Annotated in this window: 50 protein-coding genes and 1 tRNA gene (2 of these 51 cut by a window edge); 22 read left to right on the forward strand and 29 right to left on the reverse strand. The window is 58.9% G+C overall.

Annotation, left to right across the window (positions count from 1 at the left end; translation table 11 throughout):
• The 3 genes from G518_RS38925 to G518_RS0129550 all read left to right on the forward strand — a co-directional run.
• Window positions 1-7,252, forward strand: partial view of a PLxRFG domain-containing protein gene (locus G518_RS38925; protein WP_051237547.1) — the 3' portion only. The gene continues 986 nt to the left of window position 1, outside the view; only the last 7,252 of its 8,238 coding nucleotides appear in the window; its start codon lies off the left edge, out of view; the stop codon is at window positions 7,250-7,252.
• Window positions 7,253-7,656: 404 nt separating this feature from the next.
• Window positions 7,657-8,493, forward strand: a complete 837-nt coding sequence (locus tag G518_RS0129545; RefSeq protein ID WP_028605546.1) for a KilA-N domain-containing protein — start codon at window positions 7,657-7,659, stop codon at window positions 8,491-8,493.
• 180 nt (window positions 8,494-8,673) lie between these two features.
• Window positions 8,674-9,249: an AbiU2 domain-containing protein gene (locus G518_RS0129550; RefSeq protein WP_156909599.1), complete on the forward strand. Its 576-nt coding sequence runs from the start codon at window positions 8,674-8,676 to the stop codon at window positions 9,247-9,249.
• A 678-nt stretch (window positions 9,250-9,927) separates the two neighbouring features.
• Here the strand turns inward: G518_RS0129550 and G518_RS0129555 are convergent.
• The 17 genes from G518_RS0129555 to G518_RS0129635 form a co-directional block, all read right to left on the reverse strand.
• A tRNA-Pro gene (locus tag G518_RS0129555) sits at window positions 9,928-10,004 on the reverse strand.
• Window positions 10,005-10,060: 56 nt separating this feature from the next.
• Window positions 10,061-10,756, reverse strand: coding sequence for a glutathione binding-like protein (locus tag G518_RS0129560; protein WP_028605548.1), 696 nt, complete (start codon window positions 10,754-10,756; stop codon window positions 10,061-10,063).
• A gap of 106 nt (window positions 10,757-10,862) precedes the next feature.
• On the reverse strand, window positions 10,863-12,083 hold the full coding sequence (locus tag G518_RS37600; RefSeq protein WP_051237548.1) for an acyl-CoA dehydrogenase family protein: 1,221 nt from the start codon (window positions 12,081-12,083) through the stop codon (window positions 10,863-10,865).
• 60 nt (window positions 12,084-12,143) lie between these two features.
• Entirely contained in the window at window positions 12,144-13,229 is a 1,086-nt protein-coding gene (locus G518_RS0129570) for a phosphotransferase (protein WP_028605549.1), read from the reverse strand.
• Window positions 13,230-13,281: 52 nt separating this feature from the next.
• Window positions 13,282-14,001 (reverse strand): Crp/Fnr family transcriptional regulator, encoded by a 720-nt coding sequence (locus G518_RS0129575; RefSeq protein ID WP_028605550.1) that lies wholly within the window; start codon window positions 13,999-14,001, stop codon window positions 13,282-13,284.
• Between the two features lie 113 nt (window positions 14,002-14,114).
• On the reverse strand, window positions 14,115-14,894 hold the full coding sequence (locus G518_RS0129580; protein WP_028605551.1) for an oxepin-CoA hydrolase, alternative type: 780 nt from the start codon (window positions 14,892-14,894) through the stop codon (window positions 14,115-14,117).
• A 76-nt stretch (window positions 14,895-14,970) separates the two neighbouring features.
• Window positions 14,971-16,494, reverse strand: coding sequence for a 3-hydroxyacyl-CoA dehydrogenase (locus tag G518_RS0129585; protein WP_028605552.1), 1,524 nt, complete (start codon window positions 16,492-16,494; stop codon window positions 14,971-14,973).
• 15 nt (window positions 16,495-16,509) lie between these two features.
• The gene (locus G518_RS0129590; protein ID WP_028605553.1) at window positions 16,510-17,517 is read right to left on the reverse strand and encodes a D-2-hydroxyacid dehydrogenase family protein; all 1,008 of its coding nucleotides are present in this window, start codon (window positions 17,515-17,517) and stop codon (window positions 16,510-16,512) included.
• Between the two features lie 166 nt (window positions 17,518-17,683).
• Entirely contained in the window at window positions 17,684-18,115 is a 432-nt protein-coding gene (locus G518_RS37605; protein ID WP_036596587.1) for a hypothetical protein, read from the reverse strand.
• Between the two features lie 160 nt (window positions 18,116-18,275).
• Window positions 18,276-18,935 (reverse strand): transcriptional repressor LexA, encoded by a 660-nt coding sequence (lexA, locus tag G518_RS0129600; protein ID WP_028605554.1) that lies wholly within the window; start codon window positions 18,933-18,935, stop codon window positions 18,276-18,278.
• A gap of 296 nt (window positions 18,936-19,231) precedes the next feature.
• Entirely contained in the window at window positions 19,232-19,888 is a 657-nt protein-coding gene (gene adk / locus G518_RS0129605) for an adenylate kinase (RefSeq protein WP_028605555.1), read from the reverse strand.
• A gap of 105 nt (window positions 19,889-19,993) precedes the next feature.
• The gene (kdsB, locus tag G518_RS0129610) at window positions 19,994-20,752 is read right to left on the reverse strand and encodes a 3-deoxy-manno-octulosonate cytidylyltransferase (protein ID WP_028605556.1); all 759 of its coding nucleotides are present in this window, start codon (window positions 20,750-20,752) and stop codon (window positions 19,994-19,996) included.
• A 2-nt stretch (window positions 20,753-20,754) separates the two neighbouring features.
• Window positions 20,755-20,964 (reverse strand): Trm112 family protein, encoded by a 210-nt coding sequence (locus tag G518_RS0129615; protein WP_028605557.1) that lies wholly within the window; start codon window positions 20,962-20,964, stop codon window positions 20,755-20,757.
• 19 nt (window positions 20,965-20,983) lie between these two features.
• Window positions 20,984-21,316, reverse strand: a complete 333-nt coding sequence (locus G518_RS0129620; RefSeq protein WP_028605558.1) for a DMT family transporter — start codon at window positions 21,314-21,316, stop codon at window positions 20,984-20,986.
• Entirely contained in the window at window positions 21,313-22,308 is a 996-nt protein-coding gene (gene lpxK, locus G518_RS0129625; RefSeq protein WP_028605559.1) for a tetraacyldisaccharide 4'-kinase, read from the reverse strand. The genes G518_RS0129620 and lpxK overlap by 4 nt, the downstream gene beginning before the upstream one ends.
• Before the next feature lie 249 nt (window positions 22,309-22,557).
• Window positions 22,558-22,971: an ExbD/TolR family protein gene (locus G518_RS0129630; RefSeq protein ID WP_028605560.1), complete on the reverse strand. Its 414-nt coding sequence runs from the start codon at window positions 22,969-22,971 to the stop codon at window positions 22,558-22,560.
• Window positions 22,968-23,621, reverse strand: a complete 654-nt coding sequence (locus G518_RS0129635) for a MotA/TolQ/ExbB proton channel family protein (RefSeq protein WP_028605561.1) — start codon at window positions 23,619-23,621, stop codon at window positions 22,968-22,970. Before G518_RS0129635 ends, G518_RS0129630 begins: the two co-directional genes overlap by 4 nt.
• Between G518_RS0129635 and G518_RS40265 the strand changes: the two genes are divergently transcribed.
• From G518_RS40265 to G518_RS0129645, 3 genes are all read left to right on the forward strand, one after another.
• Window positions 23,608-23,841 carry a hypothetical protein gene (locus tag G518_RS40265; RefSeq protein ID WP_156909600.1) on the forward strand — a complete coding sequence of 78 codons (234 nt, stop codon included), beginning with the start codon at window positions 23,608-23,610 and terminating at the stop codon, window positions 23,839-23,841. The genes G518_RS0129635 and G518_RS40265 overlap by 14 nt on opposite strands.
• 143 nt (window positions 23,842-23,984) lie before the next feature.
• Window positions 23,985-25,376 (forward strand): exodeoxyribonuclease VII large subunit, encoded by a 1,392-nt coding sequence (gene xseA / locus G518_RS0129640; protein ID WP_028605562.1) that lies wholly within the window; start codon window positions 23,985-23,987, stop codon window positions 25,374-25,376.
• 83 nt (window positions 25,377-25,459) lie between these two features.
• Entirely contained in the window at window positions 25,460-26,041 is a 582-nt protein-coding gene (locus G518_RS0129645) for a superoxide dismutase (RefSeq protein ID WP_028605563.1), read from the forward strand.
• Window positions 26,042-26,433: 392 nt separating this feature from the next.
• Here the strand turns inward: G518_RS0129645 and G518_RS0129650 are convergent, their stop codons facing one another.
• Together G518_RS0129650 and G518_RS0129655 are read right to left on the reverse strand one after the other, a co-directional pair.
• Complete coding sequence (locus G518_RS0129650) at window positions 26,434-27,333, reverse strand: response regulator transcription factor (protein ID WP_028605564.1); 900 nt, start codon at window positions 27,331-27,333, stop codon at window positions 26,434-26,436.
• Entirely contained in the window at window positions 27,326-30,904 is a 3,579-nt protein-coding gene (locus tag G518_RS0129655; RefSeq protein ID WP_028605565.1) for a hybrid sensor histidine kinase/response regulator, read from the reverse strand. Before G518_RS0129655 ends, G518_RS0129650 begins: the two co-directional genes overlap by 8 nt.
• Window positions 30,905-31,158: 254 nt before the next feature.
• Here G518_RS0129655 and urtA point away from each other — a divergent pair, with 254 nt between their 5' ends.
• The 10 genes from urtA (at window position 31,159) to G518_RS37610 (ending at window position 41,453) form a co-directional block, all read left to right on the forward strand.
• Window positions 31,159-32,427 carry an urea ABC transporter substrate-binding protein gene (urtA, locus tag G518_RS0129665; RefSeq protein ID WP_028605566.1) on the forward strand — a complete coding sequence of 423 codons (1,269 nt, stop codon included), beginning with the start codon at window positions 31,159-31,161 and terminating at the stop codon, window positions 32,425-32,427.
• A 134-nt stretch (window positions 32,428-32,561) separates the two neighbouring features.
• Window positions 32,562-33,476, forward strand: coding sequence for an urea ABC transporter permease subunit UrtB (urtB, locus tag G518_RS0129670; protein ID WP_028605567.1), 915 nt, complete (start codon window positions 32,562-32,564; stop codon window positions 33,474-33,476).
• Window positions 33,477-33,494: 18 nt separating this feature from the next.
• Window positions 33,495-34,673 carry an urea ABC transporter permease subunit UrtC gene (gene urtC, locus G518_RS0129675; protein WP_028605568.1) on the forward strand — a complete coding sequence of 393 codons (1,179 nt, stop codon included), beginning with the start codon at window positions 33,495-33,497 and terminating at the stop codon, window positions 34,671-34,673.
• Between the two features lie 39 nt (window positions 34,674-34,712).
• Window positions 34,713-35,456, forward strand: a complete 744-nt coding sequence (gene urtD / locus G518_RS0129680; RefSeq protein WP_028605569.1) for an urea ABC transporter ATP-binding protein UrtD — start codon at window positions 34,713-34,715, stop codon at window positions 35,454-35,456.
• Between the two features lie 24 nt (window positions 35,457-35,480).
• Window positions 35,481-36,170, forward strand: a complete 690-nt coding sequence (gene urtE / locus G518_RS0129685) for an urea ABC transporter ATP-binding subunit UrtE (RefSeq protein ID WP_028605570.1) — start codon at window positions 35,481-35,483, stop codon at window positions 36,168-36,170.
• Window positions 36,171-36,248: 78 nt separating this feature from the next.
• Window positions 36,249-37,472, forward strand: a complete 1,224-nt coding sequence (gene fmdA / locus G518_RS0129690) for a formamidase (RefSeq protein ID WP_028605571.1) — start codon at window positions 36,249-36,251, stop codon at window positions 37,470-37,472.
• A gap of 11 nt (window positions 37,473-37,483) precedes the next feature.
• Complete coding sequence (locus G518_RS0129695) at window positions 37,484-37,843, forward strand: FmdB family zinc ribbon protein (RefSeq protein ID WP_028605572.1); 360 nt, start codon at window positions 37,484-37,486, stop codon at window positions 37,841-37,843.
• A 179-nt stretch (window positions 37,844-38,022) separates the two neighbouring features.
• Entirely contained in the window at window positions 38,023-39,060 is a 1,038-nt protein-coding gene (locus G518_RS0129700; protein WP_028605573.1) for an aliphatic amidase, read from the forward strand.
• Between the two features lie 28 nt (window positions 39,061-39,088).
• Window positions 39,089-39,895, forward strand: a complete 807-nt coding sequence (locus G518_RS0129705) for a CbbQ/NirQ/NorQ/GpvN family protein (RefSeq protein ID WP_028605574.1) — start codon at window positions 39,089-39,091, stop codon at window positions 39,893-39,895.
• The gene (locus G518_RS37610) at window positions 39,837-41,453 is read left to right on the forward strand and encodes a nitric oxide reductase activation protein NorD (RefSeq protein ID WP_211231778.1); all 1,617 of its coding nucleotides are present in this window, start codon (window positions 39,837-39,839) and stop codon (window positions 41,451-41,453) included. Before G518_RS0129705 ends, G518_RS37610 begins: the two co-directional genes overlap by 59 nt.
• A gap of 85 nt (window positions 41,454-41,538) precedes the next feature.
• Here the strand turns inward: G518_RS37610 and wrbA are convergent, their stop codons facing one another.
• The 3 genes from wrbA to G518_RS0129725 form a co-directional block, all read right to left on the reverse strand.
• On the reverse strand, window positions 41,539-42,141 hold the full coding sequence (gene wrbA / locus G518_RS0129715; RefSeq protein ID WP_028605575.1) for an NAD(P)H:quinone oxidoreductase: 603 nt from the start codon (window positions 42,139-42,141) through the stop codon (window positions 41,539-41,541).
• A gap of 209 nt (window positions 42,142-42,350) precedes the next feature.
• The gene (gene cydB / locus G518_RS0129720) at window positions 42,351-43,379 is read right to left on the reverse strand and encodes a cytochrome d ubiquinol oxidase subunit II (protein WP_028605576.1); all 1,029 of its coding nucleotides are present in this window, start codon (window positions 43,377-43,379) and stop codon (window positions 42,351-42,353) included.
• Complete coding sequence (locus tag G518_RS0129725; protein WP_028605577.1) at window positions 43,376-44,788, reverse strand: cytochrome ubiquinol oxidase subunit I; 1,413 nt, start codon at window positions 44,786-44,788, stop codon at window positions 43,376-43,378. The genes cydB and G518_RS0129725 overlap by 4 nt, the downstream gene beginning before the upstream one ends.
• Before the next feature lie 247 nt (window positions 44,789-45,035).
• On the opposite strand from G518_RS0129725, the gene G518_RS0129730 reads away from it, so the two are divergent.
• A complete protein-coding gene (locus G518_RS0129730; RefSeq protein WP_028605578.1) occupies window positions 45,036-47,273 on the forward strand; it encodes an NADP-dependent isocitrate dehydrogenase in 2,238 nt (745 codons plus the stop codon).
• 210 nt (window positions 47,274-47,483) lie between these two features.
• Here G518_RS0129730 and G518_RS38930 read toward each other — a convergent pair whose 3' ends face one another.
• The 3 genes from G518_RS38930 to G518_RS0129745 are packed head-to-tail and all read right to left on the reverse strand — an operon-like array spanning window position 47,484 to window position 49,769.
• A complete protein-coding gene (locus G518_RS38930; protein WP_051237551.1) occupies window positions 47,484-48,002 on the reverse strand; it encodes a lipocalin-like domain-containing protein in 519 nt (172 codons plus the stop codon).
• Window positions 47,999-48,766, reverse strand: a complete 768-nt coding sequence (locus tag G518_RS0129740; RefSeq protein WP_028605579.1) for a cyclase family protein — start codon at window positions 48,764-48,766, stop codon at window positions 47,999-48,001. Before G518_RS0129740 ends, G518_RS38930 begins: the two co-directional genes overlap by 4 nt.
• Before the next feature lie 28 nt (window positions 48,767-48,794).
• Window positions 48,795-49,769: a Bug family tripartite tricarboxylate transporter substrate binding protein gene (locus tag G518_RS0129745; protein ID WP_084652396.1), complete on the reverse strand. Its 975-nt coding sequence runs from the start codon at window positions 49,767-49,769 to the stop codon at window positions 48,795-48,797.
• A gap of 154 nt (window positions 49,770-49,923) precedes the next feature.
• Here G518_RS0129745 and G518_RS0129750 point away from each other — a divergent pair, with 154 nt between their 5' ends.
• Genes G518_RS0129750 through G518_RS37620 form a run of 3 tightly spaced genes read left to right on the forward strand, consistent with a single transcriptional unit; the run spans window position 49,924 to window position 51,875 of the window.
• Window positions 49,924-50,619, forward strand: coding sequence for a TetR/AcrR family transcriptional regulator (locus G518_RS0129750; RefSeq protein WP_169458028.1), 696 nt, complete (start codon window positions 49,924-49,926; stop codon window positions 50,617-50,619).
• Between the two features lie 39 nt (window positions 50,620-50,658).
• Window positions 50,659-50,958, forward strand: a complete 300-nt coding sequence (locus G518_RS0129755) for a GNAT family N-acetyltransferase (protein WP_028605582.1) — start codon at window positions 50,659-50,661, stop codon at window positions 50,956-50,958.
• 5 nt (window positions 50,959-50,963) lie between these two features.
• Window positions 50,964-51,875 carry a pirin family protein gene (locus tag G518_RS37620; RefSeq protein ID WP_036596590.1) on the forward strand — a complete coding sequence of 304 codons (912 nt, stop codon included), beginning with the start codon at window positions 50,964-50,966 and terminating at the stop codon, window positions 51,873-51,875.
• 70 nt (window positions 51,876-51,945) lie between these two features.
• Here the strand turns inward: G518_RS37620 and G518_RS0129765 are convergent, their stop codons facing one another.
• On the reverse strand, window positions 51,946-53,178 hold the full coding sequence (locus G518_RS0129765; RefSeq protein ID WP_028605583.1) for a CaiB/BaiF CoA transferase family protein: 1,233 nt from the start codon (window positions 53,176-53,178) through the stop codon (window positions 51,946-51,948).
• A gap of 4 nt (window positions 53,179-53,182) precedes the next feature.
• Window positions 53,183-54,184 carry a Bug family tripartite tricarboxylate transporter substrate binding protein gene (locus G518_RS37625; protein WP_051237552.1) on the reverse strand — a complete coding sequence of 334 codons (1,002 nt, stop codon included), beginning with the start codon at window positions 54,182-54,184 and terminating at the stop codon, window positions 53,183-53,185.
• Between the two features lie 83 nt (window positions 54,185-54,267).
• On the opposite strand from G518_RS37625, the gene G518_RS37630 reads away from it, so the two are divergent.
• The gene (locus tag G518_RS37630; protein WP_051237553.1) at window positions 54,268-55,227 is read left to right on the forward strand and encodes a LysR family transcriptional regulator; all 960 of its coding nucleotides are present in this window, start codon (window positions 54,268-54,270) and stop codon (window positions 55,225-55,227) included.
• Window positions 55,228-55,349: 122 nt separating this feature from the next.
• Here G518_RS37630 and G518_RS0129780 read toward each other — a convergent pair whose 3' ends face one another.
• Window positions 55,350-56,096, reverse strand: a complete 747-nt coding sequence (locus G518_RS0129780) for a sulfite exporter TauE/SafE family protein (RefSeq protein WP_028605584.1) — start codon at window positions 56,094-56,096, stop codon at window positions 55,350-55,352.
• Window positions 56,097-56,187: 91 nt separating this feature from the next.
• Here G518_RS0129780 and G518_RS0129785 point away from each other — a divergent pair, with 91 nt between their 5' ends.
• Entirely contained in the window at window positions 56,188-57,090 is a 903-nt protein-coding gene (locus tag G518_RS0129785) for a LysR substrate-binding domain-containing protein (RefSeq protein ID WP_028605585.1), read from the forward strand.
• A gap of 214 nt (window positions 57,091-57,304) precedes the next feature.
• Here G518_RS0129785 and G518_RS0129790 read toward each other — a convergent pair whose 3' ends face one another.
• Window positions 57,305-57,671, reverse strand: partial view of a DUF192 domain-containing protein gene (locus tag G518_RS0129790; RefSeq protein WP_036596705.1) — the 3' portion only. The gene runs 107 nt beyond the window's last position; 367 of the gene's 474 nt are visible here — the last part of the coding sequence; the start codon falls outside the window, past its right edge; the stop codon is at window positions 57,305-57,307.

The raw sequence follows: 57,671 nt of genomic DNA on the forward strand, positions 1-57,671 counted from the left end.
GGCTGCGGCAGCGGACGCGCGCGCGAAAGGCGAATCCATTGCTCCGACGTGGACTACGGATTTAGGCGCGGCAGACCCGCTCAGTGATTTCGCGACTGATGTGGCATCTCCCGCCAACGCTCCCGGCTCGGCTGACGTGGACTTCGGTACATCGCCAGGGGCAGCGGCGCCTCGAGAAGGCGGCATCGACTTCACACGCGAGGTGGACACCAGCGGCCTTTCGCTGGTTGATCCCGCTCGCGTGGCGGCGGAAGCAGCGCAGTCAGCACGCCATTCAATCGATTTCGCGCCAGTAGACACAACGCCATCCTGGACCACCGAGCCAGGGGCACAGGCTCAACGCACCGGCATGGACGTGCCGCCAATTGGCTTCGATACCGGCGAGTTGGGTGTGGACACGCGATCACCGAGCCAGCGCATGGGCATCGATCCTGCTGACGGCCCGCTTTCTCGCGGCGCTGCGATGGCAGTCGATTCCGTCCCGGCCCAGCAGCAGATTCAAGTGCCTCAAGTCGACCCTTGGACGATCGATTCCGAACAAATAGCCAACACCGAAAGCGTGGACCCGGGCTTTGCCGGGCTACCGCAGGTTCAGCCCGCGCAGGCAATGGGAATCGAACGTCCCGAGAACTGGCGCACGAATATGCTCCGCGCTGTGCCGGTGGCCAAGGCCATGGGCATCGATCACAAAGGCAAGCGCTTGGCTCAAGTGGTGGCAGAGATCGACGCCGCCGATGCCAAAGTCGAAGGCAGGCCGGAGAACGGCGCCGATCTGTCAGCAGGCCAGATCAATCAGGAGTGGAGCGCCTTCGCCCCTGAGACTGGCACGCTGGGCATCCCCCGAGCAGAGATGCCCCAGATCAAAGCCGAACACCGCGGCGCCTTGGTCAATTTCCTGAAGGCCCGGGGTATCGATAGCCGCGCAGCAGAGATGCCGGCCAACGACCTCAAGCCCACGCAAGCGGAGTTCTCCCCCGAGAAGGTGCAGCGGGCCCGTGACTTCACGGGTGGTGATCGCTCCATTCTGGTTTCGTCAGATGGCTACGTCGTAGATGGCCATCACCAGTGGTTGGCTAAGCGCTCCAATGGTGCGCCGGTCAAGGTGATTCAACTCAAGGTGCCGATTCAGGAAGTGTTGGCCCAAGTCAGTGAGTTTCCGAGCACCGCCACGAGCTCCGGAGCCATTGCAACGCCTGCTCCAGCAGTAGAGCAACCCAAGCCTGTATCACAGCCGAAAACGGAAACCAGCACGAAAGCCAGCAGCAGTGCGGCTTCCCCAACCTTGGCGAAAGAGATCTCCCGCGATATCGGTGTCAACAAGGAAGGCATGAGTGAGTTCCGCGCCAAGCAGGTGCGCAATGAGCTTGCCCGCAAAAACCCCGAGGTCAGCTACACAGTCGAGGAAGATGATTCTCTGAAGAACGGGTATGCGGTGGTGGGGCGCAAACCAGCGCCTGAGCGAGTGGAGAAACTGAGTCTGGCCAAACCGGAGGTTGTCGCCGCTAAGGCGCCACCCTTACCGGACGATGCGCCGGTAGAACGGCGAGACTCTTCCGCTGCGCTGGACGACTTTGGTGAACGATTGGAAGGAGCGCGCAAGTTCCTGCCACCCTCTCTGAAAGAAGAGGTTGCGGACGATCAAATCTCCAGCCTGCCGTTGTCCAAGATCTGGCCGAGTGATGCGCACGAGGGCATTGAGGACGATAGCGCCGCCGCGCTGGCATTTGCTGCGCGTCAGGAAGTTCCCGTGAAGCCACGTACAGCCTACAAGCTGCCCGCCTGGGTGGAGAAGGTCAAAGTCTTCCGCTCGTTGGTGCAGGACATGGGTGGAAACTTGGCAGAGATGGAGCGCCGTTCCGACCTTACACGCTCTGGCTCTCTGACACCCTTCTTCACAAAGGTTCGTCTGCTGGCTCAACTGCCGCGCGAAAGTTGGAGCCGCGTGGGTAAGGCCAGCGAGCACCCCGATGCCTATCGTGTGGAAGACGGCAAGACAGTAGCTAACCCATTTTCGGTTGTGACCATAGACGGCGAGTCGCACATTTTCGGTGGGGTTAAGCGGATCGGGCCTGACGAGGTGGAAAGGGTGAAAGAGTTGTTGGGAACGGCTACGCCCAAGAAGGGCGGCCTGAAGGCAGCGGACTTTGAGATACGCCGCCAGCGCAATGACGGCACCGTGTTCGTGAACCGGAAAGGCGACTCAGAACGTCGACCCTTGAGGACCTTCGCGGGTGATGACGCTGTGACGCAAGCCAGGGCCTGGTTAAACGCCCACGCCGGAGAAGCTGAAGCCACTTGGGAGCAGGTGAAGGCACGCGACAACGTGGCCAAGACCGACACTCGCCGCGAGGACAACCGTCAACGCACGGGCGAAAGCCGGCGCGACGGCAAGGACGTGACGCCCGAGATGTTCGAACAAGCCCTGGGATTCCGTGGCGTACAGTTCGGCGAATGGGTGGGGCAGGGCAAGGGTGCTAAGGAGCGCCAGGGTCTGTTGAATGAAGCCTATGACTCGCTGCTCGACCTGTCTGAGTTATTGGGCATCCCGTCGCGGGCGATCAGCCTGAACGGGACGCTTGGCCTGTCATTTGGCGCCCGTGGATCTGGAAAGGCGGCCGCTCATTTCGAGCCGAGCAACCTAGTCATCAACCTGACTAAGACACGCGGATCCGGCAGCCTGGCGCACGAATGGTTCCATGCGCTGGATAACTATTTCAGTCGTCTGCGTGGTGGCGAAGCTACGTTTACCGGAGATCAGGCAGGCTACCGAAAAAACAACTTCATCACCTACAGACCCGAACCGGCTTGGGTGCAGAAGGTAGATGCGCGCGGCGCTTGGCCCGTTAGCAGCGCTCAACTGCGAGAGCGCCTCAAAAAACTGACGACATATGATCCAGCCAAGACCTTGGAGCAGAACGCCGAGGCCGCTGGCTGGCAGCGGGATCCCAGCCATAAGCTGGGTGTGCGCCCCGAAGTCGAGGGGGTCTTTGCCGAGCTGGTGCAATCGTTAAACGACTCGCCGATGGCCAAGCGCGCGAGCTCACTAGATAAGGGCGCTGAAGGCTACTGGGGCCGCATCATTGAGCGCGGTGCGCGCAGCTTCGAGAACTATGTAATCGGCAAGCTGGCGCAGCGCGGCTGGAGCAACGACTTCCTGGCCAATGTTCGCGATTGGCAGGAGTGGGAGAAGCTAGGCAAGAACGCCGATCGCTATCCCTACTTGAGACCAGAGGAAGAGGCGTCCGTGGCAACGGCGTTCGATAAGCTGTTTGAGACGGTGGATACGCGCCAGGATGAGGCTGGCAACGTGGGGTTGTTCAGTCGGTCCGAGGGTGGCGGTATCGAGGGCGAATCCCCCGTCATGGCGAAGCCAAGCTACTCGCCTCAGGCTCGCGCACAAGCGATCGCCTCAGTTCAGAAAACGGTTGAGGCCATTCGTGCCGCATGGGGAAACTCGCCGGACGTGATCGTGGCGTTCGACATGAGCGATCCGGCTGTGCCTGACTCTGCTCGGCGGGCTGATCTTCGCCAACGCTCCGGTGGAGCTCGTGGCACGCCAGAGGGTTTCTATTACAACGGCAAAGCCTACCTGTTGGCGTCGAAGCTGCGCACGCCCAACGATGCGGCACGTGTGCTGTTTCATGAAGTGCTGGGACACCATGGTTTGCGCGGCGTGTTCGGAAAAGATCTGGACAAGGTTTTAGACCAGATCGCCACCATGCGTCGTGCCGAAGTGGATGCAAAAATCAAGGAGTACGGCCTTCGGGGCGTGAGCGGCCTTGATCGTCGGACCGCGGCGGAAGAGGTTCTGGCTGAGATGGCGCAGTCTCAACCCACTATCGGATTTGTGAAGCGCGCCATCGCTGCAATCCGCACTTGGCTGCGCCAGAACGTGCCGGGTTTCCACAACCTGCGGATGTCCGATGACGAGATCGTGAAGAACTTCATTCTGCCGGCGCGTACCTACGTCGAACGCGGTCTGCAGGGCGCACAGCCGAGCGGTGCGGCCACTGCATTCAGTCGCTCGGACGACAAGATAGTCGAGCCGGTGACCCTGAACCTGCAAGGCTGGGATGGCAGCCAAGCTCAGTTGCGCGCTTTGGCTGGTGGCTGGTACACCGAAAACCTGCAAGGCAAGAGCTTTCACAACGACGACATGGAGGTCGACGTCCAATTCTCCTCAGAGGGCAAGCGCACGGCCTTTGCCACTTCGGGAAACTTGCGGATGGGATGGCGAGCCGAGATGGTCCGGGCGTTGCCTGACCTAGTGAAGCGCGCAGTCAAGGTGGGCGAGAGCGCGCCTGATTCACGCCGCGCGCATGACACCAAGGCATTTCACACGCTAGTTGTGCCGTTGGAGGTCAATGGGAAGGTGTTGGCAGCTAAGGTCACTTTGCGTGAATCGCTGCTCGATCCATACGGCAAGCTACACAAGTTTTATGACATTGCAGCCGTAGAAATAGAAAACGGCTCGGAAATGTCTGGGGTCGCTCCCGATGTTTCCACCGGGCCGGTGCACCCTACTGGATCCGAGCCGTCAGGAATCAGTGTATCGGATCTGGAAAAAATCATCAACCCAGCCGCTCAAAGCGGGGAAGTCCGCTTCAGCCGCGGGCCAGCAGAGCGTGTTGGTGAGGCTATTCGGTCGGTCACAGTCTCGGATATCAAACGGCGGGCAGACTTCAAAGCCGCTGACCTGCGGCCGCTGGGCCTGCAGTTCCTCGGCCGTCGCCAGCTCATGGATGTTTACGGGGAATCGCTCCCTGAGCTGCGTTCCTACAACGACATGATGGCGCGAATGGACGCCGACAAGAACGAAGCCGGGGCTGGCGCGGATCAACTTGCGCGGGATTGGTCCAAGCTTTCCGATGAGGGCGCACTGGCCGATCTGATGCACGACACCACGTTGGCTCAGATGGATCCTTCTAAGCCATTCGTTGAAGGCGACAACCGCCTGCAGTACGGTGCGCTACGCAAGCGCTTCGAATCGCTGTCACCTGGTGCAAAGGACATCTACGCCAGAGCCCGAGACACATACAACCAGCACATGCAGGAGGTTCGCTCGGCTATCAAGGAACGCATCCAGCGCGCCGACATGAGCAGCGAGAGGCGAGCCGCTATGCTCAAGCGCCTGGATGACGAGTTCTTCGGCCGCGTGAAGGGGGTGTATTTCCCTCTGGCCCGTTTCGGTCAGTACGTGGTGGTGGTCAAAGGTGCCGACGGCAAGGTGGAGAACGTCAGCCGGGCAGAGACCATGGCAGAGGCGGACACGGTGCGCAGGCAGCTTCTCTCGGCGTTCCCGTCGACCAAGGGCTTCAACGTCGGTAAGGTACTCAAGGCCAAGGACTTCGTGGCAGATCGCGACAGCGTGGGCCGCGGCTTCATGGAGCAACTCTACGGCGTGCTGGATAAGCAGGGTATGGACGCCAAGCAAAGGGCAGAGCTCGAGGATGCTTTAGGCCAGCTCTACCTGTCGTCACTTCCAGACCTGTCCTGGGCCAAGCATGGCATTCACCGTAAGGGCACAGCAGGCTTCAGCCAGGACGCTCGCCGCGCTTTCGCACAGAACGTTTTCCACGGTGCCAGCTACTTGGCCAAGCTGCGCTACGGCGATCAGTTGCAGGAAGAACTAGCCCAGATGCAGAAGCGGGTGGACGCTGCGGCCGGTGACGTTGCCTTTGATTCGGTGAAGGCTCAGCAGGTGGTGGATGAAATGGCCAAGCGCCACGATGCAGCCATGAACCCAAAGACCAATGCGCTTTCCACTGCACTGACTAGCTTCGGCTTCATGTTCCATCTGGGCTTATCGCCGGCCTCGGCCATGGTCAACCTCACGCAAACGGCGCTGGTGGCCTATCCGGTCATGGGCGCACGTTGGGGGTTTGCCAAGTCCAGCGCAGCGTTGCTCAAGGCCAGCCAGGAAACCGTGCGCGGCAAGAACGACATCACCACGGCACTCAATCCAGAAGAACGCAAAGCATTCGACGAGGCGGTTCGCGCAGGCGTGGTGGATGTGACGATGGCACACGACCTGGCAGGTATCGCTCAGGGCGAAGACCGCAATGTCTCCTACAAGTTGCGGCCAGCCATGCGGGCGGCGAGCTTCCTGTTCCACCACGCGGAGAAGTTCAATAGGCAGGTTAGCTTCGTGGCGGCCTATCGCCTTGCCAGGGAAGCCGGTACCGAACCTGGTGTGGCCTACGAACAAGCCGTCAAGGCTACCTATGACGGCCACTTTGATTACAGCTCCAATAACCGGCCCAGGGTCATGCAGGGCAATGTGGCCCGGGTGCTGCTACTGTTCAAGCAGTACGGCCAGAACATGGTCTACACCTTCGCCCGCAGTGCCCAACAGGCATTGAAGGGCGCTACACCGGAAGATCGCGCACTGGCCCGCAAGACGTTGGCCGGTCTGCTGACCAGCCATGCGATGGCGGCCGGGGTGCTGGGTCTGCCTATGGTGACCACTTTGCTGGCCGCAGCCTCGATGCTCGGTGGTGATGACGACGAACCGTGGGATGCGCAGGTGGCACTGCAGAACCTGCTGGCCGACACCTTCGGGCAGAAGCCGGCCGAAGTGCTTGCCCACGGCCTGTCTCGCATGACTCCCTGGGATATTTCCGGGCGGGTCGGTTTGGATAAGCTGATCTTCCCCGATATCCAGGAAGGATTGGAAGGTCAGCGTTTGGGTGAATCTGCGATGGCTGCTGCCCTGGGCCCGGTGGCCGGTATCGGGATCAATGCGTTGAAAGGCCTACAGGAGATGAGCCACGGCCGGTACCAGCTTGGCCTGGAAGCTATGGCGCCAAGCTTCTTGCGCGGTCCCCTCAAGGCGTTCCGCTATGAAACCGAGGGCGTGAAGGACAAAACGGGCATCGTGATACAGGACGAGGTCGACTCTGCCGCGATGCTGGGTCAGGCCGCTGGTTTTTCACCTTCGAGTGTGCGCAATTCCTACGAAGGCAAATCGGCGATCGTGGGCCATGACCGTGCGTTGCAGGCACGCCGCAGCGCGCTGGTGGAACGGTTCGCCATGGCCGCTATGTCCAATGACGAAGAGGGCAAGGCTGAGGCAAGGGAAGCGGTCCAGCGGTTCAACGAGAAAAACCCGGGCAGGCGCATACAGCCGATGCAACTCGCCCAGAGCGTGCGCCAGCGTGAAAAGCGGATTAGGGAAGCTGAGGATGGCGTTTGGCTTCCGAAGAAGCGTAGAGATGCGGCGGAGGTGGGCCGATTTGCGACGGGAGAGTGATGCACCCAATTGAGTCAGGTCCATTCTGACCCCTTCAAACCGGCGAATTGCCGGTTTGTAGGGGGTCGCGGTTCGCTACCCCCTACGCAGCATGCGACTGCGTACAATTGCATCAAGCTGGAGGCCGGTGGACCGCAGTCAAAGGGTCGTTGGACTAATAATCCAAAGCTGGCCAGGTGAAGTTCCTGCCCTGACCTCCAGCCCTATTGCGCCCGGACATGGCTGTCGCTACCGCCGTGTCTTGCAACTGCTGGATGTGCAAAAGCAGGCAAAACCGTTAAGCAAGGAACGCGGCGCCGAAGAGGTCTGACGCAAGATCGAGATTCGAGTGAAAGCGCTGCCTCGGGCTACCGGTGGGACGCATCGCGTCACATCTAGAATGAGCGATTCAGCAAGGAGGGCGCATGGCAACTGGTGACAAGAGCTTGACGGTGCAGGGAGTGGAGATCCACCTGACGACGAAGGGGGAAGAGGACTACATCAGCCTCACGGACATGGCGTCCAAGTTTGAGGGGGCGGACCAGCAGATTAAGAATTGGCTACAAAACCGTGGCACGATTGACTTTTTAGCAGTCTGGGAGCAACTCAACAATCCAGATTTTAATTTGGTGGGATTCCACCAAATTAGAGTTGATGCGGCTTCTCAGCGGTTCATCATGTCGGTCAAGAAATGGACGGACAACACCGCAGGCATTGGAATAATTGCCCGCGCAGGCCGCTATGGCGGCACCTTCGCACACAAAGATATCGCTTTCGAGTTCGGCTCTTGGCTGAGCCCCGAATTCAAGCTGTACCTTATTACAGAGTTTCAGCGCTTTAAGCAGGCCGAGGCCGAACGAGGCTTGGACTGGGATGTTCGTCGAACTCTTTCGAAAGTCCAGTATAGGGTTCATACGGATGCTGTGAAGGAGCACTTGATCCCGCCTCAGTTATCGTCTAAGGACGCGGGATTCGTCTATGCAAGTGAGGCGGATGTGTTGAACAAGGCGTTGTTTGGCGTGACGGCGTCTGAATGGAAGAGGGCCAATCCAGATGCCAAGGGAAACCTGCGCGACAACGCCACGATGGAGCAATTAGTTGTGATGTCAAGCTTGGAAAGCCAGAATGCTCTCTTGATCCAGCAGCGCATGCCGCAGGCGCAACGCCTTCAGATGCTCAATGGCTTGGCGCGCGCTCAACTCCAGTCGCTTCTCTCCAATCCCAGTTTGCCGCCACTGCGGGGTGGGCCGCTGCTGAACTAACCCCTCACTCGCATCTCGGCCCCTGGTTGACGGTTCATCCCCCGATGTCACAGTAGGCCGTGGAAAGCGGTGGGTAAGGCGGGCAGGGGCAAGCGGAGGGGCGCTGAGTCCAGGCGTCAGGGGGGAATTATTGTCGGCCGCCTGACTCGTGGCAAGAAGAACCACGTTACCATTTTAGCGATGAATACAAGCAAAGCGAACGAGATTGCGCACCTCTTGATTGACGAGGGAACAAAGGCTAGAGCGCACTTCCAAGTGTGGTGGGCACTTCGCAACAAGGCGCTGCCGACCTACTACACGACGATGAACAATCATGACTATGTGGATTTTTTTCACGCAGCTAACTCGGGTCATTACACACTTTTTCTACTTTCGTTAGCCAAAATTTTCGATCGCGACAATCGAGTGGCTGGACTCAAAGAGTTCAAGCAAGCGCTCCGTGCAGAAGGTTTGGGGAAATCGGCTTTGGCGATTGCTCGGGCGTTAAAGCCTCATCTGAAGACCGTGACGACGGTGATGGCAATCAGGAACAAATCTGTAGTCCACAACGAGCATGCGATCAAGCGCAGCAAGGTGTATCAGATCAACGGCGTTACACCCAATGAGTTGCGTGCTTTAATCGACGCGACTTGCGATTCGATCAATGACGCAGCCACATCGCTAGGTATTACCAACACGATTTTTGAGAGTGACAGGGCTGAACAAGCGACATTGAAAATGCTCGAAGCATTGTCTGTTGGTGCTAGAGGCAAGTAACCACTGATCCGGTGAGCGCTGCTTCATCCAACGCGAGCTTCGGCTTCGTTTACCCAGCGGCGCAGCACGTTGGCGTTCAGTCCATGGGCCAGCTACTGCCGCCATCGAAACACCAGGGCGCATGCACTCCTGAATCACGGCCGCCTCGAACTGCACGCTGTGCCGACGCCGACGAACTCGCCTCATCAAATCTATTCCGTAAGTGTCCATGTGTCCGTCAAAGTTAAGCGGACACGAGCCTCCTACATCGCCGCTCCCGGATCAACGTGTGTTCGCTGCCCCCTTACGCTGCTAGACAAGACGAGACGAATTCCCGCTGACCTTGTACTCTCTTGGATGGCCCAAGGGTCAAGGTGTGCCAGTTCATCCAAACTAGGACGGCTCTTAGGGACAAATCTCAGGGATATTGGCTCGGATTCCAGGGGGTTTCAGGGGATCCGAAATGCTCGATCTCGCTCTAAAGCGCTGTTCTTCATGCGTCGTTTTTTGGTATGAAAAACAATCAGGAATTTACTTTGGCAGGATTGAGATCTACCTTCGCCGCTCTGCGCCTAACGAGAGCCCTGAGAGCCGATTTCTGAAGCACCCGTTAGACGCCATCATTTCCGGTTAGACATTTCCAAGCGGAAAGCAAAACGCCTGCAGTAGCGTAAACCACTGCAGGCGCTGTACTTTTTTTGGTCGGAGCGGCGGGATTCGAACTCGCGACCCTCTGCTCCCAAAGCAGATGCGCTACCAGGCTGCGCTACGCTCCGACGAAGCCGCAATTCTACATCGTCTTAAGCCCGTTTTTGGAGCGGGCTAAAAAAGATTAGCGTTTTTCATATTGGGTCTTGCCGAACAGCACTTCTTTCTCAGCCGCAGTGCGGATGCCGTCGGGGCGTAGGCCTGCCAATACCTGAATGCCTCGCTGCACAGCAGGACGCTCATTGATGCGGTCGAACCAGTTCTTCAGAGTGGGAAAATCCGCCCAATCTATGCCTTGGTTCTGCCATGAGCGCAGCCATGGAAAGATGGCCATGTCAGCAATGCTGTAGTCGTCGCCAGCTATGTAAGTATGGGATCGCAATTGGCGATCCATGACGCCGTAAAGACGTTTGGCTTCGTTGGTGTAGCGATCAACGGCGTAAGCAATTTTTTCAGGGGCGTAAATGCGGAAGTGGTGCGCTTGGCCCAGCATGGGGCCAACGCCACCCATCTGGAACATCAGCCACTGCAGTACGTGGTAGCGTCCACGCGGATCTTCAGGAATGAAGCGCTTGGCTTTTTCGGCCAAGTACAAGAGGATGGCGCCGGATTCGAATACCGAGATGGGTTTCCCGTCTGGCCCTTCAGGATCGAGGAGAGCGGGGATCTTGTTGTTGGGGCTGATCTTCAGGAAATCAGGCTGAAACTGATCTCCCTTGCCGATGTTGATCGGAAGCGCGCGGTAAGGCAGTCCGCATTCCTCCAGCATGATGTGCACTTTGTGGCCGTTTGGTGTGGGCCAGGAATAGACGTCGATCACGGTAAAGCTCCTGAAGATTCCGAATCAGTATGCATTGTGCCGCTGAGGGCCGGTTTTTGGTCGGCCTGCCCCAAAAGGGGAACTGCTCTCCAGGGGGAAATGTGCTTCAGCGCCCCAGGGAAGATAGCTCCATTTTGGCCAATGCGTTCCGGTGCACTTCATCCGGTCCGTCTGCGAAACGTAATGTGCGCTGGTAGGCGTAGGCGTATGCCAGAGGCGTATCGCCACTGATGCCAGCGCCTCCGTGAGCCTGCATGGCCCAGTCGATGATCTGCAGAGACATATTGGGCGCCACGATCTTGATCATGGCGATCTCTGCCTGCGCGACCTTGTTGCCCACGGTATCCATCATGTAGGCGGCCTTGAGCGTCAGCAGCCTTGCTTGCTCGATCATGCAGCGCGATTCTGCGATGCGTTCACGCCAAACACCTTGGGTTGAAAGCGGTTTGCCGAAAGCCACGCGGGCATTCAGGCGCTTGCACATCAACTCCAGTGCCCTCTCGGCAATGCCTATGGAGCGCATGCAGTGGTGAATGCGGCCTGGGCCTAAGCGTCCCTGGGCGATAGCGAAGCCCTTGCCTTCGCCTACGAGCAAATTGCCCACAGGTACGCGCACATCTTTGAGTTCGACTTCCATGTGACCGTGTGGCGCATCGTCGTAGCCGAAGATGGTGAGTGGGCGAATCACGTTGATGCCCTTGGTGTTGGTAGGCACCAGGATCATTGACTGTTGGGAGTGGCGCGGTGCTTCGGTATCTGTCTTGCCCATGACAATGAGAATGGCGCAGCGCGGATCACCCACTCCGGAAGACCACCATTTGCGGCCGTTGATGACGTATTCGTCACCTTCGAGGCGCATGCTGCACTCGATGTTGGTGGCGTCAGACGAGGCCACTGCAGGCTCTGTCATCAGGAAGGCCGAACGAATCTCACCTCGGAGCAGAGGTTCGAGCCACTGGATCTTGTTGTCTTCCGAACCATAGCGCTCCAGCGTCTCCATGTTGCCGGTGTCGGGCGCGGAGCAGTTGAATACCTCGGGAGCCCATGGCACGCGGCCCATGATTTCACACAGTGGTGCGTATTCCAGGTTGGAGAGCCCCTCAGGCGCCCGGTCGGATTTTGGCAGAAACAGATTCCAAAGCCCCGCCGCACGTGCTTTGGGCTTTAACTCCTCGATGATCCTGGTGGGGATCCAGGCGTTGCCCTTGGCGCGGTTGGTGGCGATTTCTTCCAGGTAGACGCTCTCATTGGGATAGATGTGCTCGTCCATGAAGGCCAGCAGTCTGGCTTGCAATTCCTTGGTCTTGGCGGAGTATTCGAAATCCATAAAGTCCTCGTCCTTGTGCGAAATGAAAACGGAAAGTCGTGCGAAGCGCCAGAAGGCGCTTTACGCCCTTTGTGCGAATGACCAGGCGAGCTCGGCCATGGGGCGGGCGCCCGCGCCGTTGGCGCGTGCCTGCTCGCTTGATGCCGTGCCGGCCTCTACCCGCTTGGCGATGCCTTGCAAGATGGCTGCGATGCGGAACATGTTGTAGGCCAGATAAAAGTTCCAGTCCGGTGCTAGGGCTTCGGGCGTGGTGAAACCGGTGCGTTCGCAGTATTGGCGGATGTACTCTTGTTCGGTGGGGATGCCCAGGCTTTGCACGTCTACGCCGCCAATGCCCCGGAACGTGCCCGGTGGGATATGCCAAGACATACAGTTGTAGGCAAAGTCTGCCAAGGGGTGGCCCAGGGTGGAAAGCTCCCAGTCGAGCACCGCCAGTACACGCGGTTCCGTGGCGTGGAACATGAGGTTGTCCAGGCGGTAGTCACCGTGAACGATGCTCACGAGACTGTCGTCTTTTGCGCTGGCAGGAATGTTCTCTGGTAGCCACTGCAGCAAGCGGTCCATCTCTGGATTGGGTTGCGTGATGGAGGCTTGGTACTGTTTGCTCCAGCGGCTGATCTGGCGCTCGAAATAGTTGCCGGGCCTGCCGTAGCTGGCCAGGCCGCGATCAGCGAACTTCACCGTGTGCAGGGCAGCGATGACTCGGTTCATCTCGTCGTAGATCGCGGTGCGCTCGGGTGCGTTCATGCCGGGCAAAGTCTGGTCCCACAGCACGCGGCCCGGAACGAATTCCATGACATAGAAAGCACGCCCGATCACTGATTCATCTTCGCACAGCGCATGCATCTGGGCGACTGGCACCGAGGTTCCGTTGAGCCCACGCATCACGGCAAACTCTCGCTCAATGGCATGAGCGGATGGCAAGAGCTTGGCCACTGGCCCAGGCTTGGACCTCATCACGTAGCTCTGGAGTGGGGTGATCAGCTTGTAGGTAGGGTTGGATTGCCCGCCCGAAAATTTCTCAATGCTTAAGGGGCCAGAAAATCCCTCGAGATTCAACTTCAGCCATGCAGAAAGCGCGTCGATATCAATGGCGTGCGCTTCGGGAACGGACGGGTTGCCCGTAGCGGTATCTGATGTGCTCATGCGATTGGCTTTCCTGATGAATTCGTTAGAGAGCCTGTTCGCGGGGCCGCGATCAGGTCTCTGCTTCGGCGATGCGTCTGAGTGCATGCCGGTCGCGTACCACGAGCCCAGCGGGCTCGATCCGGATCACGCCTTCGCGTTCCATGGTCTTGAGTTCCTGGTTCACTCGTTGCCGTGACGCACCGAGCAGCTGCGCCAATTCTTCTTGCGCCAGCTGCAAAGTGATGCGCACTTCCTCGGTGTCCGAGGAGTCGTGCGCGCCATAGCTTCGAGCCAGGTGTGCAAGCTGCTTGGCCAAGCGCGCCCGCAAGGGGAGGGTGTTGAGATCCTCGACTTGGCTGAATAGCAGGCGGATTCGGCGTGCATGGAGCTTTAATAACGCCTCGGAAAAATCGGGATGCTGGGCAATGATTCTTTGGAAATCGGCCCGCGCCACACCCAATATGGTCGTTGGGCCGTGTGCATGCGCATCGTGCGTGCGCCGGTCGCCGTCGAAGATCGCCACATCGCCGAACCAGACGCCCGGTTCGACGTAAGTCAGAGTTACCTGCTTTCCAGTGAGCGTGGTCGAGCTGACGCGTACCGCGCCTTTGGCGCAGGCGATCCATTGCTCTGGCGCTTCGCCGCGTGCGGTGATCAGCTCGCCATCGGCATAGCGTTTGACATAGGCGCATCTAAGGATATCGTGCCGCAGCGAAGGAGAAAGTGAGGAAAACCAGCGACCATTGTTGATCGCCTCGCGTTCCTCCATGGTAAGAATGGGATTGTCCATGGGCTGTCTTCTGAGTGACTGCAACGGAAGATTTTCACGTTCCCCTAGTCGCATTGGGGACGGCAGGAACGAAGTCCCAGGCGCTGAGAGCACGTCCTTGGAGCGCCGCGCTTTTATTCGTATTGTGGCTTCTGCTTGGTCAGGAAAGCGGAAATTCCTATGCCGGCGTTGGCATGGTGCAAGTTTTTGACGAAGTGATCGCGCTCTTGCGCCAATTGCTGGGGTAGCGTTTGGTTGGGGGCGTCGTTCAATAACTCCTTGGCGCTGGCCAGCGCATTGGGGGCACGGGCATTCAGTTTTTCAGCCATGGCCAATGCACTGGAAAGCGCTTCACCCTCATCAGCCAGGCGGTTGACGACCCCCAGCTCATGAAGGCGTTGGGCGCTGATACGCTCTCCGCACATCAGCAGCTCGGTCACCAACTGGCGCGGCAGGGCCGTGCTGAGGCTCCAACTGGCGCCGCCATCGGGTGAGAGCGCGACATTGATATAGGCCATGACGAAGACGGCATCTTTGGCCGCAACAATCATGTCGCAAGACAGTGCCAGCGAGAAACCAGCGCCGGCGGCGGGGCCTTCAACAGCCGCGATCACAGGCTTTGGAAAGGCCCGGATGGCTTCGATCCAGTTGTGCAGGCCCTCAATGCTGCGCGCCTGGTATTCGGGCGGCTGCTGCCGGTTGGCTTGCAGCCGCTGGAGATTGCCTCCGGCGCTGAAGCTTCCGCCCTCGCCCGTGATGACCACGCTGCGCACATCAGGGTTGGATTCAGCGACATTGAGCGCCTCTACGCCTGCGGCGTATATCTCCGGGCCGAGCGCGTTGCGATGTTCGGGGTTGCTGATGGTCAAGACCATCGTGCGGCCTTCGGCCGTGCTGCGCAGTTCGGCGGTCATAGGTGGCTTATTGGAAAGGCGAAATGGAAAAGCGGATTCGCCGCGGCCAAGGCGCACGGCGGTTTCAACGGAGGGCTCACGCCTCCTCGTGCATGAGCGACAAGCCTATGGCGCCGCGCCGGCGCAGCCATGGGCTGGGGCGATAGCGGGGGTCGCCATACACGGTCTGCATGTTGAACAGCACTTCCAACACGTTGGATGGGCCGAACCGGTCGCCCAAGCTCAGCGGACCCGCAGGGTAGCCAAGGCCTAGAGTGACCGCCGTTTCGAGGTCTTTCGGGCTACATACGCGTTGCTGGCAGATGTCGCTGGCGATGTTGATGATGGTGCCCACCACACGCTGAGTGACGAAGCCGCCGGAATCGCGGATCACACTCACGGCTTTTCCATCGCGCGCGAACAAGGCGTGAGCGGCGTCTCTCATGTCGCTGCGGGTAGCCGGGTTTGTGGCGAGCACGCGGCGTTTGGTCGCCTTGTCGTCGATCAGCATATCTATGCCGACCGTGCGAGCGGGATCCAGACGTTCCACGACCGCGACAGTGGTGATGTCAAAGCCCAGTGGCGCAACGATAGTCAGCGCATCCATCGAGGGCGAGGCGCCGGTTTCGATCTTTGCACCCAAATCCTTGAGCAACTGAAGCAACTCCGAGCGGCGCGCTGCACGGGTAGAAACCCATACTGGGGGCAACTCGTCCACCTGCGGTACTGGAGGTTCGGCGGCTACTTGGGCAACGCCGTCGATGTAGTTGTAAAAACCTTCGCCCACTTTCTTGCCCACCACGCCGCCCGCCAATCGCTGGGCTGTGATAACGCTCGGCCGGTAACGGGGCTCATCGTAATACTGGGTATAGATGGATTCCATGACGGGATGGGAAACATCCAGCGCCGTGAGGTCAAACAACTCGAACGGGCCAAGTTTGAAGCCCACCTGGTCTTTAAGGATGCGGTCTATGGTGGCGAAATCAGATACGCCCTCGCTCACGATGCGCAGGGCTTCCGTTCCGTAGCCGCGCCCGGCATGGTTCACGATGAAACCGGGGGTGTCACCAGCCTGTACCGGCGTGTGTCCCATCTGACGCGCGTATTCGGTCAGTGCCGTGCAGGTGGCCTGGCTGGTCTTGAGGCCAGCGATGACCTCAACCACTTTCATCAGCGGTACGGGATTGAAGAAGTGGAAACCAGCGAACTGTTCAGGACGCTTCAAACCCGCAGCAATGGCAGTGACCGAGAGCGACGAAGTGTTGGTGGCAAGGACTGCGCTTGGTTTGACAATGTTTTCGAGCTCGCCAAAGAGCGTTTTCTTGACATCCAGGCGCTCGACAATGGCCTCGATCACGAAATCGCAATCAGCCAAGTCCGCAAGGGCGGCAGCAGACTTCAGGCGCGCTTTCTGTGCCTCCGCAGTAGCGGCTTCCAGCCGACCTTTTTCAACCAGCTTGTCCCATTGGGCGCTGATCGCGTCGCGTGCTTTGGAAATGGCCTGAGCCTGGGTGTCGTAGAGCAGCACGGTGGAGCCGGCCTGAGCGGCGATTTGCGCAATTCCGCGCCCCATAGCGCCGGTACCGACGATGCCTACAGTAGAAAAACGAGGGATATTCATGACAAGGGATTATGGCTATCTTATGACCTGCAAGGCCCCTGGGTTGACGATGTTCGTGGGCGTGCCACGCAGGAAATTTGCCACGTTGTCGAACGCGGCATTGAAATATTGCTCATAACTGTCTTGTTCTACATAGCCGATATGCGGCGTGCAGATGCAGTTCTCTAGCCGCAGCAGCGCATGGCCCTGCAGGATGGGTTCGGTTTCGAATACATCCACGGCTGCCATTCCGGGGCGGCCGCGGTTCAGCGCGCTGACCAGGGTATCTGGCTCGATCAGTTCCGCGCGCGAAATATTGACCAGCAGGGCGGTGGGTTTCATTTGGCTCAGATCGTCCATGCGCACAATGGAGCGTGTGCTTTCGGTTAACCGAAGGTGAAGGGACAGCACGTCGCTTTGCGCGAAGAATTCAGCTTTTGAATGCGCGGCCATGTAACCATCATTCACAGCACGGGCGCGCGAAGCCTCCGAGCCCCAGACCAGCACTTGCATACCGAAAGCGCGGCCATATCCGGCTACCAATTGGCCGATTCTGCCGTAACCCCAAATCCCTAAGGTTCTGCCGCGCAAGACTTGACCAACACCGAAATTTGGCGGCATGGAGGCCGCTTTCAGCCCGGACTGTTGCCATGCGCCGTGCTTGAGGTTCCCAATGTATTGGGGCAGGCGTCGCATGGCGGCCATGATGAGGGCCCAGGTCAATTCGGCCGGGGCAATGGGAGAGCCCACACCTTCGGCCACGGCGATGCCGCGCTCTGTACAGGCGTTAACGTCGACGTGACTGCCCACACGACCGGTCTGCGAAATCATCTTCAGCTTGGGCAGCTTTTCGATCAGTTGGCGAGACAGGTGGGTGCGCTCGCGTATCAACACGATCACGTTGGCATCGCGTAGCCGCACCGACAACTGACCTAAGCCCTTGACGGTGTTCGTATAGACCTTGGCAGGCCATGTTTCCAGCTTGGTGGCGCAGGGGAGCTTTCTTACTGCATCCTGATAATCGTCAAGGATCACAATGTTCATCCCCCGCATTGTGCCTGCGTGGTTCGACGACCGTTCCCGTGTCAACCAAAAACCATTGCAATAGGCCAAAACCTCCCCCGAAAGGAGGTCTTGCTAAGCAGTGAAATCGGAGCGCCCGAGGCGCTTCGTTTTAGGGGCCGTGTCAGGGGCCGTATAAGGGGCCGTTTTAGGCTCGCCGCGCGTGCGTATTGAAGGGTTCAGCCTCAGCCATGCGGTCTAGTTCGGCGCAGACATCTGCCAAGCGACCGGACAATCGCAGGCGCCCTGCGGTACCAGGTGCTTGACCGGCTTCAACTAGCCGCATGACGCGCAATGGTTGTAAGGTGGGGGCCTCAGACGAACCGACACCTGTAGAACCTACACCTGTGGAGCCGACACTTGTGGACTCGATCAGCCGTAACGCTACACGCCTGCGTGCAGCGGCGGCCCAATGTTCGCCAGTGGACACCAATTGAGTTCGCGAACTGGCTGGCCGGCGGCGGAAGCTGGGCACCGACAGCGCAGAAATACTGGCGGAGGTGCTGACAGAGGTGCCGGAAGAAGGGGCGAGGGCGTTGAAGGCTTGTGCACCTGCCAAATTGATGACATTCGATCCCATGTGAAACCCTTTTGTTTGAGAGGTTGAACATAGGCAGGATTGCAAATGAGGTGTATCACCTCAAACTGGCGCCGCCGCAGGGTGTGGAAAGCCCCGCCTCGCGCGTGGCGCGAAGCTATGACCGTCTGCACGCCCGCCACCTGCCGGCGGCGCGAGAAAACTACATCAGCATGCTGTTGCGGATGAGGCCAACGGCCAGCCCCTCAATCTCGAACGGTTCACCCGGTTCGACGACGATGGTGGGGTAATCTGGATTCTCGGCGTGCAGTTCGATCTGGTTTTTATTGCGATGAAAACGCTTGACGGTGACATCATCACCCAGCCGCGCCACCACGATCTGTCCGTTGCGCGCTTCGCGTGTGGACAGAACGGCTAGAAGATCCCCATCCATGATGCCTGCGTCGCGCATGGACATGCCTCGCACGCGCAAAAGATAGTCAGGCTTTTGCTGGAACAGGCTTGATTCCAGATGGTAGGTTTGATCAACGTGCTCTTGCGCCAGGATGGGCGAGCCGGCCGCTACGCGACCAATGAGCGGCAGCGCCAGCTGAGCCAGGCCGGGTAGTCCCAATTGGTGCCCGGGTGAATCTTGCCGGCTTCCGCCTTTGAGACGAATGCCCCGCGATGTACCGCTTACGAGCTCTATGACACCTTTGCGGGCCAGAGCCTGCAGATGTTCTTCAGCTGCATTGGCAGATTTGAAGCCCAGTTCAGCCGCAATTTCCGCCCGAGTGGGAGGTGCACCAGTGCGTGCAATGGCGTTTTGCACCAGTTGCAGAATCTGTTGCTGGCGAGCGGTGAGTTTGGGGCTGTCGATCATCGTGAGTTCCTTTGGCTACCGGGCGTCTGATAGAGACTTTGACACGGGGGTGGACCAGTGAAGTTCGAAAATTCGGTGAAAACCTGTGTTGATATCCAGTAACTGTATTTTTAACCAGTTTTAAATCAAACGCAAGCCCCTGCCTTGTTTTTTGGTCAAAAGCGGTTTGCGAGGCAAAAAAAAGACAGCCATCAAGATGTTGATGGCTGTCCTGAGGGGAGCTGTAGGCGGGCCATTTCTGACCGGCTGAGCAAACTCGAGCCGGCGAGCCGGCGGGTTCGTTAGGTTTTTGAACCTTAGGCCTTCAGTGCGGCTAGCGCGCGCGCAGTGATCTCTTCCACGGAACCTGTACCGCTAATAGCCCGGTACTTGGGCGCGTTGCCCGGTTCTGCTTTGGCCCAGTTGCTGTAGTAATCAACCAGAGGGCGCGTCTGCTCGCTATAGACCTGCAGACGCTTCTTCACGGTTTCTTCCTTGTCGTCTTCGCGCTGTACCAATGGCTCGCCGGTAAGGTCGTCCTTGCCTTCAGCTTTAGGCGGGTTGAATTTCAAGTGATAGATGCGACCGGAAGCTGCGTGGCTGCGGCGGCCGCTCATGCGTTCAATGATGGCATCGAAAGGCACATCGATTTCCAGCACGTAATCCAGTTTGACATTCGCCAGCTTCATGGCTTCCGCCTGGGGAATGGTGCGCGGGAAACCGTCGAAGAGGAAGCCTGCTGCACAGTCTGGCTGGGTAATGCGCTCTTTGACAAGGCCAATGATGATGTCGTCGCTCACGAGCGCGCCTGAATCCATCACGCTCTTGGCTTGCAAGCCTAAGGGCGTACCTGCCTTGACGGCAGCGCGCAGCATGTCGCCTGTGGAAATCTGCGGAATGCCGTACTGCTGGCAGATAAAGGCTGCTTGCGTGCCCTTGCCGGCGCCGGGAGCGCCCAGAAGAATCAGTCTCATCTTGTCCCTCAGGTGAATACGTATGCGGCTTATGCGCTGGAGTAGCGGCCTCTCTAGGCCAAGAATAGCATGCGAAAGCTCTTCACTTCCTGACGAATGCGCCTCTTATTGGCCCCAGAGCTGTCGCACGCGCTCCAGATCCTGCGGCGTGTCAACGCCCGGGCCCGGTGCTTTTGGTGTCAGGTGTACTGCGATGCGGTGTCCGTGCCATAGCACCCGCAACTGTTCCAGCGCCTCGCATTGCTCCAGAGGGGCGGCCGGCAGTGCAGGGAAAGCGCGCAAAAAAGCCGCTCTATAGCTATAAATTCCTATATGACGAAGCGGCGCCGGGTTGGTGGGTAGCGCGCTGATGCCTTCAGCGAAGCCATCACGCCACCAGGGGATGGGTGCGCGGCTGAATGTGAGTGCCAGCCCTTGGCGGTCGGTCACCACTTTCACCACGTTCGGATTGATGAAGTCTTCCAACGCGTGGATGGTATGGGCTGCAGTGCCCATCTTCACCGCGGGCTGGCTGGCCAGTAAATTCGCCACCGCATCAATGAGGGCGGGGTCAATGAGCGGTTCGTCACCTTGCACATTGACGACGATGTCTTGCCCATCCAGCCCCAGTTGCTCACACGCCTCCGCCAGGCGGTCGCTTCCGCTGGGATGGTCAGTGCGCGTAGGAATAGCCCACACACCATGAGTGGCACAGGCTTGCAGGATCTCCGGCGCGTCCGTAGCCACGACGACCTGCGCGGCGCCGGATTGCTCGGCTCTCTCGGCCACGCGCACGATCATCGGTTTGCCCCCAATATCCGCCAAGGGCTTGTTCGGCAAGCGGGTAGAGGCGAGGCGGGCGGGAATGATGACGGAGAAAGTCACGGTCAGTTGACGAGGGGTGTGCGTTTTGGAAGCTTTTCTACCTCTTCATCCGAGACTGCACGAGCCTCGCTTTCCAGCATGACGGGGATGCCGTCACGGATGGGATAAGCCAAACGGGCTGAGCGGGAAATGAGCTCGCTTTTCTCGCGATCGTAGTCAAGCGGCCCCTTGGTGACGGGGCAGACGAGTAGCTCAAGCAGTTTGGGATCCATATTTGCCTGCAATTGAAGTTCAATGAGCCGCAGAGCGGGAAAAAATATTCATGACGGCAACCCCGGCGACGATAAGGGCCATGCCGGCCAGGGCCGGCGCATCAAGCTTCTGTCCAAACAAAATCCAGCCCGCCACCGTGATGAGCACCAGCCCAACGCCCGACCAGATAGCGTAGGCGATGCCCATGGGAATGGTTCGAAGCGTGAGCGAAAGACAAAAGAACGCCGTGCCGTAGCCAGCCACCACCAGCGCCGAGGGGCCGAGGCGAGTGAAGCCATCGCTGGCCTTGAGCGCAAGGGTGCCAATGACCTCAGCCAGGATGGCCAGTGCAAGAATCAACCAGGGTTTCATGCCCTGGATGATAGCTTTGCGCCCAACTCCTCCAGAAAGGCGTCTGGCACGTGCAACATCAATGGTACGGCCAGAGCGTCCGGCCAATAACGCCAAAGTTTTGCAGCGTCTTTTTCCGTACAGACAAGCGGTTGGTTTGCACCGGGTAACTCGGGCAGATCAGCGAAATTGTCGTGGTCGGGGAGGGCGATGGCGTGTGCCAGCGTCAGTCCCTCGGCGCGCAGCATGCTGAAAAATGCCTCCGGCTGCGCAATGCCGGCCAAGGCCGTGACAGGCTGCCCGCGCAGGTTGGTCAAGGCCACTTGGCTGCCATCGGCGCGCACTGCGTTCATGGCGAGTGTGCGACGAACGCTAAAAGAACGCGCAGGCGGTGAAGACAAAGGGGCATCAGGGGCGCACAGCACAAAGTCCACTGAACGCGGCCAGGGCTCCCGAAGCGGCCCTGCTGGAAGCAGCCACCCGTTGCCAACGCCGCGCGCGTCGAACACACAAACCTCCACGTCCCGACCCAGAGCCAGGTGCTGCAGCCCATCGTCACATACCAACACATTGACAGAGGGATAAGCCGCCAACAGCGCTTTACCCGCCTCCGCGCGCCGCGCCGCGACAAACACCGGCACTCCAGTCCGGCGGCGAAGCAGCAGTGCCTCATCCCCCGCATCAAGAGGATCGTCAGCGGGCCGTACCTCACGACAATCGCGCGTACGCCGTCCATACCCACGCGAAATGATCCCCGGACGCCAGCCTCGTTCCCGCAGATGTTCAGCGATAGCCAAAGTCGCAGGCGTTTTACCCGCCCCCCCGGCAATCACATTGCCAACGACGATCACCGGCACCGGCAGGCGCTCGGTTTTCAACAGCCCCCACCTGTAAAGCACGCACTTCAAGGCGACTAGACCCCGATAAATCAGGGAAACAGGCAACAACCCCCAAGCCAGCACCCCACGCTGCCTCCAGCTATCCAACAGCTTTCTTTCCAGGGCGCCTCGCATGGGTACTAACCTACCTCAATCAATCAAAAGGCTGCGGAGCAAGCCACGCCAGTGCGGCCGCGGAGCTGGCTTTGCCAGGCCGCTGGCAGCGTCCCCTGGGGGAAGACGCAGCGTGGACCATTGTCAAGGCGTAAAGCGAAATGCGCAACGCATCGAAAGGCTGCGGAGCAAGCCATCCCAGTGCCGTCGCGGAGCTGGCTTTGCCAGGCCGCTGACGGCGTCACCCTGGGGGGAAGGCGCGCAAGCGACTCAGGGGGGGGAAAGACTCTGCGCCGCAAAGGTGATCTGCGTCAGCCCTTCGCGCCGGGCAGCTTCCATGACTGTAATGACTGACTGATGGCTCGCCATGGCGTCAGCACTGATGATGATGATGCCGTCCTTGGCCGCGGTGCGGCGCAGGGCTGCCGCCAGGGCGTCCACGCCACGCCCGGCCAGAGGTTCACGGTTGACCATGTAGCGGCCGTCTGCGGCCACGGCAACGATCACTTCCTTGGGCCGGTCTCGTTGCGCGTCGGCGTTGGCCACAGGCAGGGTGAGCTGCATCTCGGTGAACTTGCTGTACGTGGTGGTCAGCATAAGAAAGATCAGAACCACCAGCAGGACATCAATGAACGGGATCAGGTTGATCTCCGGTTCCTCCGGTGAACGCGCCCGGAACTTCACCGTGCGCGCTCCTCTGATCTGCCTGGGCATAGCCGCTCCAAGTGGCGGGCAAAGCGCTCAGCGGCCAGTTCCAGCTCCATCACGTACCCATCTACCCGAGCGCGGAAGTAGCGCCAGAAGATCAGGGTGGGGATCGCGACGATCAGCCCGAAGGCGGTGTTATAGAGCGCTATTGAAATGCCGTGGGCCAACTGTGCGGGGTTGCCTCCAGAGAGCGAGCCCGTGGGGGCCTGCGAGCCGAAGATCTCGATCATGCCGATCACTGTTCCCAGCAGGCCCAGCAGCGGCGCTGCGGACGCAATGGTGGCCAGCGCGGGCAGATAGCGCTCCAGATGATGCGCCTCCTGGCGGCCCGCAGCTTCCATGGCTGCGCGCATTTCCTCGGCGCTGCACTGAGGGTTGCTGGCAATGGCTCGCCAACCGGCGGCCAGCACCTTGCCCAGCGCCGAGTGATCTCCGAGTTGAGCGATCACATCGGGCGTAGGCACGGCCTCTCGCGAGATGCCGATGGCTTCATCGGTGAGATTGGGCGTGAGCACGCGTGCGCGCTTCAGCTTGATGAAGCGCTCAATAATGAATGCCAGCGCCAGAATGGAGCAAAGAATCAGTGGCCAGATAGGCCAGCCGGCGGCTTGTATGATCGAAAGCAAGGCTTGTATCTCCGCTGACCGCTGGTGGGCGTCGCTTCAGGAAATGATGAATGCGAGCGATTATGGCGCATGGGTTGGTGGTCATCCGCGTATGTGCCAACTCACATCCGTTCACGACTCCCCTCAAACCACAATTTCTGTGGATAACTTTGTGAACAAGTACCCTGACAATGGCCTGAAACGACGGTTTGACGCGGTTTGTGACACTTTGATGATTTGATAGGCAGGAAAAAATCTAATGAAATCAATATCTTGCACGAGAGAATCAGCGTTTGCGGCAGGTTTTTCGGGAGATTGCCTGCAGTGGGCCTCGCTGTGGAGTAGTCAAGCCACCTTGTTCTGCAAAATCATCGGCTAAAGGGCATGGATACTGGGTTTTTCAATCGGAATGCAGCAACGGCGCCGTCTATCTGGCCAGTTGGGGCTTTGTGCCGAGCTGTGGCGGACAGTCTGGACGCGCGCTTCAACCCTGTCGCGGTTCGCGGCGAGATTTCGGGCTTTTCGCGCGCATCCAGCGGGCATTGTTATTTTTCGCTCAAAGACGAAACTGGCCAGTTGAGGTGCGCCATGTTTCGCCGCGCGGCTGGCTTGCTGAGTTTTCAGCCACGCGAAGGCGATTCCGTGGAAGTGCGGGGCCGCCTGGGGGTATATGAGGCCCGTGGCGATCTTCAACTCATCGTCGAATCCATGCAGCGTGCCGGCCAGGGACAATTGTTTGAGCAGTTCCTGCGTCTCAAGGCCCAGTTGGAAGAAGAAGGCCTGTTCGATGCCGCGCGCAAGCGGCCGCTTCCTGCGTTGCCGCGGGGTATTGGCATCGTGACCTCACTGGGCGCAGCGGCTCTGCACGACGTGTTGACCGCGCTGGCTCGCCGCGTGCCACATATCCCGGTGGTGTTGGCGCACGCGCCTGTGCAGGGGGCAGGAGCGCCCGAGGCGCTAATAAAGGCGCTGACGAGCCTTTATTCGATGGCGCGGGCACCTGCGGGATCGAATCCGGATCAGATGCCGGTTGATCTCATCTTGCTGGTGCGCGGCGGGGGGTCAATTGAGGATTTGTGGGCTTTCAATAGCGAGGCGCTAGCCCGAACCATCATTCAAAGCCCGGTGCCGGTGATTGTGGGTGTCGGCCATGAAACCGATTTCAGTATTGCCGATTTCGTAGCCGATCTCCGGGCGCCCACTCCCACCGCAGCCGCCGAACTTGCCAGCGTGCCGCGCGAAACCTTGCTGAATGTGCAGGAACAGCTGGCCGCACGCTTGTCCCAGGCGCTAGGGCGTCGGCTGGATACAGAGGTTCAGCGGCTCGATATGGCTCAAAGCCGGCTGGGCCGCCCCTCAGCCCGGCTGGCGGGTGAGCGCCGCCTGATCGATCGTCAAGCGCAACGCCTGGATCATGCAGCGCGCCTGCGGCTGGAGCGCGAGAGTGCAGTCATGGTGCGTTTGAGCGAGCGCCTGAAGCGCACGCCTGCCCCCTTGCTCCTGCGCGAGAACGAGCGTATTGCGCGAGCCGCGGCTCGCTTGCCTGTTTCAGCCGAACGCAGTCTGGCTACGGCGCGCGAGCGCCTGGAGCGTGCCGCTTTGCGCCTGTCCGGGCTGGATCCCCAGCGGGTGCTAGAGCGAGGCTACGCATGGCTGGAAGACGAAAATGCCCATCCAGTGACCCGCGCCGACGCGGTGCGCTCCGGTCAAACGCTTTCCGCCACCCTTGCTGATGGCAAGGTTGATCTGACGGTGCTGGGCGCCCGCGCGCGCTGAATTCCTACAATGCGACGTGGTGGCTCGCCTATGATCATGAGCTGTCTCTGAGAGAATTACCCACTAACGAAAAGGACCCACGAATGGAACGCACTCTTCCTCCACTGCCATATCCCTATGATTCGCTGGCTCCGGCCTACAGCAAGGAAACGCTTGAGTTCCACCACGACAAGCACCACAAGGCTTATGTCGACAAGCTGAATGAATTGCAAAAGGGCACCGAGTTCGAGAACATGGAACTCGAAGACGTGATCAAAAAATCCAGCGGCGGCATCTACAACCAGTCCGCACAGATCTGGAACCACACCTTCTTCTGGGATTGCATGAAACCCCAAGGTGGTGGCGAGCCCACAGGCCCGCTTGCTGATGCAATCGCCAAGAAATGGGGCAGCTTTGCTGACTTCAAGAAGGCTTTTGTGACCAGCGCCATGGGCAATTTCGGCTCCGGCTGGACTTGGCTGGTTAAAAAGGCTGATGGCTCTGTTGACATCGTCAACATGGGCGCTGCCGGAACCCCGCTGACCACTGGCGACACCCCGTTGCTGACCGTGGACGTCTGGGAACACGCCTATTACATCGACTACCGTAACCTGCGTCAGAAGTTCGTGGAAACCTTCTTCGAAAAGCTGGCCAACTGGGATTTCGCAGCCAAGAATTTCGGCTGATCGAAGTTTCCTGCCGCAGCTAACGCAGCGAGCAGCAAGTAGCAAGCCACCGCGAGGTGGCTTGCTTTTTTTACGCCTTTTCGGGATTGAGGTTTCCTCAAGTCCAAGGTTCACACTCCCTAAGCGCGAGTTGGCTGAACTCTGAAATCATTTTTACTCAAGCTTTCACGCGTTGGAGAGTCGAGATCTGCGCTACCGGCGGTATTTTTGGTGACGCCCTTACCCTCACCCCAGCCCTCTGCCGCCCGCGGGAGAGGGAGTAAAACCCCAGCGAAGCTCTGACGGCCGCGGAGCAAGCCATCCGTGAGTAGCCGCGGAGCTGGCTTTGCCAGGCCGCTGGCTGCGTCCCCCCAAGGGGGATGGCGCGTAAGCGACTCAGGGGGAACCATCCATCAGGGGGGAGCTCCTCCACCCGCAACTATCGCCGCAGCGGCGCTGCGTGTTTCCACCCCCAGCTTTGAAAACACGTGCTCCAGATGCTTGTTCACCGTACGTGGACTCATACCCAGAATGTCGGCGATGTCGCGGTTGGTCTTGCCCTTGGCCAGCCAGGCGAGTACCTCGGATTCGCGCGGGGTAAGTGAAGCGCGGCGAAGGCGTTCTGCGGCGGGGTTATCGTCTGCAGCGGGTGTCAAAAGCAGCATGGATTCACCTGGGTTGCCCTGACCCATGTGGCGCGCCAGAAAACGAGTTTGAGGTCCCTGGCCTCCCCTGGCTTCACCGTGAATGACGGCTTGGCGTAGCCAGTCCAGTGTCTCGGGATCTGAGAGATCACCCAGCCAGGAGCGAGCTTGCGGCGAACACCAGGCCACGCGGCCCTGGGAGTCGAGCAGTACGCTGCCCATGCCGGCTACATCCACCGCATCCCGCGCGAGTCGAGCCACTTTGGCATTGCGCACGTGCGTAGCTAGCCGAGCCATCACCTCTGGAAGTCGAAGTGGCTTGACGACGTAGTCCACGCCTCCACTGGCAAAGCCCTGGAGGATTTGCTCGGTTTCTGACAATCCGGTCATGAACAGAACGGGTATGTGCGCCCAAGCCGGAGTGGCCTTGATCTGAGAGCACAGTGAGAAACCATCCCCGTCAGGCAGGATGCCATCGAGCAAAATGCCATCCGGTACGGTGATCGCCAGCCGGTCTAGCGCTTCTGCTACATCGCGCGCAGCGAGCACGTCGTAACCCTCGAGAGCTAGCGCCTCACACAGCATATTCAGTGTGGGCAGCGAGTCCTCGACGACCAGGATCACGGGCATCGTGCTCAAGCTCGGGAGGTCGGGGGTGTGGTCAGTCATGGGTTGGGTTCTGCGAAAGTTTGAGCGTGGCCATGAAGCCCTCGAAATCGAATCTGTCCAGGCAGGCTTGCAGGCTTGCCAGGGTGCTCGCCTCGGAGGGAAGTGCACGCTGAGCTTCTCGCAGGCGTTCTCGCAAAGCGGGCGCGCGGCCTTGACGTGCCAGGCGCATCAGGTCTTCGTGCAATTCAATCGGCAGCGGCATAAGTGGGGGACTCGCCTCTGGGGTGGGCGCTGCAGCGGCTACCGCAGGCTCAGCCCTTATCCAACGAAGCTTGAGCACGTTTTCCAATGTGTCCAATAGCTCGGTTTCCAGCACTGGTTTGGCAACAAAACCCTGGCAGAGGGCTTGCCTGATTTTGTCGCTTTGGTTGTCGATCATGTTGGCTGAAACGAAAACGACAGGCAGTTGTGACGCTTCCAGGCGATCACGTACCTGACGTGCGGTTTCCCAGCCATCCCAGCCATCCATGGAGATGTCGAGCAACAGCAGATCAGGCAAGTTTTGATCAGGGAGGCTGCCGGACTTGGAAATCGCCGGCTGCAAGTGGTCCGCGGCGGTTAAGTTTTCATCGGCCTCTTGACTCATCGCAGGGCTATGGGCCTGCGAGTCCGAAGAAAACTGTCCTCGCTGGGGCCCGTTTTCGCTATCGGCGCTCCAAGTCCGACTGCCTCCCAGAATCTCTACACACTCCTCGCCGCTGGCAGCTTCAACGACCTCGAAGCCCAGCGGCACCAAAAGCCCTGCCAGCAACTGCCTGTGCAGCGGCTGATCATCTACAACGAGGAGTGTTCGGCGTGGCCCTTCGTATCCGGTCACGGGGCGCAGGCTCTGGGCGGCACGCTTGAGGTGCGCAGGATCCGGCACGGCCCGAGGCAGATAGAGTCGGAGCGAAAACACACTGCCTTCTCCGGGTTTGCTGCGCAGTGAAAGCTCGCCCCCCATCATCTGGGTGATGAGGAGGGTGATGGTCAAGCCCAGACCGGTTCCGGTTTCGGCCGAACGGCGACCAGCGGAACCTCGCTCGAATGGAAGAAAAATGCGCTGCTGATCCTGCTCCGCGATGCCAATACCGGTATCTACCACTTCGATGTGAGTCACCTGGTGTGTGAAATCCATGCGGAGAGTGACTTCCCCTTGGGACGTGAAGCGGATCGCGTTGCCAATCAGATTAATCAAAAGCTGGCGCAGACGTTTAGCGTCCGTGCGAATCCAATCGGGACGATCGCCCTTAATGGCAACTACGAATCTCAGGCCCTTCGCCTCAGCCTGCGGCCGCACCATGCGTTCCACATCTTCAATGAGCGGGCCTAGCGGCAGTGGCGCCAAGTCCAGTTTTAACCGGCTGGCCTCGATCCTGGCCAAGTCCAGCGCGTCATCAATCAGCGCGTGCATGTGCTGGCCGCTGCGCTGCATGGTGCCCAAGGTGTCACGCACCGCGCCGGCAACGAGCGGGTTCTTGATCAGCAGTTCGGTGTAACCCAGGATGCTGGTTAGCGGCGTACGCAGCTCATGGGTCATGCCGGCGACATAGCGAGTTTTAGCCAGATTGGCAGCTTCTGCTCGATCGCGAGCGGACTGCAGTTCAGCGTCGGTTCGGCGGTGGGCGTCGATCTCCTTGAGCAGCAGCTGGGTTTGCCGCTCCGACTCATCCTGCGCCATGCGCCGGCTGTCATTGGTCAGCACAATCCACCAGGCGCTGACGGCGGCCAGAGCTGCTAGAAGGGCAAATACCTTCAGGAACGGCCATTGCAATTCCTCTATGTGGCCTTGCGCGCTTTCCTGGGCATATACCAGGCCAAAGAGGAAAGCCATGGTCGCGCTCAAAGTGAGAAAGACCATGAGATAGTGGCCAAGCCGGAAATTCACACGTGAGGCCAGGCGGTCTGGCAGCAACATGTGCAGCCAACTGCGGATCTGATCGGACCCCCGGGAGTTGGTTTTGCATCGGTCGTGACAACGCGATTCCAGTGAACAGCACAGAGAACAGATGGCCCCCCCAAAAGCCGGGCAGGTCGCCATGTCTTCAGACTCAAACCGGTTATCGCATACCACGCAAGTCACAGATTCGCCAGGTGCCCATTCGTTCAACGGAAGGCGAGCCAGGTAATACCGTCCGCGGGTAAGAGCCGCCAGCAGCGGTGACAAGGCCATGGAAAGGCCCAAGGCAATGAAGGGCGAGAAAGCCTTGGCAACCTCGCCCATCAGCCCTGCATAGGCGACGCTGGATACCGCAGCCGCCACCAGCATCGCACCAATGCCAACCGGATTGAAATCATAGAGATAGGCACGGCGAAACTCGATCCCACGAGGGCTGAGGCCCAAGGGCTTGTTGATGACCAAGTCGGCTACCAGCGCTCCCACCCAGGCGATGGCTACGTTGCTGTACAGGCTCAGTACCTTTTCAAGGCCGCTGAACACGCCAAGAAGCATGAGCAGCGTGGCGATGGCCACATTGAACACCAGCCACACTACGCGGCCGGGGTGGCTGCGGGTCACGCGGGCGAAAAAATTCGACCATGCCAGCGAGCCTGCATAGGCATTGGTCAGATTGATCTTGATCTGCGAGATGATGACGAACACCACCGTGACTGCGACCGCCATGGAGGGCAACCCCAGGGACTGAGTGAACCCGGCCAGGTACATCTGAGTTGGTTCAGCTGCATGCAGGGGCGCTACGCCGAGCTGCATGGCTGCGAATGCCAGAAAGGCGCCGCCAGCCATGCGGAGCATGCCCATCACGATCCAGCCAGGGCCGCTGACCAGCACCGCCCCCCACCAGCGCCAGCGGTTCTCACGCGTCTTTTCAGGCAGGAAGCGTAGAAAATCCACCTGCTCGCCGATTTGCACCACCAACGCGAAAATCACAGTGGTGGCCGCGCCGAATATCAGGGGGGAGAACTCGCTGGAACCGGATTTCAATCCCTTGAGGCCCGCGAAGTCGATATACATTTCCGGCTTGGAGAGTGCGAGCCAGATAAAGGGAAACACCAAAAGGAACAGCCAAATCGGCTGTGTCCATGCCTGTAGCTTGCTGATCAGGGTAATGCCGCGAATGGCCAGCGGCACCACCACCAGGGCAGAGACCAGGTAGCACACCGGCAACGACCAGCCCGTGGCCATCTGCACCGCGAGCGCCATGATGACGGCCTCCAGCGCGAAGAAGATGAATGTGAAGATGGCGTAGATCAACGAAGTGATCGTTGAGCCCAGATAGCCGAAACCCGCGCCGCGCGTGAGCAGATCCATGTCCAGCCCATGGCGCGCCGCCTGGTATGCAATGGGCAAGCCCGTGAGGAAGATCACCAGCCCCACCACCAGGATCGCCCACATCGCGTTGGCAAACCCGTAGTTGATGGCGATAGCTCCTCCGATGGCTTCCAGCGCCAGAAAGGAAAGCGAGCCGAAGGCGGTGTTCGCTACCCGCCACTCGCTCCACTTGCGGAAGGCTCTTGGGGTGTAGCGCAGTGCGTAGTCCTCCATCGTTTCGTCTGCAACCCAGGAGTTGTACTCCCGCCGTGAAGCGGAGATCTGCTGCGGGACGATGGGGATGGTGCGTGCGGGCCGGTTCATTGAGCTCGATTGGTTTTGGTGCCCTGTGCTCCGGAATGCACTATGGCGGTGCATCGATCAGGCTGTGCACGCTTTGCGTGCACACGGTTTTGGTGCGAGCGCGTACCTGGAAAGTGCATGAAGTACTGAGCCGCAAGAATCATTCCAACGTGCGCTTACGTTGTTTGACGTATGGGCACGAATCCGGGTCTTCCCTAATCTAGCGGCAAGTCGGCATGAGGCCGATTTCCTCAACTAGCCCAAGGAGTCCATCCATGAACAAGTCTTCTCACGAGTCCGACCGGTCTCCACTCGAGACGCCTGCAGCCAGCCGCCGTCGCGTCCTCCAGACGCTGGGCGCTGCGGGCCTGGCAGGTTTGCCAGCGTGGAGCTTTGGTCAACCTACCGCTTCAGTCAACACCACCAAACTGGCGGTGACGGACAGTGAAGTGACTGTTGGCATTTTGCATTCGTCCACCGGAACCATGGCGATTTCCGAGACCGGCTCCATTCAGGCCGAACAACTTGCCATTGACCAGATCAATGCTGCTGGCGGCATTCTGGGCCGCAAGATCAAGGTCATCAAGGAAGACGGCGCGTCTGATTGGCCTACGTTCGCCGAAAAGAGCAAGAAGCTGCTCATCAACGACCGCTGCGCCGCGATCTTCGGTTGCTGGACTTCCGCTTCACGCAAGGCCGTACTGCCCATCTTCGAGAAAGAAAACGGTCTTCTGTACTACCCCACCTTCTATGAAGGCCTGGAGCAGTCCAAGAACGTGATCTATACCGGCCAGGAAGCCACACAGCAGATTCTCTACAGCCTGGACTGGGCCAAAAAGGACAAAGGTGCAAAGAGCTTCTTCCTGATCGGCTCCGACTACATCTGGCCGCGCACTTCCATGAAGATCGCTCGCAAGCACATCGAGAACTTCCAGAAGGGCAAAGTGGTTGGTGAGGAGTACTACCCCTTGAGCGCCACAAACTTCGGCTCGTTGGTGAACAAGATCAAGCTGCAAAAGCCAGACTGCATCTTCTGTGCGGTGGTGGGCGGCTCCAACGTCGCGTTCTACAAGGCGCTCAAGGCCGCGGGTCTGACTGGCGACAAGCAACTGCTGGTGACGCTGTCCGTGACGGAAGACGAAATGACCGGCGTGGGCGGCGAAAACTTCAAAGGCTTCTACTCGTCCATGAAGTACTTCCAGTCTCTCGACAACGAGAACAACAAGAAGTTCGTGGCTGCGTTCAAGGCCAAGTACGGCCCCAACTCCGTGATTGGTGATGTCACGCAGGCTGCCTACCTGGGTCCTTGGCTTTGGAAGGCTGCTGTGGAGAAAGCCAAGAGCTTTGACGTTGCCAAGGTGGCAGCTGCCTCGCCGGGGATTGAGCTCAAGACCGCGCCCGAGGGCTACGTCAAGATCGACGCGAACCACCATCTGTGGAGCAAGTCGCGTATTGCACAGGGTCAGGCCGACGGTACGTTCAAGGTGGTTTCCGAATCGCCAGATCTGATCAAACCAGATCCGTTTCCAAAGGGTTATCAGTAACCCTTGGCACGGCGGCCTGCCGCCGTGCGGCTTTCAAAAAAATGCGTGCGGGCTGATTGGAGTCTGGCCGCACGCATCTTGAGGCCGAGAGCTCCGCATTCTTCGCTTTTTCTATTTCCCTCCGGAGTCGCACCATGGCTTTCAACGAGTTGCTCAACATTGGCCTGATGCAGGGTTTTGCGGGCTTGAGCCTGTTCGCCGTGCTACTGCTCATGGGCCTGGGTCTGGCCATCATTTTTGGTCAGATGGGCGTCATCAATATGGCGCATGGCGAGTTCATGACCATCGGCGCCTACACGATTTTTTTGGGCTCCACGCTGGCTGAAGCCGTAGGCGGGACCGCGACGTCATGGTACTTCCCGTTAGCCATCGTTGCGGCGTTCGGATTCGCGTTCGTGGCTGGGTGGTTGCTCGAATGGGCACTCATCCGGCATCTCTATCAACGCCCGCTGGATACGCTGCTGGCGACCTGGGGCGTCAGTCTGGCGTTGCAACAGACATTCCGCACCTTCATTGGTCCGAAAGAAGTCAGCCCAACACTGCCTGACTGGTTGATGGGTTCCTGGGCACCGGCTGAGGGCCTGGACATTCCCATCAACGGCATGTTCGTCCTTGTGCTCACCTTCGTGGTCACAACAGGCGTGTTGCTGGCGCTCTACAAGAGTCGCTGGGGACTGCGGGTTCGCGCTACGGTGGCCAATCGCGGCATGGCCAATGCCATTGGCATCAACACGCAAAAGACAGATCGGCTCACGTTTGCCATTGGCTGCGGTATTGCGGGTGCAGCGGGAGCAGCCTTCACAACCATTGGTTCTACCGGGCCTACCTCCGGCTCGCTCTACATCGTTGATTCTTTCCTGGTGGTGACATTCGGTGGCGCGGCCAGTCTGCTGGGTACCGTGATCTCCGCCTTCGGCATCGCTCAAACGCAATCGATTTCGGAATTCTTCATGGGCGGCTCGATGGCCAAGGTGCTCACGCTTTCCATCATTGTGGTGATCCTGATGTTCCGTCCGCAGGGCCTGTTCGCCAGCAAGATTCGCCGTTGATTACCAGGAGAAACTCTCATGAATACCTTAAAAGCCTGGATCACTCGATATCAGTTCGGAAGCCTGCTCATCCTTACCGGACTGCTGGTGGTTGTACTGCCGCTCTCCCTGGATATCTTCCGACTCAACCTGGTTGGTAAATACCTGACCTACGCGTTCGTGGCCATTGGCTTGGTCATGCTTTGGGGTTACGGAGGGGTGCTGAGCCTTGGGCAAGGCGTGTTCTTCGGGTTGGGTGGCTACGCAATGGCCATGTTCCTCAAGCTTGAAGCCTCGGACCCTGAGAGCACCAAGATCCAGTCCACGCCAGGCATTCCTGACTTCATGGATTGGAATCAGCTCACGGAACTGCCTTCATTCTGGCTGCCCTTCAAGAGCCTTCCGTTTTCCCTGGCTGCGGTGATTGTGGTGCCCACACTGTTGGCGTTCATCATCAGCTTCGCCATGTTCAAACGCCGGGTAGGGGGCGTGTACTTCGCCATCATCACGCAGGCTGTGGCGCTGATTCTTACTGTGCTCATCATCGGCCAGCAAGGCTATACCGGCGGTGTGAACGGCATGACCGATCTCAAGACCTTGATGGGCTGGGATGTGCGTACAGACAGTGCCAAGTACATCCTGTACTTTGTCTGTGTGGCCTTGTTGCTTGCCTCCATCGTGCTGTGCCGCTGGATCCAGACCAGCAAGCTGGGAACGCTGCTCCTGGCCATGCGCGACAAAGAAGACCGTGTGCGGTTTTCGGGCTACGACGTCGCCAGCTTCCGTATCTTCGTTTTCTGCCTGGCTGCTGCGCTTTCCGGCATAGGCGGCGCCATGTTCACCTTGCAGGTCGGCTTCATGTCCCCCAGCTTCGTCGGTATCGTGCCCTCTATCGAAATGGTCATCTACGCTGCCGTGGGCGGCCGAATGAGCCTGGTGGGTGCGGTGTATGGAGCGTTGCTGGTGAACTGGGGAAAAACCTATTTCTCTGAGACTTTCCCCGATATGTGGTTGTTCCTCGTGGCTGCGCTTTTCATCGGCGTAACCATGGCGTTTCCGATGGGGCTGGCAGGCGTATGGGCCGACAAGATCGTTCCATGGTGGAAGTCGCGCCGTGCCGCGGTCTCCAAGGCGGGTGGTCTGCCACCACCCAAGGCCAAGCCTGCAGCCGTGAAGCAAGAAGCTGAGACGCCTGCATCTTCCATCCCCGCGGCTTGAAGCGGCTGGGTGCTTGAGAAAAACCTGAGGATTCGAAGAATGGCCAATATCGATTTCGCGTTGACGGTGGAGGATCTCACCGTTTCATTTGATGGCTTCAAGGCTATCGACGACCTCGCGCTCTACATCGACAAGAACGAGCTGCGAGTGATCATTGGCCCCAATGGCGCCGGCAAGACCACGCTTTTGGATCTGATTTGCGGCAAGACGCGTGCGAGCGCCGGCAGCATCAAGTTCAAAGATGAAGAGATCATTGGCTTGCCAGAGCATGTGCGCGTACGCCGTGGAATAGGCCGTAAGTTCCAGACGCCTTCCATCTACGAGAACCTCTCGGTTTTCCAGAACCTGGAGGTGTCCTATCCCAGTGGCCGCTCGGTATTTGGCGCGCTCGCATTCAAGTGCACCGACGAAGTGCGTTCACGCATCGAAGCCGTGGCGGCCGAAATTGGCCTTCCTGACAAGCTGGAGACGGAGGCCGGCTTGCTTTCCCACGGCCAGAAGCAATGGCTGGAAATTGGCATGTTGCTCATGCAGGAGCCTGAGCTGCTGATGCTCGATGAACCCATCGCAGGCATGAGCGCCAAAGAGCGCGATCTCACCGCCGAGCTTCTGCACCGCATCTGCAAGAACCGTTCGGTGATCGTGATCGAGCATGACATGGAGTTCGTCAAGAAGATTGCCCACAAGGTGACTGTCATGCACCAAGGAAAGATTCTTGCCGAAGGCTCCATGGAAAAGGTGCAGGCCGATCCAAAGGTCATCGATGTCTACCTGGGTCACTGAGCCCACTTGCAAGGGAGAAACGCAATGCTGAAAGTCAAAGATCTGTTCGTGGCCTATGGCCAAAGCGAGGCGTTGCATGGCATCTCGTTCGAGGCAGAAGCCAATGAAACGGTCGCCATCATGGGCCGCAATGGGATGGGCAAAACCACTCTGTTCAAGAGCCTCATGGGGGTCTTGCCCATCAAAAGTGGCCAGGTCACAGTGGCTGGGCAGGATATCTCCAAAGATCCTAGCTTTCGCCGTGTGGCCAAAGGGATTGCCTACGTGCCGCAAGGCCGAATGATTTTCCCCACCTTGACGGTGACTGAGAACATCCAGACCGGTCTGGAGAACGCCAAAGATAAATCCATCCCCGATGAGATCTACGCGCTCTTTCCGGTGCTGTGGGACATGCGTGGGCGCAAGGGAGGCAACCTTTCCGGTGGGCAGCAACAGCAGCTCGCCATCGCGCGAGCGCTGGTCACCAACCCCAAAGTGCTCTTGCTTGATGAGCCTACCGAAGGCATCCAGCCTTCCATCATCAAGGACATCGCCCGCGCGCTCAATGAAATTCGAAAAATGCGCCGGTTGACCATCGTGGTTTCTGAGCAGGTGCTTTCGTTTGCGATGGATGTGGCCGATCGCTTGTTCGTCATCGAAGGTGGGCGACTGGTGCACGAAACAGCCAGAGCAGACACCGACCAAGGGCGCATCAAGTCGTATCTCTCGGTTTGATTTTTCCAATCTCCGGGCTTTCCCAAGATGAAAAGCTTGGAGCCCTTTTCATTTCCAGCCAACCATAAGGAGCACGTCATGGCAGAAACCCTCGTCAAGGTCGATCTTTCTCAGCCTGCAACCACCAACGAAAAGGTGCACAACCGGTGGCATCCGGATATTCCCATGGCCTGCTGGGTCAATCCTGGTGACGATTTCATTCTTGAAACCTACGATTGGACGGGCGGTTTCATCAAGAACAATGACAGCGCGGATGACGTCCGTGATGTCGATCTGACCACCGTGCATTACCTTTCAGGCCCGGTGGGTGTGAAAGGCGCTGAGCCTGGTGATCTGCTGGTGGTGGAGTTGCTGGACATTGGCGCCAAGCAAGAAAGTCAGTGGGGTTTCAATGGCTTTTTCTCGCAGAAAAATGGCGGCGGCTTCCTGACTGACCATTTTCCTCTGGCGCAAAAATCCATCTGGGATTTTGAGGGAATGTTCACCAAGTCACGGCACATTCCCGGCGTGCGCTACGCTGGTTTGATCCACCCTGGTTTGATCGGCACGCTGCCTGATCCCAAGATGCTGGAAAACTGGAATACCCGTGAGCAAAAGCTCATCGACACCAACCCTGCTGGCAACCTGGCCAACCCTCCCTTCGCGGGCACCGCTCACATGGGCTCCATGAAGGGTGAAGCGCGCGACAAGGCGGCCGCCTCTGGCGCGCGCACCGTGCCTCCGCGCGAGCACGGCGGCAACTGCGACATCAAGGATTTGTCGCGTGGCTCCAAGGTGTTCTTTCCGGTCTACGTGGATGGCGCTGGCTTGTCTGTAGGCGACTTGCATTTCAGCCAAGGCGATGGCGAAATCACTTTCTGCGGCGCTATTGAGATGGCCGGATGGGTGCACATGAAGGTGCAGATCATCAAGGGCGGCATGGCGATGTACGGCATCAAAAACCCGATCTTCAAGCCCAGCATCATCACACCCGCCTACAACGACTACGTGATCTTCGAGGGCATCAGCGTCGACGAAAGTGGAAAGCAGTACTACCTCGATGTGAACGTGGCCTACAAGCAAGCGTGTCTTAACGCTATTGAGTACCTGAAGAAGTTTGGCTACTCGGGTGCACAGGCGTACTCGATTCTGGGTACGGCTCCGGTGCAGGGGCATATCAGCGGAGTGGTGGATGTGCCCAACGCTTGTGCCACGCTCTGGCTGCCAACGCAGATCTTTGACTTCGACATCAATCCCAACGCCTCGGGCCCGATCAAACACATCGATGGCAGCATCGATATGCCGATCTCTCAAGACAAGTAAAAGGAGCCGTCATGCCAACCTACGACTATGCATGTGATGACTGCGGCGAATTCGATGCAATTCGCAGGCTGGCTGATCGCAACGAGCCTTGTGAATGCCCATGGTGTGGCACTGCTTCCCGGCGTGTCATGTCGCAGGCGCCGGCTTTGGCTTGCACCACCCCGCAGCAACGCCGTGCGGTGGAGGTCAATGAACGTTCGCGGCACGCGCCGCGCTCGTCACGCGATGTGGATCCCGGGAACTACGGACGCTTGCGCCACCCAAGTGGTTGCGGCTGCTGCGGAACCAAGGCCAAAGCCAAGGCGACTCCGGCGGAGCAGCCCGCCATGAAGTCACAAGTTGGCCGTCGTCCCTGGATGATCAGCCACTAAGAAGGTGCGAACGGATCCCTCATGCCCGCCTTGACCGTCAAAAACTACCCGCTCGGCGTTGCAAATGCTCGCTAGCCCGAGCTATGTCTGCGCTTTGTGCCTTGATCGGGCGGCTTTTGACGGCCCTTTCGGGCACGCAGGATTCATTCACACCTTCTGAAATTAGGGAGCACTTCACCATGATCCACGGCGATATTTCAAGCAGTGACGACACAGTCGGTGTGGCCGTTGTCAACTACAAGATGCCGCGCTTGCACAGCAAGGCGGAAGTGCTGGCCAACGCACACAAGATTGCCGACATGCTGATTGGCATGAAGCGAGGGTTGCCGGGCATGGATCTGGTGATTTTTCCGGAGTACAGCACCCAGGGCATCATGTACGACTCGCAGGAGATGTACGACACGGCGGCCTGCATTCCCGGCGATGAAACCGAGATTTTCTCGGCGGCCTGTCGCAAGGCGAAAGTTTGGGGTGTGTTCTCTTTGACCGGGGAGCGCCATGAGGAGCATCCCAACAAGGCGCCTTACAACACGCTCATCTTGATGAACGACCAGGGCGAGATCGTGCAGAAGTATCGCAAGATCATGCCCTGGGTTCCCATCGAAGGCTGGTATCCAGGCAACTGCACTTATGTGAGCGATGGCCCCAAGGGGTTGAAGGTCAGTCTCATCATCTGCGACGATGGCAATTACCCCGAAATATGGCGCGATTGCGCCATGAAAGGAGCTGAACTCATCGTGCGCTGCCAAGGCTACATGTATCCGGCCAAGGAGCAGCAGATCCTGATCAGCAAAGCCATGGCATTTGCCAACAACACCTACGTGGCTGTGGCCAACGCAGCAGGCTTCGATGGCGTCTACAGCTACTTCGGTCATAGCGCGCTTATCGGCTTTGACGGCCGAACGCTAGGGGAATGTGGCGAGGAAGAGTATGGCGTGCAGTACGCCGCCCTATCCAAAAGCCTCATTCGTGACTTCCGCAAGAACGGGCAGAGTGAAAACCATTTGTTCAAGCTGGTGCACCGAGGCTATACCGGCATGATCAATTCGGGCGATGGCGTTCAAGGTGAAGCCAGCTGCCCATATGACTTCTATTCCAGATGGATCAATGATCCTGAAGGAACGCGTAAGTCTGTGGAGGCCTTCACGCGCAGTACCGTGGGCACGCCGGAGTGTCCCATCGAAGGCATTCCGAATCAGGCGCCGGAACATCGCTGAGGTTTTGGCCGTCGAGGAGAGGTAAGTGGTGCCCCACCCGCTTGATGAATTCAGATTGATCGATGAGCCTTACTACGCCCCCGTGGCAGGCGAGATTGAACTGTTTGAGCGCGCATGGAAGCACCGCTTGCCCTTGCTCCTGAAAGGGCCCACAGGTTGCGGAAAAACGCGTTTTCTAGAGCACATGGCGTGGCGCCTGGGCTTGCCGTTGGTCACGGTAGCCTGCAATGAAGACATGACTGCTGCTGATCTCACGGGCCGGTATTTGCTCAATTCCGGCGGTACCTTTTGGCAGGATGGGCCGCTGACCATGGCCGCGCGGCACGGAGGCATTTGTTATCTCGACGAGATCGTCGAAGCCCACGCCGACACCACCACAGCCATACATCCGCTGACCGACGCTCGCCGCATATTGCCTCTGGAGCGTCATGGCGAATTACTGCGTGCTCACCCAGATTTCCTGTTAGTGGCTTCATACAACCCCGGCTACCAGGGAAGAGGCAAAGGGCTGAAGCCCTCTACTCGGCAGCGTTTCGGGAGTTTTTCATTTGGCTATCCAGCGCCGGAGGCAGAAGCCGCGATCGTGGCGCACGAGTCCGGAGTGGCCCTGGAGGTAGCCGAGCAACTTGTGAAGCTGGCAGGACGCACGCGCGCTCTGCTGGAGGAGGGTCTCGACGAAGGCGCCTCCACACGCATGTTGATTCGTGCCGGTTACTTGATTCGCGATGGTGCAGACATCATGGATGCAGTGCGCTTGAATGTTACTCAAGCTCTTAGTGACGACCCTGAGGTGGAAGCCAGCCTGCACGCGCTGGCCCAAGCCTGTGTCGGCTGACCATCCGAAAGACCCTTTAAGAGGCGCAGCGCTGCTGTTGCATGCGCTCTCGGGTAAGGCTGGGCATGTACAAGTCTTGTCAGCCGAAGAGGGCGCTCACGCGCGCCCTGTATTGGCTGATGCCTCTTTGCTGCTGACGTCTGACCTGCCCACGGCGGGCCGCAACGCCGCAGTGGCACATGCCGCCGCGCACTGGCTGTATTCCACACCACACCAGCCCACTGCCGCGATGAAGCCCATGGGGCTGGCTGTTATCGCGAGCTTGGAGGATGCACGGGTGGAGCATCTGCTCGCCCAGCGATTTCCAGGCACACGGCATTGGTTTCTCAGTGCACTGCGCGCGTCGTCCGCCGAAGGTCTGGGGTTGGAGGCCCTGCTGGCGCGGCTCAGTCGTGCCCTGTGGGATGAGGAATGGGTGGATCCCAATCCCTGGGTGGGCCGAGCGCGTGAGCGTGTAGCTCAGGCGGCGGTTCAGTTCGGCTGGGGCGATGCGGCTGTGTATCGTCGGCTGGGAAACGTCCTGGCCAACGAACTTGGGCAGATGCGCGTGCGCATGGAGCCGAACCACACTCAGCCCATCGCCTACCGTGACGACCATAGTTGGCTTTGGCAACACGATTTGACCAGCGCGCAGGCGACGGACATCGAGACTTCACGAGCCCTGGAACGTGCAAGTTCTGACTCCGCCGATCCTGCGCCGCAACTGGCCACTCCGTCCATTTATTGGTATCCCGAGTGGGACTATCGAATCAAGCACCTGAAACCGGGTTGGGCTGCGGTGCATGAATATGCGAACGCGCCCTTGATCGTGCCCGTGGCCGGCGCGCGTAGCAAATCCTTGCTGAATGAAAACAGCCCCCGCGCTCTCAAGCGTCAGCTTGATGGCCCGGCGCTGGATCTGGATTCCTGCGTGCGTCTAAAGGTTGATGAAGCCATGGGGGCGTTACCTGATACGCGTGTGTTTGAGCGCCCGCATGCACGGCCGCAGCCCTTCGCCTTACTCATACTGCTGGACTTGTCGGCTTCCATGAGTGCCGAGCTTCCACAAGGTGGCAGTCTGCTGTCGCTGGCACGCGGCGCCAGCGTGTCTCTCCTGCGCGTGGCCCGCTCCATGGGCGGGAAGGCGGCTATTCATGGCTTTAACTCGAACACTCGACAAGCCATAAGCTACGAGTGCCTGCTGGACTTCGATACGGCCACGGACGCCACAGCCCGCTTGCACAGCGCCCAGGCCCGGCACTCTACGCGCCTGGGCAGTGCCCTGCGCCATGCCACGGGGCGTCTCGGCGCGCGGGCTGAACACCACCGCTTGCTGCTGGTACTGACCGATGGAGCCCCCAGCGATGTGGATGTGTTCGACCCCCGCTATCTGGTCGAAGATGCTCGCCATGCGGTGCTGAAGGCTCGCCGCTCGGGTATCCATACGATGTGTCTGGCTGGCGGTGACGAAGACCGCCCCGCCATTGCCCGGATCTTCGGGCATCAGGCCTACGCCATTCAAGCCTTGCACCGCATTCCGAGGCAATTGCAGGGAATGCTGCTGCGGGCTCTACAGTAGATCCCGTAGGCCCAAGGGAACAAAGAGGAACGGGTTAAGGAAACGCCCCTGCGATAAGAGGGGCGTTTTGCCTTTGAGAACGCGCTTAGGCGGGAAACAGTTTGTTGGCTGTCTCGGCGATCAATTTACCTTGGTGGCGAGCACCGTCGAGTTCAATGGCGCTAGGCTGGCGCTGGCCTTGGCCGCCAGCGATCGTGGTCGCGCCGTAGGGGCTGCCACCCACGATCTCGTCAATCGTCATCTGGCCTGCGTGGCTGTAAGGCAAGCCCACCACCACCATACCGAAGTGCATCAGATTGGTGATGATGGAAAACAGAGTCACTTCCTGACCACCGTGTTGTGTGGCGGTGGAGGTAAATGCGCCACCGACTTTGCCGTTGAGAGCTCCGCGGGCCCACAGACCACCAGCCTGATCCAGGAAGGCGGCCATCTGCGAGGGCATACGGCCAAAGCGTGTAGGTGCGCCAATCACGATGGCGTCGTAGTTCGCCAGTTCGTCAACGGTCGCTACAGGCGCTGCCTGGTCGAGCTTGAAATAGGCGGCTTTGGCTACTTCGGCTGGCACGGTTTCAGGGACGCGTTTGACATCGACTTGGGCGCCCGCAGAGCGCGCACCTTCAGCCACAGCGTTGGCCATGGTTTCAAGGTGGCCGTACGAAGAGTAATAGAGAACCAGAACTTTGGACATGGTGGCGATACTTAAGCAGGGTTGAAGGAATGAGTGCGAAGAACTCTTGTCTTCGTAGGCCTCAACCTTACCGGGAATCCACCGCGTCAAACACCCATCGCCACTCAACACACTGTTTCACAGATGGAGGTAATCGACCTCGGCCTTCGCTCCTCCTGGCTGGTCTCAGCGCGCTCTCAGGGAAAGCGCCAAAACCTTTTTAGGGATGGTCAGTGATACCCCGCATCCGCCAGCACCTTGCCCTTGAACACGCTATACGACCAGGCGGTGTAGCCCAGGATGAGCGGCAGCAGAAAGACCAGGCCCCAAAGTGCGAAAGCCTGCGATTCCGGGGGGGAAGCGGCATCCCAGATGGTGAGTTGGGGCGGCACGATTAAAGGCCACATGCCCAGCAGGAGGCCTGCAAAGCCCAGCAGAAAGAGCAACAGCGTCCAGAGAAAGGGCCTCGCGTCGTGAGACTTTCTACCTGGTGAGGGCAGGGCGTCTCGCCAGAGCATGAAAGCAGTGCCTAGGGTGAGCACTGGTACGGGAGAGAGCCAGAGGAAGTTGTCATTGGCGAACCAGCGCGACATCAGGCGGGAGTCGAGAAACGGTAGGCTGGCGCTTACCAATCCCATGAAAACCAACACGGCCAGCACCAACGGGCGCGCCATATTGCGCGCCATGCGGTGCAGGTTTCCTTCGGTCTTGAGGATCAGCCAACCAGTTCCCAGGAGCGCGTAGCCAAACACCAGCGCGGCACCGGTGAGCATGGAGAAGGGGCTGAACCAGCCGAATGCCCCGCCGTGGTACCTACCGTCAACCAAGGGCAAGCCCGTGACCAGCGCACCAAGAATGATCCCTTGCATGAACGCCGTCACGATAGAGCCCAGGCTGAAGGCCGCACCCCAGGCGCGCTTGGCAAACCCCTGGCCCTTGAAACGGAATTCAAACGCCACGCCACGGAAGATCAAAGCCAGCAGCATGACCAAGACCGGTAGATACAAGGAAGAGAGCACCACTGCATAGGCTTTTGGGAAAGCCGCCAGCAACCCAGCTCCTCCCAGCACCAACCAGGTTTCGTTGCCGTCCCAGATGGGGGCGGCCGTGTTCATCATGTGATCCAGTTGCGCCTCGTCTTCCGAAAAGGGCGCCAAAATGCCCAAACCGAGTACGAACCCGTCCAGCAATACATACATCAGCACACCAAAGCCGATGACGCCGAACCAGACCACGGGCAACCATTCGCTGGCAGTCATGGGGTACCTCTTTCGGCAATGTCAGACTCGTCAGCCGCAGAGAGCGGGCGCGCCGGCGTTTTCAGGCCCCCTTCGGGGTCTGGTGCTTTTTCATGGGGTTGAGGGCCCTTTTTCAGCAGGCGATATAGATACCAGATGCCCGCGCCGAAGACAATCGCGTAGACACTGGCATAGCTCGCGAGTGAAGTCGCCACCTGCGCTGTAGTCAGATTGGGGCTCACGGCTTCTGATGTGCGCATAAGCCCATAAACCACCCAGGGCTGGCGCCCGATCTCAGTCACATACCACCCGGATAGCAAGGCGATGAACCCGGCCGGGCTGAGCAGTCTCCAGGCGTTGAGAAGCCAGGGTGAGCTAAGGAGCCAACCACGCCACCAAGCGAAAGCTGACACGGTAACCACCAGGAGCATGAGCATTCCCAACCCCACCATGACGCGAAAGGCGTAGAAAACCGGAGCAACGGGGGGGCGGTTTTCCGCAGGAACGGCGCTGAGCGGCGGGATGGTGCCATCCAGGGTGTGAGTAAGAATCAGGCTACCGAGCCTGGGTATGGCAATTTCGTAGTCGTTGCGGGCCTCGGCTTGTCTGGGCACGGCAAACAAGATCAGCGGCACTCCTTCGCCCGGTGGGCCGTCTTCCCAGTGCGCTTCCATGGCTGCCACCTTGGTCGGCTGATGCTTGAGCGTGTTCAGCCCGTGCTGATCGCCCACCAGCACCTGAAGAGGCACCGCGATCACGCCAAATGCGACTGCCAGTTTGAGCATGCGCGCGGCCAGCTCGGGCTGTGTGCCGCGTCTCAAATGCCAGGCGCTGACCCCTCCAATGACGAAGCAGGTGGTAATAAAGGCGGCCAGCACCATATGCGCGAGCCGGTAGGGCATGGACGGGTTAAAGATGATGGCCGACCAATCGGCCGGTACGAATATCCCGCCCACTACCTCATGGCCCTGTGGCGTATGCATCCAGCTGATGGCGGCGATGATCCAGAAGGTGGAGATCAGGGTGCCAAGGGCCACCATGCAGGTACAGAAAAAGTGCACAGCAGCGGGCACCTTCTTCTGTCCAAACAGCATCACGCCCAGAAAACCTGCTTCGAGAAAGAAAGCGGTGAGCACTTCATAGCTGAGCAAAGGCCCGATCACGCTGCCAGCCCGCTCAGACAGCAAGGCCCAGTTGGTGCCAAACTGAAAGCTCATCACAATGCCGGAGACCACACCCATGCCAAAGGAGATGGCAAAAACCTTGACCCAGAATTGGTAGAGATCCATCCACGCTTGCTTGCGCGTGCGTAGCCAGCATCCTTCCAGAAACATCAACCAACTGGCGAGCCCAATGGTGAATGCCGGGAAAAGAATGTGGAAGGAAATGACAAATCCGAACTGGATTCGCGATAAAAACAGGGCGTCCATTCCTCATTCTGATCTCATTCGCTGTGATCTCCTATAAGACAAAGTGTCCGCAGCGGCGTTGGCTCGAACACCGGCCTCTTGACACTGAGCAACAGTCGTGTAATCAGGGTATGGGATGATCGATAAGTTGTGCTCGCGCGATTTGTCAAAATACGCGCTGCGACTGATGCCCGCTGGCACCCTTCAGGAGCCTGTTCCAAGGTGCTAAAAAGCGTGGCTGGCCGAAATTGATTACCGGAGAAAACACATGAGCGACAAGTCATCCACCATCGTCTACACCCTTACCGACGAAGCGCCGTTGCTGGCGACGGCGTCGTTTTTGCCCATCATCCGCACGTTTGCGGCGCCGGCTGGGATCACTGTTGAAACCAGTGACATTTCTGTGTCCGGGCGCATTCTGGGCCAATTTCCTGAATATCTGGCTGAAGAGCAGCGCGTTCCAGACAACCTTGCCGAACTGGGCAAGCGCACGCTGAAGCCAGAGACCAACATCATCAAACTGCCCAACATCAGCGCTTCTGTGGCGCAGCTGAAAAGCGCCATCAAGGAACTGCAAGAAAAGGGCTACAAGATTCCTGACTATCCGGAAAACCCAAAGGATGACAAGGAAAAAGAGATTCTCGCCCGCTACAACAAGTGCATCGGCAGTGCGGTCAACCCCGTGCTCCGCGAGGGTAATTCCGATCGCCGCGCGCCCAAGGCGGTCAAAGAATATGCACGCAAGAACCCGCACAGCATGGCCGATTGGAGCCAGGCATCGCGCAGCCATGTCTCGCACATGCACAACGGTGACTTCTATCACGGCGAAAAGTCCATGACGCTGGACCGCGCGCGTGACGTCAAGATGGAACTCATCACCAAAAGCGGCAAAACCATTGTGCTCAAGCCTAAGGTCGCGTTGAAAGACCGTGAGGTGATTGACTCCATGTTCATGAGCAAGAAGGAAATTCTGGCCTTCTATGAAAAAGAGATTGAAGACGCTCACAAGACCGGCGTGATGTTCTCATTGCACGTGAAAGCCACCATGATGAAGGTCTCGCACCCCATCGTGTTTGGCCACTGCGTGCGTATCTTCTACCGTGAAGCGTTCGAAAAACACGCCAAAGTGTTCGAAGAACTGGGCGTTAACGTCAATAACGGCATGGTTGATCTCTACAACAAGATCGCCACATTGCCTCAGAGCACGCAAGACGAAATCAAGCGTGATCTGCACGCCTGCCACGAGTACCGTCCTGAGCTGGCCATGGTGGATTCGGCCAAGGGCATCACCAACTTCCATTCTCCCAACGATGTGATCGTGGATGCCTCCATGCCTGCCATGATTCGCAATGGCGGCAAGATGTGGGGTGCTGATGGCCGGCTGAAAGACGTCAAGGCCGTGATGCCTGAGTCCACCTTTGCCCGTATTTATCAGGAGATCATCAACTTCTGTAAATGGCACGGCGCGTTCGACCCTAAAACCATGGGTACCGTGCCCAACGTGGGTCTCATGGCTCAACAGGCCGAGGAATACGGATCGCACGACAAGACGTTCGAGATTCCTGAAGACGGCGTTGCCAACATCACCGATCTGGCCACTGGTGAAGTGCTGATGAGCCAAAACGTTGAGGCCGGCGACATCTGGCGCATGTGCCAGGTCAAGGACGCCGCTATTCGCGATTGGGTGAAACTCGCGGTTTCTCGCGCGCGCAACTCGGGCATGCCCGTTGTCTTCTGGCTCGATGCCTACCGTCCGCACGAAGCGCAGCTCATCACCAAGGTCAAGATGTACCTGCATGAGCACGAAACCAACGGCCTGGATATCCAGATCATGAGCCAGGTGCGCGCCATGCGCTACACGCTGGAGCGCGTGGCTCGCGGTCTGGACACCATCAGCGCCACGGGCAACATCTTGCGGGATTACCTGACTGACCTGTTCCCCATCATGGAACTGGGCACCAGCGCCAAAATGCTCTCCATCGTGCCTTTGATGGCTGGCGGCGGCATGTACGAAACAGGTGCTGGTGGTTCCGCACCGAAGCATGTGCAACAACTGGTCGAGGAAAACCACCTGCGCTGGGATTCGCTGGGCGAGTTCTTGGCACTGGCAGTCTCCCTGGAAGACCTGGGCCTGAAAAACGGTAACTCCAAAGCCAAGCTGCTGGCCAAGACCCTGGATTCAGCCACGGGGCACTTGCTCGACAACAACAAAAACCCCAACCCACGTACTGGTCAGCTCGACAATCGTGGCAGCCAGTTCTACCTGGCCATGTACTGGGCCCAAGAGTTGGCCGGCCAGACAGAGGACGCTGAATTGGCTGCCCGCTTCAAGCCCTTGGCTAAAGCACTGGCTGACAACGAACAGACCATTGTCAAAGAGCTGGCGGATGTTCAGGGCAAGCCGGTCGACATCGGCGGGTACTACAAGCCAGATACCGCAAAGCTCGAGCAGGTCATGCGCCCCAGCGCTACCTTTAACAAGGCGTTGGAAGCTGCATCCGTCTGATTGCCGGATTCTCGGATTCCTCGCAACAAAGCCCGGAAGGTTCACGCCTTCCGGGCTTTTTTTGAGTTTCGATGGGCTTGCCGGCCAAAAGCGACAGGGCACCAAGCCGCTTGGGATGACAGTTCAGCTGCGCTGCCTTCCCTTTAACGCCAGCATCGCCCGAGCTTCATCTGGCTGACACCAGTGCCGAGCGCAGACCCACGATGGTTATCAAGCGGCGCTAGGGTTGATGGATTGGGCTTGGCCCGGGAGCAGTCCGAGCCCGATGGGTTCACGCTGCCAGACCAGTTTGATAACAGTCTCCACGCCGTTTTGCGGCTGCGGTGCGGTGAGTAGTTCCACGGTGTCGTCCTTGAGGAACACCTGGCGCCGAAGACGAGTGCCTATCCAGTTGGGATAGGTGGAAACGTCGATGTGATGGGTGATCCAGTTGCCTTCCAGGTTGTAGCTGCCGGCGTAGCCAATGCTAGCCTTGTAGGCCGCAGCGCTCTCCTGTTCACTGCCATCTTGGCGGTCCAGGCCGGACATGCGCTGGCGACCATCGTGCGTGATGAGAGCCATCATGCGCCCGTCGGCACCGTAGTGGATGATGCCGGAAGGCCGCTGGCCGTAGACCTCGAACAAGCGCTGATCTTCAGGGCCCAAGGCATACGCTTCGCGCAAAAACCAGGTGCCAAGTAGAGCGGTGGTCAGCTTTGCGCTGTCGATTGGAGTAAATGTATCGTTCATGGCAGCACCGCGACAGCCCGCACCCAGCCGGCCGAGGCCTTGTGAATCTTTACGGGAAAGCAAATGACTTGAAAGCCGCTGGGCGGCAACTGATCGAGGTTAGCTAGTTTTTCCATCTGGTAGTAGCCTTGCTCGCGACCCGCCTTGTGACCCTCCCAGATCAGGGAAGCGTCACCAGTGGCGGCATAGCGTTTAGCGGTATAGGAAAAAGGTGCGTCCCAGGACCAGGCGTCGGTGCCCACAACCCGCACGCCGCGGGCGGTGAGATAGAGCGTAGCTTCCCGGCCCATGCCACAGCCGCTGTCCAGGTAGTCGGGCTGTCCGTAGCGCGCGGCTGCGGCCGTGTTGATCAGCACGATATCCAGGGGCTGAAGCTCATGACCAATGCGGCGCAACTCGGCCTCTATATCGGCGGCGGTGGCTACATAGCCGTCAGCCAGATGGCGGAGGTCCAGCTTCACTCCAGGCCGGTGGCACCAGTCCAGAGGGACCTCATCAATGGTCGCAGCGGGTTGGCCGCCATCCATGGTGGAGGCATAGTGCCAGGGCGCGTCCATGTGCGTGCCGTTGTGGGTGGAAAGGTCGATGCGCTCCACGGCCCAGGCCTCGCCGCCCGGCAGGTCTTCGAGCCGCAGGCCAGCGAAGGGTTTGGCCAGGGCCTCAAAGGTCTCTAGGTGATGCTGGTAGCGAATACGTGGCTCGTTGCCAGGGCGGTCAACCTGCAACCCGTTTTCTATGGATACAGATAAGTCAATATGACGCATGAGTGATACTTGGTTGTTGCTGAGGCGCTTATTGCTGGGTCAAACCAATAGATTTGACTAGGCCAGGCCAGCGCTGCGTCTCTTTTCGCAGGTGATCTTGGGCTGCTTGTACAGAGCCGCCTACGGGTTCGTTCGCGATGCCGCTAAATCGGTCAACCGTGTCTGGCTGGAGCAAGATTGCATTGGCCTCGCGATTCAGGAGCGAGATCACGTCCGCAGGGGTGCCCGCTGGGGCCACCAGCATGAACCACAGCGAGAAATCGATGGGCGGCAGGCCACCCTCCTCGAAGGTCGGCACATCCGGCAGCAATTTGGTACGGCTACGGGTGGAGACAGCTAAAGGCCGTACTTTGCCCGACTTGAGGTAGGGACCAATTGTGCCGACGTTTTCGCACAGCGCTTGCACGCTGCTGCCCAGCAAATCGGTGATGGCGGGCGCGGCGCCTTTGTATGGCACATGCGTGCCCGTCACTCCAGCCGCCTTGGTGAAGAGGCCGGCGCAGATGTGATGGGGCGAGCCTTCTCCCGCATTGGCCATGGTCAGGCTGCCAGGGTGCTCGCGCATGTGACTGATGAGTTGACGCAAGTCGCCGGAAGGCGCGGAAGGACCCGCGACGAGGACTAGGGGAGCGGACGACACCATGACGATAGGCGCGAAAGCGGTCCCGGGGTCATAGGGCATCTTGGCGTACAGGCCCGGGTTCACCGCCAACGGCCCCAGGCCGGCCAGCAGCAAGGTATAGCCATCAGGCTTGGCCTTGGCTACCGCATCCGCACCGATGTTCCCATTCGCACCGGCGCGGTTGTCCACTACGAAGGACTTTCCCATGCGCTGTGAGAGCTTGTCCGCCAGCAAACGGGCAATGTTGTCAGTTCCGCCACCGGGCGGATAGGGCACGATCAAGCGAACGGGGCGTTCAGGATATTGAGCCAGAGCCGGACCGAGGAAAACCGCGAGGGCCAGTGCTGCTACGCAACGCAGCATTAGCGAAATCGATTTCATGAAGTCTCCGTAATATTATTGGGTAAAAAATTACTTAGTTAGTCAAGTGAGTAATTATTATAAAAGCCGAATCTGTCTGGATGCAAGCGCGGGTATCATGAAGATTGGCTTCGGGTACTTCATCCACTTCCCGTTAGCTCACTTCGAACATTTCATGCCCCCAAGTTCTCGCGTCAACGATGTCGTTCCATCGGCTGCTCCCAGGAAAGCGGGTCGGCCCAAGACAGCCGGCAGAGATGCCATCTTGCGAGTAGCGGCAGAGCTCTTCGCCGAACACGGCTTCGATGGTTGCTCCTTGCGAAACGTCGCTGAATCGGCGCAAGTCAACCAAGGCATGATTCATTACTTCTTCAAAACGAAAGAAGCCTTGTTCTTCGAGGCCTATATGCGCAATGGTCAGCCGATGGTCGAAGAGCGCATGAGCCTTCTCGAGGAAGAAGAATCAAAGAGTGCGGGCGAGCCGGTTCCGCTGGAGCGACTGATCGAGATCTTCCTGGCTCCGGCAGTGCGCCTGGCGTTGAGCGGACCGGATGGGCGCAACTTCATGCGCATGCAGGCTCGCTTGCAACTCGACGGCACCCCCTTTGGCAAAAAATTGCGCTCTACGCTGTACGACTCTTCATCGCATCGTTTTGTCCAGGCATTTACACGCAGTTTGCCGGAACTCGAGGCTGAGCAGGTGGTCTGGCGATTCATTTTCGTACTGGGTACATATCAGTACGTGCTCGCGGATACGGGCCGGCTTGAAGTACTCTCCGACGGAGTCAGCAACGGCCGGCAGTTCGACAAAGCGTTGCGCGAAATGATTCTTTTTCTGGCTGCTGGGATGAGAGCCGGACAAACCGTTTGAGCGGGTAATATTTCCCTATCGCTGTCACCAAGAGAACGCATGACTACTGAACTTCCTCCTGTTGTCCTAAACGAAGCCGAGAGCCGATTCGAGCTGGTGGTGGACGGCCACACAGCTGTCGAAGTGTTCGAGCGCTTTCCCGGTGGCATTGCCTACCTGCATACCATCGTGCCCAAGGCTCTGGGTGGGCGTGGGGTCGGTAGCGCGCTGGTGAAGTATGTCCTCGACTACGCGGTGAGCAATCACCTGAAGGTGCGTCCTGATTGCTCGTTTGTGAAGGCCTACATAGATAAGCATCCCGAATATCAAGCCATTTCCCTGGCACATGGCGCAAGGTGATAAACATGACTTCATTTGTACCTGCCCAGCGTTACGCCAGCCGCATCTCCGTCGTGGGTGAAGACACACCCGTCGCGCGGGCCTTGCCCTACCGGGAACGGCGTACCGTTGGGGCTTGGTGCTTTCTCGACCATGCCGGCCCACAGCAGTTTGCTCCGGGCAAAGGCATGCATGTGGGTGCGCACCCGCACATTGGGTTGCAAACTTTCACTTGGCTGATTGAAGGCGAGGTGGTGCACCGTGACTCGCTGGGCAATGAGCAAGTCATTCGCCCTGGCCAGGTCAACCTGATGACGGCGGGGAGAGGCATCTCCCACACCGAAGACTCCCTGCACGATGGCACCCAGCTGCACGCTGCCCAGTTGTGGATCGCTCTGCCGCAAGGGGAGCACGAACGCGAACCGGCGTTTGAGAATTACCCCGATTTACCCGCCCTTGATGTGGGCGGATTTCGCGCCACTGTGCTGGCGGGCACCGCTTGGAACAAGACGTCACCGGCCAGCATTCATACGCCCTTGGTAGGTATCGATTTCGCAGCCAGCGGTGCGGCGCAGACCGAAGTGCCTTTGCGAGCTGATTTTGAGTATGCGGCCATGGCTCTGCGCGGTACGCTCTCGGTGGGGGGCGAACCGATCAAGCCCGGCGAATGGCTTTACTTTGCCCCCGGTCGCTCCACGTTGGAAGTGTCTTGTGGCGCCGACGCTCAACTGCTATTGCTGGGCGGCGTGCCTTTTGGTGAAGACATCATCCTTTGGTGGAATTTCGTGGCGCGAACCCAGGCAGAACTGGAGCAGGCGCTGGCTGACTGGAATGCCCACCCGAATACCGGTGGTCGCTTTGGCCGCGTGCGCGAGGGATGCTTGGCTGCGCCCTTGAGTGCGCCTAGCCTGGATGGGGTTCAACTCAAGGTCGGTTGAGACCGTCCTCAAGTCCTATCCGAGGTCGCGCAAACGGCCTGTGGTTTGAACAATGGAGGTCAGCTGTGAATCAAATGATGCCATCACGTCGCAGGGCATTTATCTCTTCGCCGTTCAGTCCCAATGCGTGTAGCGTCTCACCTGTGTGCTCGCCCAGCCGTGGCGGAGCGAAGGCCGGGCCCACGGGCTGACTATTCCACAGGAAGCCCAACCCCGGGACGTGGAGCTCTACTCCCGAGCTAGGGTCTCGAATTTTCTGCACAACTCCTCGTTTCTGCACCTGGGGCTCCGCTAATGCTTCCGATACGGTGCGCACCCGAGTCGCCGGTACGCGGGCCTCAGCTAGAAGGGTTTCCCACTCTCGCGCTGGACGTTTGAGCAAGGCTGTAGTCAGGGCACTACGGAACGCTCCCGCGTGCTGCACGCGTGCGGCTTCGGTAGCAAAACGCACCTCATTGAGCAGATGGGAGAGTCCAAGGACCTCGCATAGACGTGCGGTTTGGGCTTCCTGGTTACCTGTCATGGACAAAAGACCATCCGCCGTTTCGAAGATGCCGGACGCGGAGGCACCGCTGGCAGCGGTGTTACCCGTGGCTTGAGGCTCAGCACCAGTGTTGAGGATGGCCGACAAGGTCGATGCCATGGCCACCAACCCCGTGTCGAGCATTGCTATATCCACCATCTGCGCTTGGCCGGTGCGGTCTCGCTCCCGTAGTGCAGCCAGTACTGCGAATGCACCGTAGATGCCTGTAAGGTAGTCGAATAAAGGCGGGCCTATACGGTTGGGCGCGGTCTCGGGAGTGCCGGTAAGCATAGTGATACCAGAAGCCGCCTGTACTACGTGGTCGTAAGCTGGACGCGGTGCCATGGGGCCAGTCTGGCCCCAGCCCGACATCGCGCAATAGACGATGTTCGGCCGGCGGCTACGCGCAGCCTCATAACCGATGCCCAGGCGGTCCGCCACGCCACCCGCGAAATTCTCCACCACCACGTCTGCCTGTGCTATTAGCTGCAGTGCTAACTCCCGGCCGCGCTCACTCCGCAGGTTCAACGTGATCGAGCGTTTCGCTGCATTCTGGGCCACGAACTGGGCTGAAAACTCGGGCACGTCGGGTAGCACCTTGCCGCTGCGAGCCCAGTCGCCACCGTCGGGTCGTTCCAATTTTGTGACCTCCGCACCCAGCAGTGCCAGCTGGTAGCTGCAGTAAGGGCCTGCGAGCACGGTGGTGAAGTCGACGACGCGCACGCCCAGAAGGGGTTTCGGCGTGGCCTGCGTCACCATCGTCATTTCGTTCAACGCCATGACGTCAGTCCACCTTGAGATTCAGAGTTCTTGCGAGCTTGCCCAGGCGCACATAGTCCTTGGCAATGGTTTGGGCGAATGCTGCGGAGCCTTCGGCGGAGATGCTTAACCCCACGCCACCGAATTTTTCCTTGACGTCGGGCATCACAAGTATTTCTGTCACGTCGCGAGCGATACGGGACACGATGGCCGGTGGTGTTCCCAAGGGCGCAAATATGCCCAACCAGGGCACGACGGGGGTCAAGCCGGGTACTACCTCAGACAAGGTAGGGACATCTGGTAGCTGCGGCAAGCGTTTGGAGTTATTGGTCGCTATTGGCACGACTCTTTTGGCCTGAATCTGCCGCATCAGCACGGAAATGGAATCGCTCTGCAATTGGATACGGCCGCCTAGTACGTCATTCAGCACAGTGGCAGCAGCCTTGTAGGGCACGTGTTGAGCGATCAACCCTGTCTCCTGCTTGATGAGTTCCATGTTGAGGTGAGGCACTGTGCCATTTCCTGCAGTCCCATAACTCAATGCCGTAGGATTAGCCTTGCTGTAGGCCACTAATTGAGGGAAGTTGCTGATGGCTAGCCCTGGTGTTGCCACCATGATCGAGGTGGTCGAAGCAACATTGATGATTGGGATGAAATCCTTTTGAACGTCATAGCCTACGTTCTGGTAAACGTGGGGGTTGATGACCATGGCCGCCATGGCGGAGACTAGAAGCGTGTAGCCGTCGGCGGGCGCGCGCGCCGCTAATTGCGCCCCTACGCTGCCACCTTGCCCAGGCTTGTTGTCCACAGTGACAGGGTGCCCCCATTTCGCTGCCAGCTTGTCAGCGACCATGCGCGCCATCAAGTCGGTGACGTTGCCCGCAGCGTAACTTACGATCATGCGAACCGGTTTGTTGGGATAAACAAGCTCCTGCGCCCGGACATGCTGAGTGGCAACGGAGGCGAGAGCTAGGACAAGCATCACTCGAGGAAGCTTGTGAGGGTGGGATCGGTGAAAGCGTGGCATGGGTGTCTCCTTTGCACTGAATTTTGGGACTCGAAGACATATGCGTAAACTATTCATTTCGAATCACCTCATTCATTATTCCGATGACTGATCAGACCATTTTTCCTTACGATGTGGCGTCACTCCAAGGCCTAGCACGCCTGGATCGGTTGAGAATTCGACATCTACGCCTGCTGCAACTTGTGGCGGAATCTGGCTCGCTCACCGCTGCCGCGAACTTGTTGCATATCAGCCAACCCAGCACCACCAAGATGTTGCAAGAGTTGGAATATGCGTTCGGCGCTACCTTAGTGGACCGCAACGCCCGGGGAGGCGCGCTATCGAGGGCGGGCGTCTTCGCACTGGAACGCCTTCGTATTGCCTTGGGTGCGCTAGACGCGATCACCCGGGCGAGTAAAGATGCTCCGCAACTTCCACTGGTGCGTATCGGCATGCTCCCTTTGGCCGGTGTGACGCTAATCCCGGCGTTGGTTGCTCGCCTGTCTCAACAGGCTGAGTGGCCTCGGTTGCAGATCCGAGAGGGGGCAGTAAGCAGCGTGCTGGCGATGCTTCGCACCGGAGATGTCGATTGCGTGATCGGTCGTGTAGGGGATGTGCATGCCACCGACATGGCACGTATGGAGGTGCTCCCGCTGTCTGACGAACCCTTCGAGGCCGCGTGCGGTGTTCGCAACCCATTGGCTCGCCGCCGTCGGCTGACATTGCAGCAATTGGCACAGGAGCGCTGGGCTGTGACAGGTCGTGGCACGCATGCGCGCAAGATTTTTGACAGCGCTTTCGTTAGTCAGGGCTTAGTACCTCCGGCACCCGCCATAGAGTCACCAGCCTTCCACACTAATCTGGCGACGGTTGCCAGCAGCGACTTACTCGCTTTCGCACCACGTACGGCCGTGCAGACGTATGTGCAGTATGGCCGAGTGCGTGCATTGTCGTTGGCGAAGCCGTTCCAGGCCGACTATCTTGTGTTCATCACACTGCGCGAGGTGCAACCGCTCCCCGCTTTGTTGATGGTGCGCAATACTTTGCAAATGATCGCAGCCTGAGAAGAAAACTCGAGCGTGTTGGGGAGAGTTGGTGCGCCCACGATGTTCACTGGGGCGGCGAGCACGCTTGTACCGGGCATGATTGCGTTCGAGCATCTGGCGCTTGGCTTCCCTGACGAAGATCAGCTGAATGGTCGCCATGCCAGCTCTATTCCCAGCAAGATGAGGAATGCGAGGAAGCATTGCTTAAAGCGCTTGGGGCTGATCCGGGCGCGGACCTTCTGCCCCAGCCACATTCCCATCAATGCCGGAACGATGGCCAGCACGGAAAGCCCCCATTGATCCAAGCGAAATGCGCCATGCGCCATGAGCCCGATGGCCAGAGCCACGGTGGAAATGGTGAAGGAGAGGCCCAGAGCCTGCACCAGCTCATCCTTGTTCAGCCCCAAAGCCTGTAAATAGGGTACGGCCGGCATTGCGAACACGCCGGTGCCACCGGCGATCACTCCGGTAGCAAGACCAACGATAGGTGACAGGCAACGCTCAACGCGCTGCGGAACGAAGAACTCCGGTGCGATCAGCGCATACCCAGCGTAGGCGATGAGCATGATGCCCAGCGCCATTCTGGACAAAGCAGGGTCGACCCGCACCAGCAGTGCCGCGCCGCCGACTGTGCCCACCACGATGCACAGCATCATCGGCCACAGGCGCCTTAGTAACTTGCCCTTGGCGGGGCCAGCCAGAAGTTGCCACACGTTAGTAACGAAGGAGGGCATGACCAGCATGGCTGCGGCGACGGCCGGCGGCATGCCCGTACCTAGCAAGCCCATGGCAACGGTTGGCAAGCCCATGCCAGTCACGCCTTTGACCAAACCTGCGGCCAGGAAAGTCAGAATAAAAAGCGTCAGGGGCATTGAAAATTCACTCATGCCTGCATTGGAACCGCACGCGCGTTTTCACACAATGCGGCATTTTCACTCTATCCTTCGGTTTTCCCGAAGGCTCGGGTGGATAGAAAAAATGCGACTCGATATTGCAGACCTGACTCTATTTCTGTGCGTGGTGGATGCAGGCAGCATTACCCAGGGGGCCGAGCGTGCCAATTTGGCGTTGGCATCTGCCAGCGAGCGACTGCGCAACATCGAAATGGACGCAGGCGTTCGCCTTCTGGAGCGGCGGGCGCGCGGAGTGGCTCCAACGGAAGCCGGGGAAACCCTGGCCCATCATGCGCGGACCATCTTGCGGCAGCAGGCTGTTCTCAAGGAAGAGTTGCGGGATTTCGCTGCAGGCGCGCGTGGGACGCTTCATCTGTATGCCAACACTGGCGCGTTGACGGGGCTCCTACCAAAGCAACTTGCGCCATGGCTAGCTGAGCGGCCACGTTTGCACGTCGATCTGAAGGAGCGTACGAGTGAGGAAATTGTCCGGCTCATCGCTGCCGGATTGGCGGAGGCGGGCATTGTTTCGGATGCCATACAACCGAGCGCCCTGAAAGCTGGCTTGGTGTTGCAGCCGGTGGCAAGCGACCATCTGGTTCTGATCGTGTCTGCGGAACATCGCCTCGCTGCGAATAGGACGACGTGCCTTGCTGATATTTTGGGCGAGGCCTTCGTCGGTCTTGCGCAAGGAAGTGCTCTGCAAGATCACATTGATGAGAAGGCTCGCGCTATAGGCGGGCTCTTGACATTGCGCATTCGCATGAAAACGTTCGAAGGTCTGTGCGACATGGTGGCGCACGGCATTGGTGTGGCCATCGTTCCCCAAACCATTGCCAGCCGGTATCGCAGGAGCCTGGGCTACCGAACCGTGACCCTCACGGATGACTGGGCTCTCAGGCAGCTTTGCTTATGCTTTAAAGACTGGCAAGCCTTGCCAACCATCATGCGGAGTTTGCTAGTGCACCTGGGGGCGGAGCCTGCTTGACGACCTGCTCCTTCCCCTTGAGAGAGACTGATACAAGCAAGCTTACCGACTTGAGAGCCCGAACCCGAAGCTGTGAGCTGGTTTTACTCCTTCCCCCGCTGGGGGAAGGTTGGGAAGGGGGCAAGCAGCAGTTGATTGGAGCGCTGCGGTCGTTATACGTGCCTAACACCAACATCCGCTCGTGCGCCTCATCGAGCCTCGATAGACCAGCCCATCAGCGCCGAACCTCGAACACCGGCCCCCGCAGCTTGGCCCCCGCGCGCAGGTGCCGTTGCTCAAACCATCCCTTGTTCATCTCCAGCACATAGCGCACTGGCTTGACGGAGCAATGGCTGGATTCATCCAGGGGCTTCATATCAGCCAGATTGGCGATGGTGCCGTCATCCAGCACAAAGGCCGCGGTGAGCGGGATCAACGTATTTTTCATCCAGAAGCATTGAACGGCCGGCTGCTCGAAAATAAACAGCATGCCTTCGTGCTGAGGCATCTCACGCCGGTGCATCAGGCCAATCTGGCGCTGTTCGGGCGTGGCGGCCACTTGGGCGTCTATCCGCTGCATTCCAACAGAAATCGTGGTGCGC

Origin of the sequence: Ottowia thiooxydans DSM 14619 (assembly GCF_000422885.1) — a bacterium.
Taxonomy (GTDB): domain Bacteria; phylum Pseudomonadota; class Gammaproteobacteria; order Burkholderiales; family Burkholderiaceae_C; genus Ottowia; species Ottowia thiooxydans.

Coding starts and splice junctions, on each gene's coding strand:
- G518_RS0129545 (WP_028605546.1), top strand. CDS start 7,657: ATGGCAACTGGTGACAAGAGCTTGACGGTGCAGGGAGTGGAGATCCAC.
- G518_RS0129550 (WP_156909599.1), top strand. CDS start 8,674: ATGAATACAAGCAAAGCGAACGAGATTGCGCACCTCTTGATTGACGAG.
- G518_RS37600 (WP_051237548.1), bottom strand. CDS start 12,083: ATGGATTTCGAATACTCCGCCAAGACCAAGGAATTGCAAGCCAGACTG.
- G518_RS0129570 (WP_028605549.1), bottom strand. CDS start 13,229: ATGAGCACATCAGATACCGCTACGGGCAACCCGTCCGTTCCCGAAGCG.
- G518_RS0129575 (WP_028605550.1), bottom strand. CDS start 14,001: ATGGACAATCCCATTCTTACCATGGAGGAACGCGAGGCGATCAACAAT.
- G518_RS0129580 (WP_028605551.1), bottom strand. CDS start 14,894: ATGACCGCCGAACTGCGCAGCACGGCCGAAGGCCGCACGATGGTCTTG.
- G518_RS0129585 (WP_028605552.1), bottom strand. CDS start 16,494: ATGAATATCCCTCGTTTTTCTACTGTAGGCATCGTCGGTACCGGCGCT.
- G518_RS0129590 (WP_028605553.1), bottom strand. CDS start 17,517: ATGAACATTGTGATCCTTGACGATTATCAGGATGCAGTAAGAAAGCTC.
- G518_RS37605 (WP_036596587.1), bottom strand. CDS start 18,115: ATGGGATCGAATGTCATCAATTTGGCAGGTGCACAAGCCTTCAACGCC.
- lexA (WP_028605554.1), bottom strand. CDS start 18,935: ATGATCGACAGCCCCAAACTCACCGCTCGCCAGCAACAGATTCTGCAA.
- adk (WP_028605555.1), bottom strand. CDS start 19,888: ATGAGACTGATTCTTCTGGGCGCTCCCGGCGCCGGCAAGGGCACGCAA.
- G518_RS0129615 (WP_028605557.1), bottom strand. CDS start 20,964: ATGGATCCCAAACTGCTTGAGCTACTCGTCTGCCCCGTCACCAAGGGG.
- G518_RS0129620 (WP_028605558.1), bottom strand. CDS start 21,316: ATGAAACCCTGGTTGATTCTTGCACTGGCCATCCTGGCTGAGGTCATT.
- lpxK (WP_028605559.1), bottom strand. CDS start 22,308: ATGCGAGGCGCCCTGGAAAGAAAGCTGTTGGATAGCTGGAGGCAGCGT.
- G518_RS40265 (WP_156909600.1), top strand. CDS start 23,608: ATGATCGAAAGCAAGGCTTGTATCTCCGCTGACCGCTGGTGGGCGTCG.
- xseA (WP_028605562.1), top strand. CDS start 23,985: ATGGATACTGGGTTTTTCAATCGGAATGCAGCAACGGCGCCGTCTATC.
- G518_RS0129645 (WP_028605563.1), top strand. CDS start 25,460: ATGGAACGCACTCTTCCTCCACTGCCATATCCCTATGATTCGCTGGCT.
- G518_RS0129650 (WP_028605564.1), bottom strand. CDS start 27,333: ATGACTGACCACACCCCCGACCTCCCGAGCTTGAGCACGATGCCCGTG.
- G518_RS0129655 (WP_028605565.1), bottom strand. CDS start 30,904: ATGAACCGGCCCGCACGCACCATCCCCATCGTCCCGCAGCAGATCTCC.
- urtA (WP_028605566.1), top strand. CDS start 31,159: ATGAACAAGTCTTCTCACGAGTCCGACCGGTCTCCACTCGAGACGCCT.
- urtB (WP_028605567.1), top strand. CDS start 32,562: ATGGCTTTCAACGAGTTGCTCAACATTGGCCTGATGCAGGGTTTTGCG.
- urtC (WP_028605568.1), top strand. CDS start 33,495: ATGAATACCTTAAAAGCCTGGATCACTCGATATCAGTTCGGAAGCCTG.
- urtD (WP_028605569.1), top strand. CDS start 34,713: ATGGCCAATATCGATTTCGCGTTGACGGTGGAGGATCTCACCGTTTCA.
- urtE (WP_028605570.1), top strand. CDS start 35,481: ATGCTGAAAGTCAAAGATCTGTTCGTGGCCTATGGCCAAAGCGAGGCG.
- fmdA (WP_028605571.1), top strand. CDS start 36,249: ATGGCAGAAACCCTCGTCAAGGTCGATCTTTCTCAGCCTGCAACCACC.
- G518_RS0129695 (WP_028605572.1), top strand. CDS start 37,484: ATGCCAACCTACGACTATGCATGTGATGACTGCGGCGAATTCGATGCA.
- G518_RS0129700 (WP_028605573.1), top strand. CDS start 38,023: ATGATCCACGGCGATATTTCAAGCAGTGACGACACAGTCGGTGTGGCC.
- wrbA (WP_028605575.1), bottom strand. CDS start 42,141: ATGTCCAAAGTTCTGGTTCTCTATTACTCTTCGTACGGCCACCTTGAA.
- cydB (WP_028605576.1), bottom strand. CDS start 43,379: ATGACTGCCAGCGAATGGTTGCCCGTGGTCTGGTTCGGCGTCATCGGC.
- G518_RS0129725 (WP_028605577.1), bottom strand. CDS start 44,788: ATGGACGCCCTGTTTTTATCGCGAATCCAGTTCGGATTTGTCATTTCC.
- G518_RS0129730 (WP_028605578.1), top strand. CDS start 45,036: ATGAGCGACAAGTCATCCACCATCGTCTACACCCTTACCGACGAAGCG.
- G518_RS38930 (WP_051237551.1), bottom strand. CDS start 48,002: ATGAACGATACATTTACTCCAATCGACAGCGCAAAGCTGACCACCGCT.
- G518_RS0129740 (WP_028605579.1), bottom strand. CDS start 48,766: ATGCGTCATATTGACTTATCTGTATCCATAGAAAACGGGTTGCAGGTT.
- G518_RS0129745 (WP_084652396.1), bottom strand. CDS start 49,769: ATGAAATCGATTTCGCTAATGCTGCGTTGCGTAGCAGCACTGGCCCTC.
- G518_RS0129750 (WP_169458028.1), top strand. CDS start 49,924: ATGCCCCCAAGTTCTCGCGTCAACGATGTCGTTCCATCGGCTGCTCCC.
- G518_RS0129755 (WP_028605582.1), top strand. CDS start 50,659: ATGACTACTGAACTTCCTCCTGTTGTCCTAAACGAAGCCGAGAGCCGA.
- G518_RS37620 (WP_036596590.1), top strand. CDS start 50,964: ATGACTTCATTTGTACCTGCCCAGCGTTACGCCAGCCGCATCTCCGTC.
- G518_RS0129765 (WP_028605583.1), bottom strand. CDS start 53,178: ATGGCGTTGAACGAAATGACGATGGTGACGCAGGCCACGCCGAAACCC.
- G518_RS37625 (WP_051237552.1), bottom strand. CDS start 54,184: ATGCCACGCTTTCACCGATCCCACCCTCACAAGCTTCCTCGAGTGATG.
- G518_RS37630 (WP_051237553.1), top strand. CDS start 54,268: ATGACTGATCAGACCATTTTTCCTTACGATGTGGCGTCACTCCAAGGC.
- G518_RS0129780 (WP_028605584.1), bottom strand. CDS start 56,096: ATGAGTGAATTTTCAATGCCCCTGACGCTTTTTATTCTGACTTTCCTG.
- G518_RS0129785 (WP_028605585.1), top strand. CDS start 56,188: ATGCGACTCGATATTGCAGACCTGACTCTATTTCTGTGCGTGGTGGAT.